Source organism: Arthrobacter sp. B0490 (genome assembly GCF_002929355.1).
Classification (GTDB): Bacteria; Actinomycetota; Actinomycetes; order Actinomycetales; family Micrococcaceae; genus Arthrobacter_D.
Window position 1 is genome coordinate 57,672 of record NZ_PJIR01000002.1, and the last position, 57,671, is coordinate 115,342.

General features: G+C 71.8%; 42 protein-coding genes (1 of these 42 only partly in view). 25 read left to right on the forward strand and 17 right to left on the reverse strand.

The window, feature by feature from the left end; all coding sequences use genetic code 11:
• The 4 genes from CXQ97_RS03260 to CXQ97_RS03275 all read right to left on the reverse strand — a co-directional run.
• On the reverse strand, window positions 1–64 hold the 5' portion of the coding sequence (locus tag CXQ97_RS03260) for a DUF4191 domain-containing protein (protein WP_104179420.1). Its footprint begins 686 nt before the window's first position; only the first 64 of its 750 coding nucleotides appear in the window; its start codon is at window positions 62–64; the stop codon falls past the left edge of the window.
• Window positions 65–134: 70 nt separating this feature from the next.
• Window positions 135–1,136: a lipoyl synthase gene (lipA, locus tag CXQ97_RS03265; RefSeq protein ID WP_104179421.1), complete on the reverse strand. Its 1,002-nt coding sequence runs from the start codon at window positions 1,134–1,136 to the stop codon at window positions 135–137.
• A complete protein-coding gene (lipB, locus tag CXQ97_RS03270; RefSeq protein WP_104179422.1) occupies window positions 1,133–1,870 on the reverse strand; it encodes a lipoyl(octanoyl) transferase LipB in 738 nt (245 codons plus the stop codon). The genes lipA and lipB overlap by 4 nt, the downstream gene beginning before the upstream one ends.
• A 9-nt stretch (window positions 1,871–1,879) precedes the next feature.
• Complete coding sequence (locus CXQ97_RS03275) at window positions 1,880–2,326, reverse strand: hypothetical protein (protein WP_104179423.1); 447 nt, start codon at window positions 2,324–2,326, stop codon at window positions 1,880–1,882.
• Between the two features lie 136 nt (window positions 2,327–2,462).
• On the opposite strand from CXQ97_RS03275, the gene CXQ97_RS03280 reads away from it, so the two are divergent.
• A complete protein-coding gene (locus CXQ97_RS03280) occupies window positions 2,463–4,568 on the forward strand; it encodes a protein kinase (RefSeq protein ID WP_181034957.1) in 2,106 nt (701 codons plus the stop codon).
• Between the two features lie 33 nt (window positions 4,569–4,601).
• Here the strand turns inward: CXQ97_RS03280 and CXQ97_RS03285 are convergent, their stop codons facing one another.
• A complete protein-coding gene (locus CXQ97_RS03285; protein ID WP_104179425.1) occupies window positions 4,602–5,498 on the reverse strand; it encodes a TIGR01777 family oxidoreductase in 897 nt (298 codons plus the stop codon).
• A 219-nt stretch (window positions 5,499–5,717) separates the two neighbouring features.
• On the opposite strand from CXQ97_RS03285, the gene CXQ97_RS03290 reads away from it, so the two are divergent.
• A complete protein-coding gene (locus CXQ97_RS03290) occupies window positions 5,718–9,299 on the forward strand; it encodes a S41 family peptidase (RefSeq protein ID WP_104179426.1) in 3,582 nt (1,193 codons plus the stop codon).
• A gap of 124 nt (window positions 9,300–9,423) precedes the next feature.
• Here CXQ97_RS03290 and CXQ97_RS03295 read toward each other — a convergent pair whose 3' ends face one another.
• From CXQ97_RS03295 to CXQ97_RS03310, 4 genes are all read right to left on the reverse strand, one after another.
• Window positions 9,424–9,855, reverse strand: a complete 432-nt coding sequence (locus tag CXQ97_RS03295; RefSeq protein ID WP_104179427.1) for an OsmC family protein — start codon at window positions 9,853–9,855, stop codon at window positions 9,424–9,426.
• Between the two features lie 269 nt (window positions 9,856–10,124).
• Window positions 10,125–11,966: a 2-oxoglutarate dehydrogenase, E2 component, dihydrolipoamide succinyltransferase gene (gene sucB, locus CXQ97_RS03300; protein WP_104179428.1), complete on the reverse strand. Its 1,842-nt coding sequence runs from the start codon at window positions 11,964–11,966 to the stop codon at window positions 10,125–10,127.
• Window positions 11,967–12,114: 148 nt separating this feature from the next.
• Window positions 12,115–13,497, reverse strand: a complete 1,383-nt coding sequence (gene lpdA / locus CXQ97_RS03305; RefSeq protein WP_104179429.1) for a dihydrolipoyl dehydrogenase — start codon at window positions 13,495–13,497, stop codon at window positions 12,115–12,117.
• Window positions 13,498–13,770: 273 nt separating this feature from the next.
• On the reverse strand, window positions 13,771–15,318 hold the full coding sequence (locus CXQ97_RS03310) for a leucyl aminopeptidase (protein WP_104179830.1): 1,548 nt from the start codon (window positions 15,316–15,318) through the stop codon (window positions 13,771–13,773).
• Between the two features lie 181 nt (window positions 15,319–15,499).
• Between CXQ97_RS03310 and CXQ97_RS03315 the strand changes: the two genes are divergently transcribed.
• From CXQ97_RS03315 to CXQ97_RS03330, 4 genes are all read left to right on the forward strand, one after another.
• Entirely contained in the window at window positions 15,500–16,549 is a 1,050-nt protein-coding gene (locus tag CXQ97_RS03315) for a proteasome assembly chaperone family protein (protein WP_104179430.1), read from the forward strand.
• A 123-nt stretch (window positions 16,550–16,672) separates the two neighbouring features.
• Window positions 16,673–18,013 (forward strand): nitrate/nitrite transporter, encoded by a 1,341-nt coding sequence (locus CXQ97_RS03320; protein WP_104179431.1) that lies wholly within the window; start codon window positions 16,673–16,675, stop codon window positions 18,011–18,013.
• Between the two features lie 85 nt (window positions 18,014–18,098).
• The gene (locus CXQ97_RS03325; protein WP_104179432.1) at window positions 18,099–19,556 is read left to right on the forward strand and encodes a DUF4192 family protein; all 1,458 of its coding nucleotides are present in this window, start codon (window positions 18,099–18,101) and stop codon (window positions 19,554–19,556) included.
• 303 nt (window positions 19,557–19,859) lie between these two features.
• Complete coding sequence (locus CXQ97_RS03330; protein WP_104179433.1) at window positions 19,860–21,077, forward strand: RNA polymerase sigma factor; 1,218 nt, start codon at window positions 19,860–19,862, stop codon at window positions 21,075–21,077.
• 300 nt (window positions 21,078–21,377) lie between these two features.
• On the opposite strand, the gene CXQ97_RS03335 is transcribed toward CXQ97_RS03330, so the two are convergent.
• Window positions 21,378–21,599, reverse strand: coding sequence for a hypothetical protein (locus CXQ97_RS03335; RefSeq protein WP_104179434.1), 222 nt, complete (start codon window positions 21,597–21,599; stop codon window positions 21,378–21,380).
• 243 nt (window positions 21,600–21,842) lie between these two features.
• Between CXQ97_RS03335 and CXQ97_RS03340 the strand changes: the two genes are divergently transcribed.
• Window positions 21,843–23,957 carry a type IIA DNA topoisomerase subunit B gene (locus tag CXQ97_RS03340; protein WP_104179435.1) on the forward strand — a complete coding sequence of 705 codons (2,115 nt, stop codon included), beginning with the start codon at window positions 21,843–21,845 and terminating at the stop codon, window positions 23,955–23,957.
• A gap of 88 nt (window positions 23,958–24,045) precedes the next feature.
• Here CXQ97_RS03340 and CXQ97_RS03345 read toward each other — a convergent pair whose 3' ends face one another.
• Together CXQ97_RS03345 and CXQ97_RS03350 are read right to left on the reverse strand one after the other, a co-directional pair.
• Complete coding sequence (locus CXQ97_RS03345; protein WP_104179436.1) at window positions 24,046–25,041, reverse strand: M56 family metallopeptidase; 996 nt, start codon at window positions 25,039–25,041, stop codon at window positions 24,046–24,048.
• Window positions 25,042–25,048: 7 nt separating this feature from the next.
• Entirely contained in the window at window positions 25,049–25,417 is a 369-nt protein-coding gene (locus CXQ97_RS03350; RefSeq protein ID WP_104179437.1) for a BlaI/MecI/CopY family transcriptional regulator, read from the reverse strand.
• A 221-nt stretch (window positions 25,418–25,638) separates the two neighbouring features.
• Here CXQ97_RS03350 and CXQ97_RS03355 point away from each other — a divergent pair, with 221 nt between their 5' ends.
• The 4 genes from CXQ97_RS03355 (at window position 25,639) to CXQ97_RS03370 (ending at window position 33,116) form a co-directional block, all read left to right on the forward strand.
• Window positions 25,639–27,207, forward strand: a complete 1,569-nt coding sequence (locus tag CXQ97_RS03355; RefSeq protein ID WP_104179438.1) for a cytochrome ubiquinol oxidase subunit I — start codon at window positions 25,639–25,641, stop codon at window positions 27,205–27,207.
• Between the two features lie 75 nt (window positions 27,208–27,282).
• The gene (gene cydB / locus CXQ97_RS03360) at window positions 27,283–28,305 is read left to right on the forward strand and encodes a cytochrome d ubiquinol oxidase subunit II (protein ID WP_104179439.1); all 1,023 of its coding nucleotides are present in this window, start codon (window positions 27,283–27,285) and stop codon (window positions 28,303–28,305) included.
• Window positions 28,302–31,907 (forward strand): thiol reductant ABC exporter subunit CydC, encoded by a 3,606-nt coding sequence (cydC, locus tag CXQ97_RS03365; protein WP_181034958.1) that lies wholly within the window; start codon window positions 28,302–28,304, stop codon window positions 31,905–31,907. Before cydB ends, cydC begins: the two co-directional genes overlap by 4 nt.
• Window positions 31,908–32,066: 159 nt before the next feature.
• Window positions 32,067–33,116, forward strand: coding sequence for a GNAT family N-acetyltransferase (locus tag CXQ97_RS03370; RefSeq protein ID WP_104179441.1), 1,050 nt, complete (start codon window positions 32,067–32,069; stop codon window positions 33,114–33,116).
• A gap of 100 nt (window positions 33,117–33,216) precedes the next feature.
• Here CXQ97_RS03370 and CXQ97_RS03375 read toward each other — a convergent pair whose 3' ends face one another.
• Complete coding sequence (locus tag CXQ97_RS03375) at window positions 33,217–35,817, reverse strand: DNA topoisomerase (ATP-hydrolyzing) subunit A (RefSeq protein WP_181034959.1); 2,601 nt, start codon at window positions 35,815–35,817, stop codon at window positions 33,217–33,219.
• 108 nt (window positions 35,818–35,925) lie between these two features.
• Between CXQ97_RS03375 and CXQ97_RS03380 the strand changes: the two genes are divergently transcribed.
• The 5 genes from CXQ97_RS03380 (at window position 35,926) to CXQ97_RS03400 (ending at window position 41,644) form a co-directional block, all read left to right on the forward strand.
• A complete protein-coding gene (locus tag CXQ97_RS03380) occupies window positions 35,926–38,730 on the forward strand; it encodes a GNAT family N-acetyltransferase (RefSeq protein ID WP_104179443.1) in 2,805 nt (934 codons plus the stop codon).
• Between the two features lie 47 nt (window positions 38,731–38,777).
• A complete protein-coding gene (locus tag CXQ97_RS03385; protein ID WP_104179444.1) occupies window positions 38,778–39,455 on the forward strand; it encodes a DUF5998 family protein in 678 nt (225 codons plus the stop codon).
• A gap of 71 nt (window positions 39,456–39,526) precedes the next feature.
• Entirely contained in the window at window positions 39,527–40,657 is a 1,131-nt protein-coding gene (locus CXQ97_RS03390) for an alkaline phosphatase family protein (protein WP_104179831.1), read from the forward strand.
• On the forward strand, window positions 40,650–41,420 hold the full coding sequence (locus CXQ97_RS03395) for a thymidine kinase (RefSeq protein WP_104179445.1): 771 nt from the start codon (window positions 40,650–40,652) through the stop codon (window positions 41,418–41,420). Before CXQ97_RS03390 ends, CXQ97_RS03395 begins: the two co-directional genes overlap by 8 nt.
• A 2-nt stretch (window positions 41,421–41,422) precedes the next feature.
• Complete coding sequence (locus tag CXQ97_RS03400) at window positions 41,423–41,644, forward strand: hypothetical protein (RefSeq protein WP_104179446.1); 222 nt, start codon at window positions 41,423–41,425, stop codon at window positions 41,642–41,644.
• Here CXQ97_RS03400 and sepH read toward each other — a convergent pair.
• Window positions 41,641–42,930: a septation protein SepH gene (gene sepH / locus CXQ97_RS03405; protein ID WP_104179447.1), complete on the reverse strand. Its 1,290-nt coding sequence runs from the start codon at window positions 42,928–42,930 to the stop codon at window positions 41,641–41,643. The genes CXQ97_RS03400 and sepH overlap by 4 nt on opposite strands.
• Window positions 42,931–43,116: 186 nt before the next feature.
• Here sepH and CXQ97_RS03410 point away from each other — a divergent pair, with 186 nt between their 5' ends.
• On the forward strand, window positions 43,117–43,440 hold the full coding sequence (locus CXQ97_RS03410) for a DUF4193 domain-containing protein (protein ID WP_104179448.1): 324 nt from the start codon (window positions 43,117–43,119) through the stop codon (window positions 43,438–43,440).
• A gap of 10 nt (window positions 43,441–43,450) precedes the next feature.
• Here the strand turns inward: CXQ97_RS03410 and CXQ97_RS03415 are convergent, their stop codons facing one another.
• Window positions 43,451–43,927: a DUF3093 domain-containing protein gene (locus tag CXQ97_RS03415; RefSeq protein WP_104179449.1), complete on the reverse strand. Its 477-nt coding sequence runs from the start codon at window positions 43,925–43,927 to the stop codon at window positions 43,451–43,453.
• A gap of 116 nt (window positions 43,928–44,043) precedes the next feature.
• On the opposite strand from CXQ97_RS03415, the gene dut reads away from it, so the two are divergent.
• The 4 genes from dut (at window position 44,044) to CXQ97_RS03435 (ending at window position 46,703) form a co-directional block, all read left to right on the forward strand.
• Entirely contained in the window at window positions 44,044–44,544 is a 501-nt protein-coding gene (gene dut, locus CXQ97_RS03420; protein ID WP_258062208.1) for a dUTP diphosphatase, read from the forward strand.
• Window positions 44,545–44,609: 65 nt separating this feature from the next.
• Window positions 44,610–45,494 (forward strand): DUF3710 domain-containing protein, encoded by an 885-nt coding sequence (locus CXQ97_RS03425; RefSeq protein ID WP_104179451.1) that lies wholly within the window; start codon window positions 44,610–44,612, stop codon window positions 45,492–45,494.
• 5 nt (window positions 45,495–45,499) lie between these two features.
• Window positions 45,500–45,913 (forward strand): hypothetical protein, encoded by a 414-nt coding sequence (locus CXQ97_RS03430; RefSeq protein ID WP_258062210.1) that lies wholly within the window; start codon window positions 45,500–45,502, stop codon window positions 45,911–45,913.
• A 10-nt stretch (window positions 45,914–45,923) separates the two neighbouring features.
• Window positions 45,924–46,703: a DUF3159 domain-containing protein gene (locus tag CXQ97_RS03435; protein ID WP_104179452.1), complete on the forward strand. Its 780-nt coding sequence runs from the start codon at window positions 45,924–45,926 to the stop codon at window positions 46,701–46,703.
• Window positions 46,704–46,736: 33 nt separating this feature from the next.
• Here the strand turns inward: CXQ97_RS03435 and CXQ97_RS03440 are convergent, their stop codons facing one another.
• Both CXQ97_RS03440 and CXQ97_RS03445 read right to left on the reverse strand, forming a co-directional pair.
• Window positions 46,737–47,423, reverse strand: a complete 687-nt coding sequence (locus CXQ97_RS03440; RefSeq protein ID WP_104179453.1) for a TrkA family potassium uptake protein — start codon at window positions 47,421–47,423, stop codon at window positions 46,737–46,739.
• The gene (locus tag CXQ97_RS03445; RefSeq protein WP_104179454.1) at window positions 47,420–48,094 is read right to left on the reverse strand and encodes a TrkA family potassium uptake protein; all 675 of its coding nucleotides are present in this window, start codon (window positions 48,092–48,094) and stop codon (window positions 47,420–47,422) included. Before CXQ97_RS03445 ends, CXQ97_RS03440 begins: the two co-directional genes overlap by 4 nt.
• A 102-nt stretch (window positions 48,095–48,196) precedes the next feature.
• Here CXQ97_RS03445 and CXQ97_RS03450 point away from each other — a divergent pair, with 102 nt between their 5' ends.
• The 4 genes from CXQ97_RS03450 to CXQ97_RS03465 all read left to right on the forward strand — a co-directional run bounded on the left by CXQ97_RS03450 (window position 48,197) and on the right by CXQ97_RS03465 (window position 57,448).
• On the forward strand, window positions 48,197–50,173 hold the full coding sequence (locus CXQ97_RS03450) for an APC family permease (protein ID WP_258062212.1): 1,977 nt from the start codon (window positions 48,197–48,199) through the stop codon (window positions 50,171–50,173).
• Window positions 50,174–50,182: 9 nt separating this feature from the next.
• Window positions 50,183–51,529: a class I SAM-dependent RNA methyltransferase gene (locus CXQ97_RS03455; protein WP_104179456.1), complete on the forward strand. Its 1,347-nt coding sequence runs from the start codon at window positions 50,183–50,185 to the stop codon at window positions 51,527–51,529.
• 114 nt (window positions 51,530–51,643) lie between these two features.
• Window positions 51,644–53,617: a 1-deoxy-D-xylulose-5-phosphate synthase gene (gene dxs, locus CXQ97_RS03460; RefSeq protein WP_104179457.1), complete on the forward strand. Its 1,974-nt coding sequence runs from the start codon at window positions 51,644–51,646 to the stop codon at window positions 53,615–53,617.
• A gap of 498 nt (window positions 53,618–54,115) precedes the next feature.
• Window positions 54,116–57,448: a ribonuclease E/G gene (locus tag CXQ97_RS03465; protein WP_104179458.1), complete on the forward strand. Its 3,333-nt coding sequence runs from the start codon at window positions 54,116–54,118 to the stop codon at window positions 57,446–57,448.
• Window positions 57,449–57,671 lie beyond the last annotated feature (223 nt).

The following is a 57,671-nucleotide window of genomic DNA, read 5'->3' on the forward strand; positions in this document are numbered from 1 at the left end:
TCGGCTTGCGCGAGAAAAGCCGACGTCTGGGCGGGGGACCTGAAGGATCGATCGTGTGCGACATAGTGATCCGATTCTACGGGATGCCGGGCGGGCGGCGACGGCGTACGCCGCCGCCTACCCGGCCGGTCCGGTCAGCCGGCGAGGAGGGAGGACGCTTCCTGGGCGGCGGAGCCCGACTCGTCGAGGTGGGCGAGCTCCGGGGGCAGGTCGAGGCCCTTCTTCCGCATGGCCCGGGCCCAGAGGCGGCCGGCGCGGTAGGAGGAGCGTACGAGTGGCCCGCTCATGACGCCCAGGAAGCCGATCTCCTCGGCCTCCTCGCTGAGCTCGACGAACTCGCCGGGCTTGACCCAGCGGTCCACGGGGAGGTGTCGCTCGCTGGGCCGGAGGTACTGCGTGATCGTGATGAGGTCGCACCCGGCGTCGTGCAGGTCGCGCAGCGCCTCCGAGATCTCCGCGCGCGTCTCGCCCATGCCGAGGATGAGATTGGACTTCGTGACCATCCCGCGGTCGCGGCCCTGCGTGATGACGTCGAGCGAGCGCTCGTAACGGAACGCCGGGCGGATGCGCTTGAAGATGCGCGGCACCGTCTCGACGTTGTGCGCGAAGACCTCCGGTGCGGCGTCGCAGATCGCCGCGATGTGCTCCGGGCGGCCCGAGAAGTCGGGGATGAGGATCTCCACGCCCGTGCCGGGGTTCATGCTGTGGATCTGGCGGATGGTCTCGGCGTACAGCCAGGCACCCTCGTCGGGGAGATCGTCCCGGGCGACGCCGGTGACGGTGGCGTAGCGCAGGTTCATGGACCGGACGGACTGCGCCACCTTGAAGGGCTCGCTCCTGTCCAGTGGCTGCGGCTTCCCGGTGTCGATCTGGCAGAAGTCGCAGCGCCTCGTGCACTCCGAACCGCCGATGAGGAAGGTGGCCTCGCGGTCCTCCCAGCACTCGAAGATGTTCGGGCAGCCCGCTTCTTCGCAGACGGTGTGCAGCCCCTCCTTCTTCACCAGGTTCTTCATCGCGACGAATTCGGGCCCGATGTTGACCTTCGCCTTCATCCAGTCCGGTTTGCGCTCGACCGGCGTCTCGGCATTGCGCGCCTCGACGCGCAGCAGGCGGCGGCCCTCGGGTGCAAGGCTCACAGTAAAGCTCCTTCTGACTGGGTGTCCTGGGCCGGGCCGGATGGGCCGGCGGCAGCAGTGCCCGGTGGGAGCGCGTCGACCTCGACCCCGCCCACCAGCACCGCCTCATTGTCGCGCAGTCCGGCTTCGATCAGCGAAACGATCTGCCCGGGCGTCACCGTCCTTCCGCATTCGGCGGAGATCGACGTCACCCCGGCATCGCGGATCCCGCACGGGACGATCTGCTGGAAGGGTGCGAGATCGTTGCTGCAGTTGATGGCGAAACCGTGCATCGTGACGCGGTGCTTCACGCGGATCCCGATCGCCGCGATCTTCCGCGCCGGCCGCCTGTCCGCCGCCGCGAGCCAGACACCGGACCGGCCGTCGATCCGGATGCCGTCGATGCCGAAGTGTCGCAGCGCGACGATGATGATCTCTTCGAGCGTGTGGACGTACTCCGCCACCCGTGCCGGGTCGCGCAGCGCGAGGATCGGGTACCCCACCAGTTGCCCCGGACCGTGCCAGGTGAGTTTCCCGCCGCGGTCGACGGGGACGACGGGCGTCCCGTCGAAGGGCCTCTCGTGGTCCTCGGTGCGCCTGCCCGCCGTGTAGACGGCGGTGTGTTCGAGGAGGAGGACGGTGCTCGGGGCGGTGCCGCCGACCACCTGCTCGTGCAGGGCCTTCTGCAGCTCCCAGCCCCGCGTGTACTCGACGTAGTCCGGGGCGAGGCCGACGCGTGACAGCACAAGAGTCATGGGGCAAGCCTAGTCCCGTGCGCCGACACTCCCTGCCGGGACGGGGTCTGCGCATCCTGCCGCGTCGCCGTCGGAGGTCCGGCCCGTGGTGGTCGCCTCCGTGGTGCTCCGGTCCGGCAGGTCGAAGGTCGCACCGAGTCTCACCAGCCGCCAACCGGCGCCCGCCCTCCGCACCTCGAAATGCAGGACGGGGGAGACGGGATCGGACTGTGCCTGGAACCTCCAGAAGTCGGCCCGGAAACCGAGGGGAACCGGGTGGTCGTCGGGGTGGGCGGGCGCGACGGGCAGGGCCCGCCAGGTGGACCAGTGCAGGCTCTCTCCGACGACCCGCCAGAGCGAGCCGCGCCAGTGCAGGGCGAGGGGTCTCGGACCGCACGGGCCGGTCGCGAAGGTGACGGTGACGGCCTCGTCGAACGGTCGCCACCGGCCGACCGGATCGGATGGATTGGGGTCCATGGCACACCTGTTCCGCCGAAAGCTGGGGCCTTAAAAATAGAACACGTGTTCTAGTGACGCAAGTGGAATCCCGACCGGGCGGGGTTCTCCTGTGGATAACGCGATGACGGGGGGCGCCGTGGCCTACAACTGGTGCATGAGCGACCTGACGCGATCACGGCACGCCGGGGGGACCCGGGCCGGGCCCCCGCACGGGGAGGAGCTCCTCGCGCCTGGGAACGAGCCGGTGACCGCGGATCCCGCGGATCCCGGTGAGGACGCCGACCGGCCCTCCGTCGCGGGCCTCCGCGTCGGCCGGCTGCTCGGGCGGGGCGGCTCCTCCACCGTGTGGCTCGTCACGGACGACGCCGGACGATCCTTCGCGCTCAAGGTGGCTCGTCAGCACCCGTCGGGTGAGGCGATCCCGCCGCCGCCGACGGCGGTCGAGGGGCGGCACGGGAGGCGGGCCGCCCGCGGCATCCCGACACCCCCGGTGGGGCGGCCCGGACCCGGTCCGAGCGGGGACGCGGCAGGACCGCGCCACCCTGCGCGGCAGCCCGGGGGTCCGGAGGACGGCCTGCAGGGCGCGGTGCAGGAGCTCCGGCTGCTGCAGGGGTCGGCGCATGAACACCTGGTCCGGGTACACCGCCTGGTCGAGACCGACCGGGGCCCGGGCCTGCTGATGGACCTGGCGAAGGGGGGATCCCTGCTGGGCCTGGTCACCAGCCGTGGTCCGCTCCCTGTCCCGGAGGTCGTGACGGCACTGGCCCCTGTCGCGCAGGTGCTCGACCACCTGCACGGGGCAGGTGCACTGCACGGCGACGTGGCACCCGCCAACATCCTCTTCACGCACGAGGGCAAACCCCTGCTCGGTGATCTCGGCACCGGGCGGCTCCTCGGATCGGAGCCCGGCGCGGCCGTGGGCACACCGGGGTTCCTCGATCCCGGGTGGCGGGGGGACTTCGACGCGGGAGCAGACATGTTCGCGCTGGCTGCCGTCGCATGGTTCGCGCTGACCGGCCGGGTCCCCGGGCCCACCGAGCAGAGACCGCCGCTCTCGCTGATCGTGCCCGAGGTCCCCCCGCAGCTGGTGCAGCTCATCGAGGACGGGCTCGGCGCCGACAGGGACCGCCGACCCACCGCCGACCGGTTCGCGCGCACCCTGCTGGCCAGCGCGGTTCCTGCTCCGATCAGCCTGGCCTCCGCGGTCCACGCCAGCGTCCTGCCCGAATTGCTGACGCGGCGCGCGGATGCCCCTGCCGTCCGGCCCTCACGGTGGGAGCAGGTGATCCGGCGCGCAGGGGCCCGGTGGTCCCGGTCGGGCAGCGCGACGTCCTCCGCGCCGCGCGACACGTCCGCCGCATCGACCACCCGACCGTCTCGAGCATCCCGACCGTCGCCGTCCGGTCGAGCAGGGTCAGCCGGTCGTGTGCGGGCTCGCGGGCATCGACGACGAAGCGCGCACCGGATGCGGGGCCTGCCGGCGATCGTCGCAGGACTGGCCGCCGCGGTACTTCTCGTCGCGGGGATACTGCTCACGCTCGGCAGCCCGGGAGCGCCGACCGCGGCGACCGGTGGGCCAGCGCCCACCGGGCAGGAGGAAGCCGGGGGGCCGGAGGAACTCCCTCCCGCCGCGCAGGGCGGGCCGGCACGGGGCCGGGACGACTGGGGACCGTCACGGGAGCCGGACGCGCCGGAGGGGCAGGGCGCGTCCGCCGCGTCGGACGCCTCGCCGGACGCCTCGCTCGACGCGCCGCGGGATGCGTCGGACGAGGCGTCGCCGGACGACTCGGCCGTGGACGACCCGTTGACGGCGCTGGCGGGCCTCGCCGGTCGTCGTGCGACCGCGTTCGCGACGGCGGACCCCGCCATCCTCGAGGGTGTCGACGTCGAGGGGTCGCCCGCCATGGCAGCGGACCGGGAGGCCGTGGGGGCGCTCGCCGGCTCGGGCAGGGTCTTCCGGGACCTCTCGATCGGTATCCGGGACCCGGTGGTGCTGACCGGGTCCGACCTCGCGGCGCTGCCCGCGGTGGCTTCCCTCCCCGCGGTCGCCACGCCCACCGCGGCCGAGGTGTCCGTCGTCCGGGCGACGGCGGTCCTGTCGTCCTACACCTCGTCCTCCGCGTCGTCATCCAGGGCCGGGCCGCAGCCCGAAGCCGCGCCGGGGCCGCTCATGGCTGCCGGCCGCCAGGAGCTCATCTTCGTCCTCTGGAGGACCGATCCGGGCTGGCGGATCCACTCCGTCGTGTCGCCGCCGGGGTGAGAATCGGCGCCCGACCGGCAGGCCGGCGGCGGCCTAGCGGGTGACGGTGTCGTGCACCCAGTCGGCGAGCGCCTCCGGCGTGGGTTCGTCGAAGGAGAACCCTGCGCCCGTCAGGGCGCGCGGCTCCATCCGGGCGCTCACGAGGAGGAGTTCCCGGCCGAGCTGCCCGAGGACGGCCGTCAGGAGGGGGCCGGGGACGCGGAACCAGACCGGCCTGTGGAACACCCTGCCGAGCTGCAGCGTGATCGTGTCCAGGGTGGCCGGCGCCGGCGCGCTCAGGTTGACGGGACCCGACAGGGACGCTGTGAGGAGGAACCCGACGGCACGGACCTGGTCGTTGAGGCTGATCCACGGCCACCACTGGCGGCCGGAGCCGAGGGAGGTCCCGGCGAAGAAGCGGATCGGGATCAGCAGGTTGGGCAGGGCGCCGCCTTCCTTCGCCATCACGATGCCCGTCCTGGGCAGGACGACGCGGACGGCGTCGGGCGCGCGGAGGGCCTCCGCCTCCCACCGTCGGCAGATGTCCGCCATGAGGGTGTCGCCCGAGCGAGACCCCTCGGTGAGGACGTCGTCGCCGCGGTCCCCGTAGTAGCCCGACGCCGACTGGCTGATGAAGACCTCGGGCGGGTTCGTCGCCCTGCGCATCGCCTCGACGAGCGTCCGGGTCGGCAGGATGCGCGAGGCATAGAGCGTCTCCCTGTAGCTCCTCGTCCAGAGCCCGCCCGCGATGCCCGCTCCCGAGAGGTTGATGACGGCGTCCGCCCACTCGACGGCGTCGACGTCGAGGTCGCCGGCCGCGGGGTTCCAGCGGACCTCCTGCTGACCCTTGGGTGCCCTGCGGACGAGGCGCCGGACCTCATGGTCCGGTTCGAGGTGGCGGGTGAGGGCTGTTCCGATGGTCCCGGACGCGCCGGCGAGGAGGATGCGCATGGCACCATCGAACCACTTGCGACCCGCGAAAGGTATCGGACACCCTGGCACCCGTCCGCTCGCCTGATCGGTGCGTGGCCGGTGCCCGTGCCGGTGCCTGTGCCTGTGCCCGTGCCGGACGACGTCGTGAGGGACGTCGTGGACGGCCTGACAGCGGTCCCACGGGGCCGGCGTCGGACGACCGGGAGCCGCACGATCGGCCGTGGCTAAGATCGACCAATGGGCTCCTCTTACCTCCGCTTCCCGCACCTGCACGGCACCAGGATCACCTTCGTCGCCGAGAACGACGTCTGGGTCGCTCCGCTCGGCGGGGGCCGTGCGTGGCGCATCTCCGCGCTGCAGCTCGCCGCCAGGAACCCCCGCTTCTCGCCGGATGGTTCGACCGTCGCCTGGACCGTCGTCCAGGGCGGCGCCCCCGAGGTCGTGGCCGCGGACGTCGAGGGCGGGAACTTCCGGCGGCTCACCTACTGGGGCCACCAGAGCACGCGTGTGAAGGGCTTCACCGCAGCGGGGGAGGTGCTGGCGACGAGCGCCTTCCGGCACGAGGATTCCCGGCTGGGCTGGGCCTACCGGGTACCGCTCGACGGATCCTCCCAGTCGGTCATCCCGTACGGTCCCGTCGACGCCGTCGCGGAAGGGCCCGCCCTCGAGGGCGGGCGGCCGCTGGTCATCGGCAGCGTGCTGACGCGCGAGCCGGCCTGGTGGAAGCGCTACAGGGGCGGCACCGCCGGCAGGTTCTGGCTGGACGCCGACGGGACCGGTGCCTTCGAGCGGTTCCTGGCGGAGCTCGACGGCAACCTGAGCGACCCCATGTGGGTCTCCGGCCGCCTGGCCTTCCTGTCCGACCACGAGGGCCACGGCAATCTCTATTCCGTCGACCGCGGGGGCTCGGATCTGCGCCGTCACACGGACCACGACGAGTTCTACGTCCGTCATGCGACCACGGACGGGACCGGGATCGTCTTCGAGTCGGCGGGACACCTCTGGCACCTCCCGTCCCTCGACGGCGACGCCGTCCGGCTCGCGATCACCCTCGGCTCGGCATCGACCACGCGACGTCCGCATCGGCTGACCGCGGAACGGCACCTCGCCGCAGCCGTGCCGACGGCCGACGGCTCCGCGTCTATCGTCGAGGCGCACGGGACCCTGCACTGGCTTACGCACAGGGACGGTCCGTCGCGCGTGGTGGAGGCCGCCCCCGGTGTGCGGGCACGCCTCGGACGCCCGGTGGACGGCACCCGCGTGGCCTACATCGCGGACCTGGACGGCGAGGAGGCCCTGTACGTCCGGGACGTCTTCGCCCATGCCCCGAGCGGTCCGCAGGCAGGCAGGACCGGGGGGACCGGGCAGGACGACGCCGACAGCATCCTGGCGCGTGCGGACCGGGTCGACGCGCACGGCTCCTCCGGCGGCCCGCACACGGACGGGAACCGCGATAGCGAGGCCGGTCGACGGCCGGGTACGACGGGGGAGGAACCGGGCGAGGAATTGGGCGAGGAACCGGCGCCGCAGGAGAGCGGCGATCCGGAGGCGGACGGCGAGGCGGCGGTCCTCGAGGCACAGGCGTCGGGCGCCCTCGACGCCCTGCAGCGCATCGGGTTCGAGGGGCGCTTCCGCGCATCGGCGCTCGCCGTGAGCCCCGACGGCAGCCGCATCGCGGTGGCGTCGGAGACCGGGGTGCTGGAGATCCTCACGCCCGCCGGGGAACGCCGTCGCATCGCCTCCACCGAGCACGGGGTGATCGAGTCGGTCACGTTCTCGCACGACTCGGCATGGCTCGCCTGGGCCGAACCCGCGGCGCAGGAGGGGACACGCAGCCGCATCCGGCTCACTGGCGTGACGTCGATGGCAGGGGACGGGGCCGGTACCCCTCCTGCCGTCGACGTCACCGACGGGCGCTTCCGTGACTGGTCACCGACCTTCACCCGCGACGGCAAGTACCTCGCCTTCCTCTCCGACCGCAGCTTCGACCCCGTCTACGACACCCACCGCTTCGACCTGAGCTTCCCCGCGTCGACGAAGCCCTACCTCGTGGCGCTCGCGGTCGGGACGCCGTCGCCGTTCGGTCCGAGCGCGGCTCCCGCCGGAGCGACCGGAGCAGGGGACGACGTCACGGCCGGGACGGACGGCGCCCGGGAGGGGAGTCCCGCTCGCGTCGTCGTCGATGCGGCGCTCCTGATGGCGCGTACCATCCCGCTGCCCGTCGCCCAGGGCACCTACGACGACCTGCGCGCGGTGGACGGCGGCCTGCTGTGGACGGCCGGCGACATCGGGGGAGTCACGGGAGACGGGCGCGCCTCCTCGTCCGCTGTCGCACCCGCACGGCGGCTCGAACGGTTCGACGTCGCCCGCAGGAGCGTCGAGGTGCTGGCGACGGAGGTCGATGCCTACGAGGTCAGCCGTGACGGCGCGACGGCGGTGTTCACCTCGGGCGGGAAGGTCACAGCGGTCCCCACCGACGGCAAGGCCGAGGCGGATTCCCCGAAGCGCGTCGACGTGGCGCTCGAGCGCATCCGGGTCACCCTCGATCCCGTCAGCGTCTGGCGGCAGGCGTTCGAGGAGGCCTGGCGGCTGCAGCGCGACTTCTACTGGACCGAGGACATGGCGGGCGTCGACTGGGACGGGGTCAGGGAACGGTACCTGCCGATCGTCGACCGCCTCGGCACGCACGATGACCTCGTCGACCTGCTGTGGGAGCTCCACGGCGAGCTCGGCACGTCCCACGCTTACGTGGCGCCGGCGCTCGTGACCGAGCCCGGCGGTCATCAGGGCTTCCTCGGCGCGGAGCTGGCGCCTGCGGACGGTGGATGGCGCGTCACGCGGGTCTTCGACACCGAGTCCTCCGATCCCCAGGCGGTCTCGCCGCTCAGTGCGCCAGGTGTGGGCGTCCGTGCAGGAGACCTGATCGAGGCCATCGACGGCGTCCCGGTGCCGGCCGCCTTCGGGCCGTCCGTGCTCCTCACGGGGGCGGCGGGACTCGCCGTCGAGCTCACGGTCCGGTCCGGTGCCGACGGACCAGGTGGATCGGGTGGATCGGGCGGGACTCCGGGGGCCCGCCGTCGCGTCGCCGTGGTCCCGCTGCGCAGCGAGGAGCGCCTGCGCTACCAGAACTGGGTCGCGGCGAACAGGGCGGCGGTCCGGCGGGCGTCGGACGGCCGTTTCGGCTACCTCCACATCCCCGACATGGTGGCCCACGGGTGGGGCCAGCTGCACCGCGATCTGGACCGCGAGACCGCGCAGGACGCCCTGGTGGTCGACGTCCGCCGCAACCGGGGCGGACACACGTCGCAGCTCGTGGCCGAACTCATCGGCCGGCGCGTCACCGCGTGGTCCATGCCGCGCGGCGAGGTGCCCGGCACGTACCCGGCGCACGCGCCCCGCGGACCCGTGGTCGTCCTCACCGACGAATTCGCGGGGTCAGACGGCGACATCATCACGCAGGTGGCGAAGCTGCGGGGGATCGGCCCCGTCATCGGCACCAGGACGTGGGGTGGGGTCATCGGCATCGACGGACGGTTCACGCTCGCCGACGGCACGGGCGTCAATCAGCCGCGGTACGGCTTCCACGTGACGGGTGGGGTGGGGTGGGACATCGAGAACCACGGGGTGGACCCGGACATCGAGGTGCCGTTCCCGCCGCACGCGCACGGGGCCGGTCAGGATCCGCAGCTCGACCGCGGCGTGGACGTCCTGCGCGAGATGCTCACCGGGCTACCCGCGGACACGGCGCCCGCGAAGGACGGTTACCCCTCGCGCCGGCCGGCGCCGCTGCCCCCGCGCCCGCAGGCCCTCCGCGGCTGACCCGGGGCGGGGATCAGGCAGATCCCGCACCGGGTGCCGAACAGAGCGGGCCCCGGACACAGGAGGCCCCGGACGGTGTCCGGGGCCTCCTGTGTCGTCCGGCTCTCCCTCCGGGAGGAGCCGGTCAGCTCTGCAGTGTCGCGGTCAGCGAGATGTCCTTGACGGCGGCGAGGGCCTGCGACACGGGGCAGCCTTCCTTGGCGGCCTGTGCCACGCGCTGGAAGTCGTCCTCGGACAGGCCCGGGACCGTGGCGTCGAGCGTGAGCCGGATGGCCGTGATCCCGGTGCCGGGCTGGAAGTCGACCTCTGCCTTGGTCTCCACGCGATCCGGCGTCTTGCCCTCCTCACCGAGGGCAAGGCTGAAGGCCATCGAGAAGCACGCGGAGTGCGCGGCCGCGATGAGCTCTTCGGGGCTCGTCTTGCCGCCCGACTGCTCGGCCCGCGCCTTCCAGGTGACGTCGTAGGAGCCGAGACCGGACGAATCGAGCGTGACCTGGCCCGAGCCGGTGGGAAGGTCGCCACTCCAGACGGTGTGGGCTGTGCGAACGGTAGCCATGGTTCTCCTTGCTGTCGGACGGACACGACGATCGCCGCACCCGATTCCCCCATCCTAGGGAGCGCCGCAGCCGAGTTCCATCGGGCCCGGGTGGGGTTGCGGGGCCGCCCCATCGGGGGATGGGATCCGTCCGGGCAGGCAGGGCGGCAGCAAGGCAGGGCGGCAGCACGGCCAGAGGCCGGGGACGGCGGTCGGAGCGCCGTCGGAGGGTGCACAGACGGCAGGAGCCGCCTCCCTCGCGGGAAGCGGCTCCTAGCGATGCCCGGAAGCTACGCGCCGAGGTCGGCCTCGAACGCGCCGCCCTCGAGGCGCGCCTTGAGCGTCTGCAGGAAGCGGCCCGCGTCCGCCCCGTCGACCAGGCGGTGGTCGTACGTCAGGCTCAGGTACATCATCGAGCGGATGGCGATGGTGTCGTCACCGTCGACGCCCGTGATCACCACGGGACGCTTGACGATGATGCCCGTGCCCAGGATGCCGACCTGCGGCTGGTTGATGATCGGGGTGTCGAAGAGGGCGCCGGCCGATCCGATGTTCGTGATCGTGAAGGTGCCTCCCGACAGCTCGTCCGGACCGATCTGGCCGTTGCGGGTGCGCGCCCCGACGTCGGCGATCTTCTTGGCGAGGCCACCGAGGTTGAGGTTCCCGGCGTCCTTGATGACGGGGACGAGGAGGCCCTTCTCGGTGTCGACCGCGATCGCCAGGTGCTCGGCGTCGTGGTAGGTGACCTCCTTCTTCTCCTCGTCGAAGGACGCGTTCAGCTTCGGGTGCTGCTTGAGCGCCTCGGTGACGGCCTTCGAGATGAAGGGGAGGAAGGTGAGCTTCGCGCCGTTCTGCGCCTGGAAGGTGTCCTTCGACGCGGTCCGCAGCTTCGCGATGCGGGTCATGTCCACCTCGATGACCTGCGTGAGCTGCGCGGAGACCTCCAGCGACTCGCGCATGCGCTTCGCGATGGTCTGCCGGATGCGCGGGGCCTTCTCCACGGTGCCGCGCAGCTTCGAGGGCTCGACCGCGGGGGCGGCCTTCGACGGTGCTGCGGGTGCGGGTGCCGACGGGGCTGCCTGCGGTGCGGCTGCGGGCTCCGCCTGCTGCGCCTTGCGGGCCTCCGCGGCCTCGAGGACATCCTGCTTGCGGATGCGTCCTCCGACGCCGGTGCCCTTGACGGTGGAGAGGTCGACGTCGTTCTGGTTGGCCAGGCGGCGGACGAGCGGCGTCACGTAGGCGGCGGACCCTGCCTCGGTGCTTCCCGAGTCCGTGCCGGCCGACGGCGTCGGCTGGGGCGCGGCGGGCTTCTCGGCGGCGGGTGCCGGCGAGGGTGCGCCGCCGGCGTCCTCGTCGGGCTCGGACGTTCCCGAGGCCCGGCCGGCTTCCTTGTCGGCGCCCGGCTTCTCGGTCGGGGAGTCGTTGCGCTCCTCGGCCGGCGCGGCGACGAGGGGCTCGCCCGAGGCGGCCTCCACCTTCCGGGGTGCTGCCGCGCCGGAGCCGATGACGGCGAGGACCGCACCGACCTCGGCGGTCTCGTCCTCGTTCACCCGGATCTCCTGCAGCTTGCCGGCCACGGGGGAGGGGATCTCGGTGTCGACCTTGTCGGTGGAGACCTCGAGCAGGGGCTCGTCGACCTCGACGTCGTCGCCGACGGCCTTGAGCCAGCGCGTGACGGTTCCTTCGGTGACGCTCTCGCCCAGCGCGGGGAGGGTGACCTCGGTGCCCTCACCGGAATCGTCCGAGGAACCGGCGTCGTCCGATCCACTCGGTGCGGCGGTCTGCTCGGTCTCGGGGGCTTTCTCCGTCGACGGGACGGCGTCCTCGACCGGCAGCGGGGCCTCTTCAGCCTGTTCGGCTGCGGGAGCAGAGTCGTCCGAGTCCCCGCTGCCGGATCCGTCGCCGATGCGCACGAGGGGCGCGCCGACCTCTGCGGTCTCGTCCTCGGCGACCAGGATCTCTTCGATCACGCCTGCGATGGGCGAGGGGATCTCGGTGTCGACCTTGTCGGTGGAGACCTCGAGCAGGGGCTCGTCGACCTCGACGCGGTCACCGACGGCCTTGAGCCAGCGGGTGACAGTGCCTTCGGTGACGCTTTCACCGAGAGCGGGCAAGTTCACGGATTCAGACATAATGCGCCCGTTTCTCCTTCGTAGATCGTTCCTTGGCAGCTGGTCGACGAGCGTGGCCCGCTCAGCTGGACGTGCTTGGATTCCTGCTTCCGAGCTTAGTCCACGCCCTCGGGGCGTGGACCAGGCTCGGGCGGTCGGGTGCTTTTCCTCAGCCGTGCAGCGGCTTGCCGGCGAGGGCGAGGTGGGCCTCGCCGAGGGCCTCGTTCTGCGTCGGGTGCGCGTGGATGAGCGGGGCCACGTCCTCGGGGTACGCCTCCCAGTTGACGATGAGCTGCGCCTCGCCGATCTGCTCGCCCATGCGGCTGCCGAGCATGTGGACGCCGACGATCGGGCCGTCCTTCTCGCGGACGAGCTTGACGATGCCGCCGGTGCCGATGATGGAGCTCTTGCCGTTCCCGGCGAGGTTGTACTCGTGCGTCTCCACGCGATCGTCGCCGAACTTCTCGCGGGCCGCCTTCTCGGTGTAGCCCACGGAGGCGATCTCGGGGTCGCTGTAGGTGACCTTGGGGATGTTGATGTCGGCGACGACGACGGGCTTGAGCCCGGCGATCTCCTCCGCCACGAAGATGCCCTGCTGGAAGCCGCGGTGGGCCAGCTGGAGGCCGGGGACGATGTCGCCGATCGCGTAGATGGTGCCGACGCCGGTGTGCAGGCGCTCGTCGGTGATGACGAAGCCGCGGTCCATGGTGAGGCCCGCTTCCTCGTAGCCGAGGTTCTGCGTGACGGGCCCGCGGCCGACGGCCACGAGCATGAGGTCCGCCTCGAAGGTCTTGCCGTCCTCCAGCGTGACCACGACACCGTCGTCGTTCTGCTGGACGGCCTTGAAGCGCGTGCCGGTGTTGAACTTGATGCCGCGCTTCTTGAACGCCCGCTCGAAGTTCTTCACGATCGAGGCGTCCTCGTTCGGCACGAGCGAGGGGAGGGCCTCGATGATGGTGACGTCGACGCCGAAGGACTTCCACACGGACGCGAATTCGCAGCCGATGACGCCGCCGCCGAGGATGATCGCGGTCTTCGGGACGAAGTCCATGGTCAGCGCCTGGTCGGAGGTGATGACCTTGCCGCCGATCTCCAGTCCGGGGAGGCTGCGGGAGAAGGAACCCGTGGCGAGGACGATGTGCTTGCCCGTGTAGACGGTGCCGTCGACGTCGATGGTGTTCTGCGACGCGAGCTTGCCCGAGCCCTCGATGACCGTGATGCCCTTGGACTTGATGAGGCCCTGCAGCCCGCGGTACTTGCCCGCGATGATGCCGTCCTTGTAGGCGTTGACCGCGGCCATGTCGATCGACTCGAAGCTGGCCTTCACGCCGTACTTCTCGGAGTCGCGGGCGCCGTCGGCGATCTCCGCCGAGTGCAGGAGTGCTTTCGTGGGGATGCAGCCGTTGTGGAGACAGGTGCCGCCGAGCTTGCCCTTCTCGATGAGTCCCACGGTGAAGCCCAGCTGCACCGCGCGGAGAGCCGCAGCGTATCCGCCGCTGCCTCCACCGAGTACCAGGATGTCGAATTCTTGCGCAGTTGCCGCTTCGGCCACTTGAACGCTCCCTCGCGTGGTTCGTTGACGCGCAGGACGCGTCGATTGATGAATCGGTTGCAGATGCGGTCGCGGTGCACCAGGCAGGTGCTTCGTGTGCTCTCGTTTTTCACCCTATCCCCACAGGCAGCCGGCATCCACCTGAACGCCATGTCGCGTGCGCCATAATCCACGCGATGTGCGCAGGGTCACGTGCGCGCGCGGGAACGGCCGAGGAGACAGGAGAGGGCAGGGCGGGAGGGGGCGCCGTGGCCGGCAGGGCGCCCCCGGCCGCTAGAGCGCGCGGGCGAGGACGTCCTCGACGTAGGCGAGCAGCGTGCGCACGCCGACGCCGGTCCCGGCCTTCGGCGTGTACCCGTAGGGTGCCCCCTCGTTGAAGGCCGGTCCCGCGATGTCGAGGTGCGCCCACGGGATCTTCTCGCCGTCGACCTGGCCCACGAATTCGCGGAGGAACACGGCGGCGGTCATCATGCCGCCGTTCCGCTCGCCGATGTTGGCGATGTCCGCGACCTGGGACTCGAGGCTCGGGCGCAGTTCCTCGGGCAGCGGCATGGGCCAGAACTGCTCCCCGGCCCGGTCGGCGGCGGCCTTCACGGCGTCGCGCACCCCGTCGTCACCCATGACACCCGAGACCCGCGTGCCGAGGGCGATCATCTGGGCTCCGGTGAGGGTCGCGATGTCGATGATCGCGTCCGGCGCTTCCTCGCTCGCCGCGGCGAGGCCGTCGGCCAGGACGAGGCGGCCCTCGGCATCGGTGTTGAGGACCTCGACGGTGCGGCCGCCGTAGATCGACAGGACGTCCTCGGGGCGCTGCGCGGAGCCCGACGGCATGTTCTCGGCGAGGCAGAGCCAGGCCGTGACCTTCGCGGGCAGTCCCAGTTCGGCGACGGCGAGGAGCGTGGTCAGGACGACGGCGGCACCGGCCATGTCGAGCTTCATGGTCTGCATGCCCGCGGCGGGCTTCAGCGAGAGTCCTCCGGAGTCGAACGTGATGCCCTTGCCCACGAGGGCGAGGTGCACGGCGGACTTGGCGGGGGAGTATTCGACCTTGACCATCCGCGGCGGGCGCGACGATCCCTTGCCGACGCCGAGGATGCCCCCGTAGCCGTCACGCTCGAGGCGCTTCTCGTCCATCACGGTGATCTTCACGGGGAGGCCGCGCGAGAGTTCCTTCGCGGCGTGGGCGAAGGTCTCCGGGTAGAGGTGGCTGGGGGGCTGGTTCACGAGCGAGCGGGTCGCGTTGACGTTCTTGCCGAGGACGACGGCGCGGCGGAACGCCGGCGCGAGGTCGGCGTCGTCGGCCACGTCCGTGTGGACGACGACGTTGCGGACGGCGTCCCTGTCCCTGGCGGGCGCGACGGTGCCGTCCGGCTTCAGGCCGGACCTGTGGCCCTCGTAGCTGTAGGCGCCGAGGGCGGCACCCTCGGCGACCGCGGTCGCGGCGTCCACGGTCGCGGCCGGCAGGGCGAGGACGACGGTGTCGAGGCCGGTCAGCTGGCGGACCGCGGCACCGGCGGCGCGACGCAGCGTCTCCGGGCCGAGCGTGTCACCCGGCTGCGCGGGGCCGACGCCGGACAGTACGAGGGAATCCGCACCCGTCTCGGGGAGCCCGGGAAGGCGCCGCACCTCGTCCGCCGCACCCGTCACCCCGAGGACCTGGAGGCTGTCGCCGAGCGCGCGTGCGGCCTTCGCCGGCAGGGGGCTCTCCAGCAGGACCGGCCCGTCCGTCCCCTTCGCGACCGCGATCACGAGGGCGTCACTCGGAATCTTCTTGAGGTCCTTCGCGGAAGCTGTCAGGTGTAGTTCGGTCGTCTTGATCACGGAATCTGTCTCCTCGTGTCCGGCTGGGTTGTCCAGATGCAGCATCACTCGTGGCTCCGGTATCTGGTGGTCCGGGAACCGTCCTGACGATCGTAGTCCGTGTGCCGCCGCTCATCCCGTTCCGGAATGAAGCCGGTGCCGGTGGTGTTGAGAAGAGCAGGACCACCTTCAGGAGAGAGCCATGCTGGATCCACGAACCCTGTACAACATCGATACCGAAGTCTTCGAGGACCCCGCGAGCCGCGGGTTGCCCCTGCTCGTGAGCCTCACGGGTTTCATGGACGCGGGCCATGTCGTCTCGCAGGTCAGCGAGGAGCTGCTCGAGATCCTCGACCACGACCCGGTCGCGGAGTTCGACGCCGACCAGCTCATGGACTACCGGGGCCGGCGCCCCAGGATCACCTTCGCCGAGGACCACCTCACGGACTACCAGCCGCACCGGCTCGAACTGCACCGCCTGTACGACGGGCTGGGCGAACCCTTCCTGTTCCTCACCGGCGTGGAGCCCGATCTCCAGTGGGAGCGGTTCGCGAGCGCCGTCGTCGGCCTCGTCGAGGAGCTGGAGGTGCCCATGACCTCGTGGATCCATGCGATCCCCATGCCGGTCCCGCATACGCGGCCGATCGGGGTAACCCTGCACGGCAACCGGGCGGACCTCATCGACGGCATGAACGCCTGGCGCCCCACGGCGGAGCTGCAGGCGTCCATCGGCCACGTCCTGGAGCTGCGCCTCATCGAGGCGGGCCACGACGTCGTCGGGCACGTCATCCACGTGCCGCACTATCTCGCGGAGGCCGAGTACCCACCCGCCGCCGTGGCCGGGCTCGAGTACCTGGGCGCGACGGCCCGCCTGGTGCTGCCGACGGACCGGCTCCGCGAGACCGGGCGCGACGTCGAGCGCCAGATCGCACGGCAGGTCGGCAACTCCGCGGAAGTGCAGTCCGTGGTCGCCTCGCTCGAGAAGCGGTACGACGAATACGCGGACGGGGCGGCCCGGAAGTCGCTCCTGGTCAAGGACAACAGCGAGCTCGCCAGCGCGGAGGAGCTGGGAGCGGCGGTCGAGGCGTATCTGGCCAGCCCCCAGGCGGAGGAGGAGTCGACGCTCCTGTGGGACACGGAGTTCCCCGGCACGACGTCCATCGACTACGCCCGCCACGGCGAGAGCCGCGACGAGCCGGCAGGCAGGAAGGCCCCGGAGGGGCAGGACGACGACGGCACGCCGGCCTCCTGACCCCGCCCGCGCAGGGGATCCTCCCGAGCCCGCCCCGTCGAACGGGCGGGCTCCGTCGTGCCCCGGGGTCCGCGCCGACGACGGCCCACCGGAATGCCGCGCCGTCTCCGCGATAATGGGGAGGTGAATTCTTCGAGGGCTCTCCTGGTGTGGGCGGCGGGAGTCGCCGCCTATCTCGTCGCAGTGACGCAGCGCACCACCTTCGGAGTGGCTGGCCTGGAGGCGACCGACCGTTTCAGCGCCTCCGCCTCCCAGCTGTCGATCTTCACCGTCGTCCAGCTCCTCGTCTACGCGGGCCTGCAGGTGCCGGTGGGCGTGCTCGTGGACCGGTGGGGTCCCCGGACGCTGATCGTGACCGGCGGGATCCTCATGGCGGCGGGCCAGGCGCAGCTGGCCTTCGCCGATTCCGTCGGCGCCGGGATCGTCGGGCGCCTCTTCGTGGGTGCCGGGGATGCGACGACCTTCATCAGCGTCCTCCGGCTCCTCCCGGCGTGGTTCGAGCCCCGGCGCATCCCGGTCCTCACCCAATGGACCGGGATCATCGGTCAGCTCGGGCAGGTGGTGTCGGTCGTCCCGTTCGTGGCCCTGCTCTCGACCTTCGGATGGCAACCGGCCTTCCTCTCGGCCGCGGCCCTCTCGGTGCTCGCCGTCGTGCTCGCCGTCGCCGTCATCAGGGACTCGCCGCTGGCAGGGAGCGAGCGCACCGCGCAGACGCTGCGGCAGACCGGCACCTCCCTCGTCGAGGCCTGGAGGCAGCCGGGCACCCGCCTCGGTCTCTGGTCGCACTTCACCATCCAGTTCCCGGGGACCGTCTTCGTCCTCATGTGGGGCTACCCCTACCTGGTGCGCGCCGAGAAGATCGGGGAAGGCACGGCCTCGGCCCTGATGACGCTGTTCGTGGCCGTGGGTATCGCGTGCGGGCCCTTCCTCGGCCGCTACGTCGGGCGGCACCCGCTGCGCCGGTCCACCATGGTCCTCGCGATCGCCGCGCTCATCAGCACGGCCTGGCTCGCCGTGCTGCTCCACCCCGGCCCCGCGCCGCTGCCGCTCCTCACCCTGCTGGTGGTCGCCCTGGCCGTCGGCGGGCCCGGCTCGATGATCGCGTTCGACTTCGCCCGCACCTTCAATCCGGCGGCACGGATGGGTACGGCCACGGGCATCGTGAACATCGGTGGCTTCATGGCCTCGCTGCTGTCGATGTTCGTCATCGGGGTGGTCCTCGACGTGCTCTTCGGCAGCGGCTTCTCGCAGGGCGACCTCTACGCGCTCGAATCGTTCCGGCTCGCGATGTCCACGCAGCTCGTCGTCCTCGCGACCGGGGTCGCCGCCGTCCTGGTGGCACGGCGGAGAGTGCGACGGCGCATGGCCGAGCAGGGCGTGGTGGTGCCGCCGATCCGGGAGGCCCTGGCGCGTGAACGGCGCCGTCGCCGGGACGCGAGGGTCGCCAGGAGCCAGGACGGCTGAGACGCGCGTCACCGGTGGCCGGCGCGTGTCCACATAGGGCAGGAGGACCGGACAGGGTCCCGGCGCGGCGGGCAGGCTGGCGTGCATGTCGTCCTCGAAGAGCCCAGCGCCGGGCAGCCCCGCGTCCCCCTTCGCCGTCACCTCGCCGGCGGACATCCTGTCCTACGTACCCCATGCGCTCGGCTTCATGCCCGGCCGGAGCCTCGTCGTCCTGACGACCTCCGGCCGGAGGCTGGGCGCTACGCTCCGGGTGGACCTGCCACCGGACGGAGCGGACGCGCGCGCGTTCGCCGCGGGAGTCCTCTCGTTCCTGCGCGGCGACGCCGGCGCGGACGGCACGCTCGTGATCGTGTACAGCGACGAGGAGTGGGTGAGGCTCGCACCGGCACCGCACCAGGGGCTGGTGCTCGCCCTCGAAGCCGTCCTCGAGGCCGCAGGGCTCCCGGTCCGGGCCGGGTGGTTCGTCTCGGCGGCCGGATGGCGCGATTACTTCTGCAGGGACGACGCCTGCTGTCCATGGCCCGGCCAGCCCCTCGACGGCCTGGCGTACAGTGCCCTCAACGCCGAACTGATCTTCCGTGGGAGTGCCTTCGATGCGTCGGCGCCGGCGGCCGTCCTCCGCGCCGCCCCCGCGGTGGCACGGGGAGGCCTCGCGTCCGAGGCCGATCGCCGCGCCATCGAGGACGCACAGGCGCACTTCGCCGCGTGCTGCTCGGGCCACTGGACGTCAGGGTCTCAGTTCCTGGCGACCTCCGGCGTCTGGGACGCCGTCCTGCTGATCCCGGAGGAGTTCGGAGCCGGCACCGAACCCGAGGTCGCGGGGTTCCTGCTGGCGAGCATCGAGTCGCGGACGGTCCGCGACTTCCTGTTCGTGAGTGCATGCCTGGGGTCCGCGCCGGCGCTCGGCGGCGCCTCGGCCTGCGGGCTGTCCGGGTCCCGCGGGTCGTCCGACGGGGAGGCCGGCGTCGGAGGGCCCGAAGCCGGCGGGGATGGCGGCCCCGTTGTGCGCGACGAGCCGGCGCGCGGCCCGGCTGCGCCCGGTTTCCCCGTCCTGCCTGCCGTCCGCGGCACCGGCGGGTGGAGCGTGCGTCTCGGGGCCGCCGTGGACGGTGCGCGGAGCGCCGGCACCGCGGCCCCGCGGGGCGCCACGGCGGCGGACCCGCAGGTCCGGGAGCCCGGCGACGCAGGCTGCGGGGGTGATGCCGCGACGCTCTACGCCGATGTCCTGGCCGGGCGCTTCACGGGGATGATCGCCTGGGCGCGGGTCGACGCGATGTCGCAGGTCCTCGCACAGCTGGCGGCAGTGGCGGAGGGCGAGTCGCGCGCTGCAGCCCTGACGATGTCGGGCTGGTTCGAATATGCGCGCGGGCGCGGTTCCCGGGCGGCGGTGTTCCTCGACGCCGCGGAGGAGGCGGTGCCCGGTTACCGCCTCGCACGGCTGCTCGCCGAGCTCCTGCGCCGCGGCGGGCTGCCGGCGTGGGCCCGGCGCCGCTCGACCGCGTGGACCGCCGACCCCGGGAGGGCGGAGCATGGAGCGGAGTGACTCCGACCGGTGGAAAAGGGGCCCGGGGGAGGGGCGGACGGTCCGGCGATGATTTCCGGCGCGGCGGGCAGCCGTGAGACAATGAAGGTTGAGACCCGGTTGGGTCCGTGCATCAGAACGCACCGAGCATCGCCGGAACATGTTCCGCCCCAGGGCGGATCCCGGGGAATAGCGAGGACCGCAGGACCGTTCCATCTGGGACGTGGCCCGCCGGACAGCTCTGATAACCAGCGCGGACTTGACAGGGTCATAGTGGTGTTGTCCCTCTGATGGCACCACACACCGCCGTATGAAAGGTTCTCTGTGCCGGTCAAGAAGACAGCAGCACCGGCGTCGACAGACGCCGGTACCACCACCACGAAGCGACGGGTAGCGGCCAAGAAGCCCGCCACCAAGGCTGCTTCCACCGCTGCGGCCGCGAAGGCCTCGTCCTCGGACGCCCAGGGTTCGGTGGACACGCTCGATGCAGCCGATCCCGCCGTCGATGCCGCGGCCGACGTCGACGCCGAGGACAGCAAGCCCGAGGCCGCCGAGACCGGCACGACCACGGGCTTCGTCTACTCGGATGCCGACGACGACGACGCGCCGGCCCAGCAGGTCGTGTCTGCGGGAGCCACCGCCGACCCCGTCAAGGACTACCTGAAGCAGATCGGCAAGGTCGCCCTGCTCAATGCCGAGCAGGAAGTCGACCTCGCCCTGCGCATCGAGGCCGGGCTGTTCGCCGAGGAGAAGATCGCAGCCGACCCCGACATGGATCCGAAACTCAAGCGCGAGCTCGAGTTCGTCATCCACGACGGCAAGCGGGCGAAGAACCACCTCCTCGAGGCGAACCTCCGTCTCGTGGTGTCCCTCGCCAAGCGCTACACGGGGCGCGGCATGCTCTTCCTCGACCTCATCCAGGAAGGCAACCTGGGCCTCATCCGTGCGGTCGAGAAGTTCGACTACACCAAGGGCTTCAAGTTCTCCACCTACGCCACCTGGTGGATCCGCCAGGCCATCACCCGTGCCATGGCCGATCAGGCCCGGACCATCCGCATCCCCGTGCACATGGTCGAGGTCATCAACAAGCTCGCCCGCGTCCAGCGCCAGATGCTGCAGGACCTCGGTCGCGAACCCACCCCCGAGGAGCTCGCCCTCGAGCTCGACATGACGCCCGAGAAGGTCGTCGAGGTGCAGAAGTACGGCCGTGAGCCCATCTCGCTGCACACGCCCCTCGGCGAGGACGGCGACTCGGAGTTCGGTGATCTGATCGAGGACTCCGAAGCGGTCGTGCCGGCGGACGCCGTCAGCTTCACGCTGCTCCAGGAGCAACTTCACTCCGTCCTCGACACCCTGTCGGAGCGGGAGGCGGGCGTCGTCGCCATGCGCTTCGGCCTCACCGACGGGCAGCCGAAGACCCTCGACGAGATCGGCAAGGTCTACGGCGTGACGCGCGAGCGGATCCGCCAGATCGAGTCGAAGACCATGTCCAAGCTGCGCCACCCCTCGCGATCCCAGGTCCTGCGCGACTACCTGGACTGAGCCGGACCTCTTCGGCATTGCAGGGCCCTTCCTCAGGGAGGGGCCCTGCGTCGTCCCCGGGCTCATCCCGGCCGGGGACGGTCCCGCCGGTGGGTGGACCTGTCGGGCCGGAACGCGGATAGGCCCCCTCCGGTGGGTGGACCTGTCGGGCCCGGAACGCGGATAGGCCCCCTCCGGTGGGTGGACCTGTCGGGCCCGGAACGCGGATAGGCCCCCTCCGGTGGAGGGGGCCTATCCGTCTGCTGCGCCCGTACACGGAGCGCCTGGTCTCGAAGGTAAGGGGTTCGCGTCCTGTAGTGGTCAGTCGCCGACGACGGCGGGCTTCACGTGAAGCCGCTGCGTCTCGTCCTGCCACTCCGACGTGAGCGGCTTCAGGTTTGCTTCGACGGCCCGCGCGTGGTGGCCGCAGAACAGAAGCTCTCCACCGGAAGACTGAAGGACGGCCCGCACGTAGGCCTGGGCGCCGCATCGGTCACAGCGGTCCAGGGCAGTTAGTTCGCGAGTTGCTACTGCAGTGGTCATGAGTGTCTCCTCCTGTGGATCGTGTACTCATATAACCACTATTCGTCAGCGGCCCTTCGCAGGTTTGGCCTTCTTTCGCTCCGGGCGTACCAGGGGGTATGGGGCGTTGCCGGAAAGCCATGGGGAGCACCGGCCCGCGCCTGACGGTCCCTGTCAGTACCGGGCAATAGACTGAAGATCCCCATCCCTTTCGAACACACCGCCCGGTGCCCGTCCTGGTTCGTGCCCGTTCCGCCAAGGAGAATGCTCGTGACACCCCCCACTTCGGACTACACAGCCCGGCACCTCTCGGTGCTCGAGGGCCTCGAGGCCGTGCGCAAGCGTCCCGGCATGTACATCGGGTCGACCGACTCCCGTGGCCTCATGCACTGCCTCTGGGAGATCATCGACAACTCCGTGGACGAGGCCCTGGCGGGCTACGGCCAGAGCATCACGGTGATCCTGCATGCGGACGGGTCCGTGGAGATCCACGACGACGGCCGCGGCATCCCGGTGGACATCGAACCGAAGACCGGGCTCACCGGCGTGGAGGTCGTCTTCACCAAACTGCATGCCGGCGGCAAGTTCGGTGGTGGCTCCTACACCGCCTCGGGCGGCCTCCACGGCGTCGGGGCGAGCGTCGTCAACGCGCTCTCGTCCCGCCTGGACGTCTTCGTGGACCGCGGCAGCAAGACGTACGCCATGTCGTTCCGCCGGGGGGAGCCCGGCCTCTTCAAGGACGCCAGGACGCCGTCGCCCACGTCGTCCTTCGAACCCTTCCTGGACGGCTCCCGCCTCGAGATCGTCGGGACGGCCAAGCGGGGCGTCACCGGAACCCGCATCAGGTACTGGGCGGACCGCCAGATCTTCACCCCCGATGCCGCCTTCTCCTACGAGGAGCTGCAGACCCGCGCTCGCCAGACGTCGTTCCTCGTCCCGGGGCTGCGCCTCACGCTCCGGGACGAGCGGAAGCTTCCGGGCACGCCGGGGGAGTCGGGGCCGGTGGAGGAGGTCTTCCAGCACGACGGCGGCATCTCCGAGTACGCGGAGTTCCTGGCGCTCGACGCGGCCGTGACGGATGTCTGGCGCTTCCAGGGCTCGGGCCGCTTCAAGGAGTCCGTGCCGGTCCTCGACGATCGCGGACACAGCCGGATGGCCGAGGTGGAGCGGCACTGCGACGTCGACATCGCCCTGCGCTGGGGTATCGGCTACGAGACGACGGTCCGCAGCTACGTCAACATCATCGCGACCCCGAAGGGCGGAACACACCAGACCGGCTTCGAGCAGGCCCTGCTGAAGACCTTCCGCAAGGTGATCGAGGCCAACGCGCGCAAACTGAAGGCGGGTAGCGACAAGATCGAGAAGGACGACGTCTTCGCAGGCTTGACGGCCGTCCTCACGGTGCGTCTGGCCGAACCGCAGTTCGAGGGACAGACCAAGGAGATCCTCGGGACCTCCGCGGTGAAGGCCATCGTCGCGAAGGTGGTCGAGACGGAGCTGCAGGCCCGCCTGTCCTCCTCCGCCCGGAACGACAAGGCGCAGTCGGCCCTGCTGCTTGAGAAGGTCGTTGCCGAGATGAAGTCACGCATCTCCGCGAGGGTGCACAAGGAGACGCAGCGGCGCAAGAACGCCCTCGAGACGTCCACCATGCCTGCCAAGCTCGCCGACTGCCGCATCGACGACCCGGAGCGCTCCGAACTGTTCATCGTCGAGGGCGACAGCGCACTCGGCACGGCGAAGAACGCGAGGTCCTCCGACTACCAGGCGCTCCTGCCGATCCGGGGGAAGATCCTCAACGTGCAGAAGGCCTCCGTGGGCGACATGCTGTCCAACGCCGAATGCGCCGCCCTCATCCAGGTCATCGGGGCCGGGTCCGGGCGGAGCTTCCAGCTGGACGCGCGCCGGTATGGCAAGGTCATCCTCATGACCGACGCCGACGTGGACGGCGCCCACATCCGCACGCTGCTCCTCACCCTGTTCTTCCGGTACATGCGTCCGCTCGTCGAGGCCGGCCGGGTTTATGCCGCCGTCCCTCCCCTGCACCGCGTCGAGGTGATCAACGGCGGCTCGAAGGCGAACGAGATGATGTACACCTACTCCGAGGCGGAACTGACGCGCCTCCTGGCGGCGCTCGAGAAGAAGGGCAAGCGGTACAAGTCGCCCATCCAGCGCTACAAGGGGCTCGGTGAGATGGACGCCGACCAACTGGCCGAGACCACGATGGATCCGCGGCACCGGACCCTGCGGCGTGTGCTGATCCAGGAGGCCGAGTCGGCCGAGAACGTCTTTAACCTCCTGATGGGCAGCGACGTGGCCCCGCGCAAGGACTTCATCATCGCAGGGGCCGCGTCCCTGGATCGGGACCGCATCGACGCCTGACGTGCGCGTGGCGGGATCTCGGGGCGGCCCGAGGATGGGGTGTGGACCTGCTGCAGGCGAGCACGACGGGAAGCCGCACCGGAGCTGCTCAGCCCAGCAGTTCCGGTGCCACGAGCAGCACCGGGGGCACCACGAGGAGCAGGCCGGCCGTGGAGAGGGCGAGGCCCTGCTGGAGACGGCCCAGTGGCGGCAGGGGCGTGAGCAGCCGTCGCAGCCGATGCGCCGTCGATCGTGCGTCGGCGACCCCGCCGGTCACATCGGCCGCAGCGGGGTTCCCCCCACCCCTGCCCTCGTCCGCGAGGGGGTCGTCGAGCTCGTCCTGCGGGGGCGGGAGCGCGCCCGAGCCGACGATGGCGATGGCGCGTACGAGCGTGGGTTCGTCGACGTGGCGCAGGGCCTCGTCGTCCGCGAGCATCTCGATCAGCTCGCTCACGGCGCGCTGCGCGAGCTGCGACGTCGGGAGCCAGGGCAGCGCCGCACGCCATGCGGCGAAGGCCCACAGCAGCAGATGGTGCCGCTGGTGGAGGTGTGCGTTCTCGTGCGTGAGGACCGCGTCGAGCTCGGCGCGGCTGAGGAGGCCGATGAGACCGTCCGACATGACCGTCACGGACCGCGCCCCGCCGGGGAGGCAGTAGGCCACGGGGGCGGGATGACTGATCACCAGTGTGGCGGGCTGGTCGGCGGCGGGGGAGCTCAGCAGGTGGAGCATGTCCCGGTGGCGCCTGCGCTGCCGACGGATGCGGACGAAGGTCAGCGCCAGGGTGAAGAGGAGGTGCCCGAACAGCAGGGTCGCCGCGCTGATCGCGAAGACGTGGATCACGCCAAGGGTCGCGGCGGACTCCTCGTTGAGCAGGATGCCGAAGAATCCCGCCGAGGCCGAGACGAGGTTGTCGCCGAGCGGCTCGAGGCCCCAGACGAGCATCGCCCCGATCATGGACAGTCCGCCGGCGAGGGCTATCGACTGCCAGAGGATCATCGCGGTGAACGGAGCCCGTGCAGGCCACGAGGCGCGGGAGAGCGCGATCGGTGCCGGCCACGCGAGGACGATCGCGAGGGCCGCGAGCAGGTAGGAGGCCCAGAACACCGACGGGTCAGCTGCCGCCGAGCAACTTGCGGAGGGTCTCGGCCTCGGCCGGGGAGACGCTGCCGATGAACCGTGCAAGGACGGCTTCGCGGTCGGGCGCTGTCACGAGCACCTCGTGCATGAGCTCCGCCGTGTGGTCCTCACGGCTCGTCACGGACCGGTAGCGGTGCGGGCGGCTGTCGCGCTCCCGCTCCACGAGGCCCTTCTTCTCCAGGCGCGACAGCACGGTCAGGACCGTCGTGACCGCCAGTTCGCGTCCGACCTCCCCTGACGGCGCCTCCGCGATCGCGTCCCGCAGGGCGTTGGCGTTCATCGCTTCCGGTGTCGCCCACAGGAGGTCCATCACCGTGCGTTCGAGGTCTCCGAGCGTTGCCATGTTCTTCCTTCGATCAATGCACGACCGGAGCCCGTCCCGGGTCCCGATCCGCCCCCGCGAGGGGGCGATGAAGCGTGGTGCATCTAACGTACAGCGTCGGGCCGGACATTTCTACTCCGCGTAGAAATGCACCCCGATTTGTTCTACGATGTGTAGAAGAACTTTTCTACAGCGTGTAGAAAATCCGCGTCGCCGGCGCCCGGCGTTGCCGAAAGGGTCCGATGGAAGCCTTGGAGATTGCCCGGTGGCAATTCGGGATCACGACCGTCTACCACTTCCTGATGGTGCCGCTGACCATCGGGCTGGGTCTGCTGGTCGCGACGATGCAGACCCTGTGGCACCGCACGGGCCAGGAGCACTACCTCCGCATGACGAAGTTCTGGGGGAAGCTCTTCCTCATCAACTTCATCATGGGTGTCGCCACCGGCCTCGTGCAGGAGTTCCAGTTCGGCATGGCGTGGAGCGAGTACAGCCGCTTCGTCGGGGACGTCTTCGGGGCGCCGCTGGCGATGGAGGCGCTCTTGGCCTTCTTCGTCGAGTCGACGTTCCTCGGTCTCTGGATCTTCGGCTGGGACCGCCTGCCCCGGCTGATCCACCTGCTGTCGCTCTGGGCCGCCGTCCTCGCCTCCGTCTTCTCCGCCTACTTCATCCTCGTGGCGAACTCGTGGATGCAGCACCCGGTGGGCGTCGAGATGGTCGACGGCAGGCCGGTGATGGTCGACGCATGGGCGGTCTTCACCAACAACACTGCCCTCGTCGCCTTCCCCCACACCCTCTTCGGAGCCCTCGCGGTGGCCGGTGCCTTCCTCCTCGGCATCAGCTGGTACCACCTGTGGAAGCGGCGCCACGACGGGCTCGACACCGTCGGCGCGGACGGCACCCTCGTCGTCCGTGACCGGGTCGGTGCCCGTGACGCCGTGGACCACGAGGTCTGGCTCCGCTCCGCACGGGCGGGTGCCCTCGTCGCCATGATCGCGTTCGCGGGCACCGGCATCACGGGGGACCTGCAGGGCAAGCTCATGTTCGACCAGCAGCCCATGAAGATGGCCGCCGCGGAAGCCGCCTGCCATGACGGCACGGGATTCTCGATCCTCTCCGTCGGCAATCTCGGTGCCCAGAGCTGTGACGACATCACCGCCGTCATCGAGGTGCCCGGCGTGCTCTCGTTCCTCGCCAACGGGGACTTCACCACCGAGGTCAAGGGCGTCAACACCCTGCTCCCCGAGTACCAGGAGAAGTACGGCACCACGCTGCCGGACGACCCCATGTACGGCGAGCGCGCGGGCACCGAGATCGACTACCTGCCCGTCATGGAGGTCACCTACTGGGGCTTCCGCATCATGATCGGCTTCGGCGCGATCGCCGCCGCGGCTGCCGCGGCCGCCCTGTGGGTCCTCCGCAGGGGCACCGTGCCGGAGTCACGGTGGCTCATGCGCCTCGCGGTGTTCGGCATCCTCGCTCCGTTCGGCGCCAACTCCGCGGGCTGGATCTTCACCGAGATGGGGCGCCAGCCGTTCGTCGTGGCGCCCAACCCGGACGCCTCCGGCATCGACAGCGTCTTCATGTTCACCGCCGCGGCGGTCTCGCCCGGCGTCTCCCTCGCCGAACTGGTCGTCTCCCTCGTCGCCCTCACGGCCGTCTACGCGGTGCTGCTCGTGGTCGAGGTGAGACTGCTGTTCACCTACGTCCGGGGCGGCACCGCCTCCGCGATGCCGGAGCTGGCGCACGTCGGGGCCGATCCGTCGACCGGCGGGAAGGACGACGGCGATGTCCTGGCCTTCGCCTACTGACCCCGCCCGTCCCACCGCCGGCCCGACGCCGCCGCTTCGTACTCGTCAGCCCCACTCGCCCGGAAGGTTCCTTTCATGACCGAGGCACTGCCCACCCTCTGGTTCGTCGTCATCGCCGTGCTCTGGGCGGGTTACCTCTTCCTCGAGGGATTCGACCTCGGTGTCGGCATGCTCATGAAGCTGATGGCGCGGAACGACACGCAGCGGCGCGTCCTGCTGAACACGGTCGGACCGGTGTGGGACGGCAACGAGGTGTGGCTCGTCACGGCCGTCGGCGCGACGTTCGCCGCCTTCCCGTCCTGGTACGCGTCGCTGCTGTCGGCGCTCTACCTGCCCTTCCTGTGCGTGCTGCTCGGCCTGATCTTCCGGGCGGTCGCCTTCGAATGGCGCGGCAAGCGGGACAGCGATGCCTGGCGTGGCCGCTGGGACTGGGCCATCGCCATCGGCTCCTTCACCGCAGCGGCGGGGATCGGTGCGGTCCTCGCGCTGACGACGACGGGACTCCCGCTCGACGCCGACGGGAACCGTGTGGGCGGCGCCTTCGCGTGGGCCACCGCGCCGGCGTTCCTCGGGGCGGCCGCCGTCGTGCTGTTCTGCCTCGTGCATGCGGCGGCGTTCATCGCGCTCAAGACCGAGGGGCGCGTGCACGACCAGTCCGAGCGACTGTTCCGCCGGCTCCTGCCCGTCGCGCTGGTCCCGTTCCTGGGGTGGGCCCTCCTCGTCCAGCTGGACACCGGGACGGCCGTCACCTGGCTGGCCGTGGTGCTCGCCGTCGTGGCCGTCATCGCCGCCCACCGCTGCTCGGTCTCAGGGCGCGACGGTCGCGCGTTCGCGTCGCTCGGCGTCGGGATGCTCGCGCTCGTCGGGTCGATCTTCGGGGCGGCGTTCCCTGTCGTGCTGCCCTCCACCCTGGACCAAGCCTTCGACCTGACGGTGCAGAACGCCTCGTCGTCGCCCTACACGCTCGGCCTGATGAGCGTCGTCGCATGCTTCGGGCTGCCCCTCGTCCTCGCGTACCAGGGATGGACGTACTGGGTCTTCCGCCGGCGCGTGTCGGAGGCGAGCATCCCCGCAGCACACGTCGTGGCCCCCCTGTGAGCGCCGCCGCTCCGGCCGTGCCCAGGGCCCGGCGCGCGTCCCCTCTCGCCGTCCTGTCCTCGGGCGGACCGGCAGGCTCGACGGGCGCAACAGGGGCTCCGTCGGCCGTGTACCTCCTCGGTGTGCTCGCCGCCGCCCGCGCCGCGGGACTGGTGCTCATGGCGCAGGCCCTCGCGCTCGGCATCGCGTCCCTCGCCGGCGGAGCGCCGGACGTCCGGGCCGTCCTCGTCCAGGGCGCGCTCGGCGCCGCCCTGCGCGCCGTCGCGGCCTGGGGGCAGGACGCGACCGCCGCGCGCCTCGCTCTCGGGGCCAAGGAGGGCCTGCGCGAGGCGGCCCTGCTGCGCGTGCTCGACGACGGCGGCACCACACGGGCGGATACCGCCGGCAGCGGGCAGGGTTCCCTCGCCGTGCTGCTGACCCGCGGGCTCGACGGCCTCGACAAGTACTACACGCAGTACCTGCCCGCACTGATCACCTGCGCCGTCGTCCCACTGCTCATCGGCACGCGGATCCTCCTCGCCGACTGGGTCAGCGCCCTCATCATCGTGCTCACCGTGCCGCTGGTCCCCGTGTTCATGGCACTGATCGGCCTGCACACGCAGGAGCGCACCCAGGAGGCGGCCGCCGCCCTGGGGCGCCTGTCCGACCACCTGCTGGAGCTGGCGAGGGGGCTCCCCGTCCTCGTCGGCCTCGGCCGTGCCGCCGAGCAGACCCGGGCGCTCCGCGACATCGCCGGCACGTACACCTCCCGCACCATGACGACCCTCCGCACCGTGTTCCTCTCGTCCCTCGCCCTGGAACTCATCAGCACCATCTCCGTGGCCGTCGTCGCCGTGTTCGCGGGGGTGCGCCTGATCCACGGCGACCTGGGCCTGGAGACGGCCCTGGTCGCGCTGATCCTCGCGCCGGAATGCTACGGACCGCTGCGCGACCTCGGCGCGGCGCACCACGCCAGCGAGGACGGCGAGGAAGCCGGCGCCCGCGTCCGAGCGGTCATCACCGCCCCTCCCGCCGGGGCCCCCGCGCCGGTGCGCGCTCCGTCCTCCGCACCCGCGTCGTCCTCCGCACCCGCGTCGTCCGTGCCGTCCCTCGCACCCGCGTCGTCCGTGCCGGGCGGCGTCCGCGTCGAAGGCCTCACGGCACGGTACGACGGCGTCGTCGAACCGGTGTTCGAGGACGTCTCGTTCGTCCTCGCCCCGGGATCGGTGCTGGCACTCCGGGGCCCCAGCGGGTCGGGGAAGACGACGCTCATGCGGGCGCTGGCCGGGGGAGCGGCGATCCCGGCGGCATTGCGGCTGGAGGGCCGCGTCGACGGCCTGCCCGAAGGCGGGATCGCGTGGGTCCCCCAGCACCCGGAGCTCCTTCTGGCGACCGTCCGCGCGGAACTGGGCCTGTATGCCCGGCTGCCGGTGGATGCCCCGGCCATCGACGCCCAGCTCGCCGCAGTGGGCGCCGCCGGACTGGCCGACCGGCAGACCGGGGAGCTGAGCCCCGGCGAGCTACGCCGCGTCGCCGTCGCACGCGCCCTGCTCCGCGCGCAGGACCCGGCGGTCCGCCTCCTGCTCCTCGACGAACCGACCGCCCACGTGGACGACGACGCCTCCCGCGCCATCCGGGGGGCCATCGCGGCCCGCCGGCCGGGGCTCTCCGTCCTCCTGATAGCACACGACGACGAAACGGCCGGCCTCGCGACGGGCGAGCTCCGGCTGGACGCGCGGCAGTCCCTGGTGACGCAGGGCTCGGCGTCCTCCGCCCGGCCCGGCGGACGCGCGGAGAACCTGTGCGCCGCCGTCGTGGGTCCTCGCGCGGCCGTCCTTCCCGGCGCCGCGGGTCCCGCCGCCGGGCAGGGCCCGGCCGGCCCGGCTGCCCTGGTTGCGTCCGGTGCGTCCGGCGCCCGCACCGGGTCGTCGGACGCCGACCCGGCGGGATCGGACGCCGTCCGCGGGCTGTCCTGGCTCCGGTCCGTGCGCGACGTCCTGCACCTCGTCCGGCCGTGGGACCGTCGGTTCCTCGCCGCCGCCGCCCTGGGGCTCGGTGCCTCGGTCTTCGCCGTCGCGCTCACCGCGCTCAGCGGCTGGCTCATCGTCCGGGCCGCCGAGCAGCCGCCGATCCTCTACCTCCTCACCGCCATCGTCGGCGTGCGGTTCTTCGGCATCGGACGCTCCCTGCTGCGTTACGAGGAGCGCCTCTGGCTCCATCGCGCGGTGTTCCACCGTGCCGACGACACGCGCCTGCGGCTGTGGACCGGGCTCCTGGGAGCCGGGCGCTCGTGGCGCACGATAGCCCGGGGTTCGGGCGGCGTCGAGCGGCTCGTGGGGGACATCGACGAGTTGAGGGACCTCTCGGCCCGGACCCTGCTGCCCTTCGTCACCTCGGTGCTCACCGGACTCGCTGCCCTCGCCACGACGGCCGTGCTGCACCCGGCCGGTCTCGGCTGGCAGGCCCTCGCCGTGGGGGCGGCCCTCGTCGTCGCCCCGTTCGTGGCGGTCACGCGGGAGCGGGCTGCCGGTGCCGCGGCCGTGCAGCTGCGCGCCGACGCCCTCGAACGCGTCACCGGTCTCCTCCGGGCAGCGCCCGACCTCCGGGTGAACGGCGCCCATCGCGCCGCGCTCGGGGCGACGCGGCAGCTGGACCGCAGGGCGTCGGCCGCCTCGCGACGGTCCGCCGCCGCTGCCGGAGCGGCGACGGCGGTCGTCGTCGCGGCGAGCTGTGCAGCATCGCTCGGCATCCTTGCGGGTTCGGCCGGCCGACCCGCCGACACCACGGCGGTGCTCGTGCTGATGCAGCTCGCCCTGATCGAACCCTTCGTCGCAGGAGCATCCGCGGTGCAGCACTGGGGTGCGCTCGCCGCCGTCGTGCGCCGACTCCGGCCGAGGCTCGGTCCTCCCCGGGACTGGGACTCGCTCGGTACGGGCAGCACCGGAGGAGTCCCGGCCCCTGTCCGGCGGCTCGACCTCGAGGGCGCCGCCATCGGGTACGGGCCCGGCCGGCCCGTGGTGACGGGCGTGGACCTCCGCCTCGTACCGGGCCGCTGGACCGGCCTCACGGGACCGTCCGGCAGCGGGAAGTCGACGGTGATCGGTGCGTTGCTGGGGTTCCTGCCTCTCGAGGAGGGGCGGCTGCTCGTGGACGGCGTGCCGGGTGACGGCGGCTCCGGACCGCGCATCGCATGGTGTCCGCAGGAGAGCCACCTCTTCGACTCGAGCCTCCGCTCCAACCTGCAGCTCGCACGACCGCCCGGGGACCCCGCCACCGACCGGGAACTCGAGGACGCCCTCCGCGCGGTGGGTCTCTCGGAGTTCGTGGCCGGCCTCGAGCACGGGCTCGATGCGCAGGCCGGCGCGGGTGGTTCGCGGTTGTCCGGCGGTCAGCGGCAGCGGCTCGCCGTGGCCCGCGCGCTGCTGACGCGGTCCGGCGTCGTGCTCCTCGACGAGCCCACCGCGCACCTCGACGCCGACGGCGCCCGCTCGCTGCTGGCGGACCTGCGCCGCGGGTTGTCCGGGACCGCGGTCCTCCTGGTGACCCACGACCCCGACGAGGCAGCACTGTGTGACGAGACGGTGGTCCTGCCGGGCGCTGCCATCTCTCCCGCTGCTGCATGAACCGGCAACGGCGGGCAGGCCGGGCGCCGCGCGGCAGCTCCCTCGCCGTGCTGCCGGGCCGGCGCCCCCCGGCCGTCGCGGCCCGGTCGCAGGGAACGCCCCGCCGGAGCGGGGCGTCGCATCCGGCCGGTCCCGCGCACCCTGCAATACGCTGAGGTCATGAGCACCCCCGATCCGTCCGGGCAGCACCCCGGCAGCAGCGCGGCGAGAACCGAGGCGCCCTCACTGCCCGCGGTGCTGCGGTGGCGTCCCCTCACCTACGCGGACATCAACGCCTGGCTGGCACTGATTCGCCGTATCGCGGCCGTCGACGAACCCGACTGGGTGGAACAGCGCGCCGACCTCGAGCAGGCGTTACGGGCCTCCAAGAACGATCCTCGCCGGGACACGATCGCAGGCTTCGACGACGGCGGCGTGCCCCGGGCCTTCGGGCGGCTGTCCATGAACTCCGGTTCCTCGCTCGTCCATGGCGCGGGCGGCGTGGATCCGGGATGGCGCGGTCGGGGCATCGGGCGCGCGGTCCTCGCCTGGCAGGCCTGGCGGGCGGCGGCGCGACTGCGCGAGACGGGTCAGACCGAGGGCGTCTTCCGGAACTACGTGGAGGAACGGAACCCCTCGCACCTGGCCCTGCTCACGGCGAGCGGGAGCACGATCGTCCGGTACTTCACCGAGATGACGCGACCGCTGGACCAGCCCATCCCCGACCTGCCCTTCCCCGCGGAACTGGACCTCGTGAGCTTCGCCGACGGCGCCGACCGGAACATCACGGAACTGGTCCGGCTCGCCCACAACGATGCCTTCCAGGACCACTGGGGGAGCGAGCCCCGTGACCAGGAGTCGTGGCAGTTCACCGTCAGCCACCCCGAGTTCCGCGCCGACTGGAGCCTCGCCCTGCTCGACCCGGCCAGGGGCGAGGTGGCGGCCTACCAGCTCGCCAGCTACGACCCCGACTCCCGCGAGCTGCTGGGTCATACGGAGGGTTACACGGACCTCCTGGGCGTGCGGAGGTCGTGGCGCGGCCGCGGCCTGGCGCCGGCACTCCTGGCCGAGGCGATGAAGCGTTACCGGGCTGCCGGGATGGACAACGCCGGGCTGGGCGTCGACACCGAGAACCCCTCGGGCGCACTCGGCCTCTACGAACGCATGGGGTACGTGCCGACCCAGCGAGCGATCGTGTTCGACCTGCCGCTCACCGTTCCCGCGGACTGACCGGCACCGCGCGGCGCGTGAACCCGGCGCGGCGGCACAGGGCCGGGGCGGCGTTCCACCGGGTCTGGACACCCGGCGCGGCGGTCCGGCCGGCAGGCGGCTAGAGCAGGGTTCCCTGGCCGTCGTCCGCCGTGTCAGCCGGCTCCGGAGTGCCGGGCGCCGATCCGTCCACCAGCCGGACCCCGGTCGTCCCGGCAGGGGCGACCGGCCTGGACGCCTCGATGAGACCCGCCAGTCCCGGCCCGACGGCGTCGATCTGCTGCGTCAGCGGAACGCCCGAGCCGTCCCGTCGGCCGTGTTCGGTGGGCAGTGCCCGGGCGACGCCGTTGGCCGACGCGGCGCGCGCCGGGCCGTGGCCGGCCCACGCGAGGGACAGGGTCTCCTCCCCGCGGAGGAACCGGTGCGCCCGTACGCCCGCCGTGGCTCGACCCTTGACGGGGTACTCGGAGAACTCGGTGATCTTGGCCGATCCCGCGGCCGTGCCCGGGAGGGCGTTCCCGGCCGCGGCGACAGTGACCACCACGCCCTGTTCGTCCCCTGCGGCCACCGCGCCGAAGTGCAGCACGGAGTCGCCGGCCGTGAGCTTGATGCCCGCCATGCCGCCGGCCGTCCTGCCCTGCGGGCGGACCACGGACGCCGGGAACCTGAGCAGCTGCGCCTGGCGCGTGATGAACACGAGGTCGTCTGCGTCGGAGGCCGACGCCACACCCACCACCCTGTCCTTGGGCTTGAGCGTGACGACCTCCCAGTCGTCGCGGTTCAGCGGGTAGTCCGGCTGCACGCGCTTCACCACGCCCTGCGCGGTCCCGAGAGCCACGACGCCGTTCAACGGGGCCAGCCCCACGAGGCTCTCACCCCGCTCGAGCGTGATGAACTCCGACGACGGCACCCCGCCCGCCAGGTTCGGTACCCCGGCGGTGGGGGGCAGGGCGGGCATGTCCATGACCTGGAGGCGGATCATGCGGCCGGCGGAGGTCACGGCCCCCACCTCGCCGCGCGCGGTCGACGGCAGCACGGAGCGGAAGGCGTCGTGCTTGATGCGCTGTCCCTCGCCGAGGGGCTGGCGGTCCGAGGTGCGGGCGAGCTGCCCCGACGCCGAGAGCAGCACCCAGCAGGGGTCGTCGGCGATCTCGAGCGGCAGCACGGACTTCGCGCCCTTGCCGGCCGGGGCGGGAAGCGTGGAGCCCTTGAGCGGCGCGGCGGCCTCGGACTCGAGCAGGACGGTCCGGCGTGGGGTGGCGAACTGGTCGGCCAGCTCCGCGAGTTCGTCGGACACGAGCGTGCGGAGCCGTTCCTCGGAGCCGAGGATGGCCTCCAGCCCCGCGATGTCCAGGCGGAGCTGCTCCTGTTCCTTCTCCAGCTCGATGCGCGAGAACCGGGTGAGCTGGCGCAGGCGCAGCTCGAGGATGTGGTTGGCCTGGACCTCGGTGAGGTCGTAGATGGACATGAGTCGCACCCGGGCGGCCGAGGACTCGTCCGAGGATCGGATGATCTGGATGACCTCGTCGATGTCGACGATCGCGACGAGCAGGCCCTCGACCAGGTGCAGTCGGTCGCGCTTGCGCTGCAGCCGGAAGGAGGTGCGCCGGCGGACCACGAGGATCCGGTGGGCGACGTAGACCTGCAGGAGCTCCCGGAGCCCGAGCGTGCGCGGCTGCCCGTCCACGAGCGCGACGTTGTTGATGCCGAAGGAGTCCTCCATCGGGGTGAAGCGGTAGAGCTGCGCCAGCACGGCGTTCGGATTGAACCCGTTCTTGAGCTCGATCACGAGGCGGAGCCCGTGGGTGCGGTCGGTCAGGTCGACGATGTCCGAGATGCCCTGGAGCTTCTTCGAGGTGACGGCGTCCTTGATCCGCTCGATCACCTTCTCGGGCCCCACGGTGTACGGCAGTTCCGTCACCACGAGGCCGGTCCGCCGGGCGGACAGCTGCTCGACCGTTACGGTCGCGCGGGTCTTGAAGGAGCCGCGGCCCGTCGCGTAGGCGTCGCGGACACCGTCGAGCCCCACGATCTTGCCGCCGCTCGGCAGGTCGGGTCCGGGGACGAAGCGTGTCAGGTCCTCGAGGGAGGCATCGGGGTGGGCGATGAGGTGACGGGCCGCGGCGACGACCTCGCCGAGGTTGTGCGGCGGCATGTTCGTGGCCATGCCCACGGCGATCCCGCTGGCACCGTTGACGAGCAGGTTCGGGAAGGCGGCGGGGAGGACCTCGGGCTGCGTCAGCTGGTTGTCGTAGTTGGGGACGAAGTCGACGACGTCCTCGTCGAGGTGGTTCGTCAGGGTCAGGGCGGCCGCCGCGAGGCGCGCCTCGGTGTAGCGGGCGGCGGCGGGGCCGTCGTCGAGGGACCCGAAGTTGCCGTGGCCGTCGATGAGGGGGAGGCGCAGGGAGAAGTCCTGGGCCATGCGCACCATGGCGTCGTAGATGGCGGTGTCGCCGTGCGGGTGCAGCTTGCCCATGACCTCCCCGACGACGCGCGCGGACTTCACGTGTCCTCGGTCCGGGCGCAGGCCCATGTCCGTCATCATGTACAGGATGCGCCGCTGGACGGGCTTCAGCCCGTCGCGCGCATCGGGGAGGGCGCGGGAGTAGATCACCGAGTACGCGTACTCGAGGAAGGAATCCTCCATCTCGGCCTTGACGTCGATGTCGATGATCTTCTCGGTGAAATCCTCCGGCGGTGCGGAGTTCTGGCGCCTGGCCACGTGGCGGTTCCTCAACAACTCAGGTGTTCGAATGGGGTGATCTGCGGGCATCCGCGCGTCAGGTCGCGGCTCGGGCCGGGAACGGGGGATGCCGACTACCCTGAGTCTATGGCGACGGACGGACAATACCCGGAATATTGGGAGGCTGATGTCGTCCTGCGCGACGGCGGGACCGGGCACCTGCGCCCCATCTCGCCCTCCGACGCGGACGCGGTCCAGGCGTTCCACGTCCGCCAGTCGCAGAACTCCATCTACCTGCGGTTCTTCACCTACAAGGCCAAGCTCAGCGCGAAGGAGCTCAAGCGCTTCACGGAGGTGGACCACAGGGACCGCGTGGCCTTCGTCATCACGCGGGGCTCCGACATCATCGGCATCGGCCGCTACGACCGCCTCGACGACCCGCTCGAGGCCGAGGTCGCCTTCAACGTCTCGGACCACCACCAGGGGCGCGGCGTCGGGTCCATCCTGCTCGAACACCTCGCCGCGGCCGCCCTCGAGAACGGCATCCGGCGCTTCTCGGCCGAGGTCCTCCCCGAGAACCGCAAGATGATCACGGTCTTCGCGGATGCCGGCTACGAGGTGGCCCGGCACTTCGACGACGGCGTGGTGATGCTCAGCTTCGACATCGATCCCACCCGGAGGTCGCGGGCCGTGATGGAGGCGCGCGAGCACCGCGCGGAGGCGAGGAGCATGGCCGAGCTCCTCACGCCGTCGTCGGTGGCCGTCATCGGGGCGAGCCGCGAGCGGGGCACCGTCGGCTACGCCCTGCTGGAGCACCTCATCGACGGCGGTTTCACGGGCCGGGTGTACGCCGTCAACCCGGAGGCCTTCGAGCTGCACGGCATGATCTCCCACGCCTCGCTGGCCGAGGTCCCCGAACCCGTGGATCTCGCCGTCGTCGCCGTACCCCACGACCAGGTGGACGCGGTGGTCGACCAATGCGCCCGCGCCGGGGTCCGGGGACTCCTCGTGGCGACGGCCGGATACGCCGATGACGGCGGGGAAGGCCTCGCACGGCAGCGGGACCTCGTGCACAAGGCCCGTGCGCACGGGATGCGCGTGGTGGGCCCGGCGTCGCTGGGGCTGGTGAACACCGACCCCACCGTCCGCCTCAACGCCTCGATGGCGCCCGAGCTGCCCCGCCGGGGTGCCCTCTCGCTCTTCAGCCAGTCGGCGGGACTCGGGGTGCTCCTCTACGCGAGCGCACACCGCCGCGGGCTCGGGGTGTCCTCCGTGATCTCGGCAGGCAACCGCGCCGACGTGTCCGGGAACGACGCCATGCAGTTCTGGGAGGACGACACCACGACCCGCGCCGTCGGGCTGTACTTCGAATCGATCGGCAACCCCCGGAAGTTCTCACGCATCGCCCGCCGCCTCGCGCGGACGAAGCCCGTCATCGTCGCGAAGTCCGACGTCACGGGACTGCAGCTCCCGCCCGGCCACGCGGTACGGACCACCCAGGCGCCGGCCGGTGCACTCGACTCGATGCTCCGCCAGTCGGGGGTGATGAGGGTCGAGACGACGGAACAGCTCATGGACATCGCGCAGATCGTCGCCAGCCAGCCCCTGCCGCAGGGTCCGGGCGTCGCGGTCTTCAGCAACTCGTCGGCGCTCGGCAAGGTCGTGGCCGACGGCGTCGTCTCCCAGGGGATGACCGTCGCGCGGCTCGAGGCGGGCCTGCAGCTCGACACGGGGCAGTCCGTGGCCCTGCCCGCCCTCACGGCGGCCGTCGACGAGGCGCTGCGCGCGGAGTCCGTGCACGCCGCGATCGTCACCACGCTGCCGGCGCGGGGCCTGACGGCCGACGCCGTGGCCGCGTGCCTGCAGGGGTGCGCCGAGCGGGCCGGCAAACCGGTCATCGCCTCGTTCACGGGCATCCTCGACGCCCGGCTGCAACTCGACGGGCTCGTCTGCGCGCCGTCGGATTCCCCCGAGGAGACGGACGCCACCGTCACGGGGCCGCTCGAGGCCGGTGGGGGCGCCCCGGCGGGAGGGGATGCCGGTGCGGGCGCCCCGGCCGACCGCGGGACCGCCGCCGTCCTGCCCCTGCAGCGCGGTCTGCCCTGCTTCCCGAGCCCGGGCGCCGCGCTCGCGGCACTGGGCGCCGTCGTCCGGTACGCGCAGTGGCGTGCCCGCGACCACGGCGAGTTCGTCGACCCGGCAGGGATCGACGTCGACGGGGCCACACGGGTCCTCGGGCAGGTCCGGGCGCGCGTCGCGGACATCGAACTCACCCGGCTCACCCCCGACGAGTGCGCGTCGCTCATGGGCGCCTACGGCATCCGGCTGCTGCCGTCGGCCCGCTTCTCCTCGGCGGACGAGGCGGTCGAGCAGGCCGGCCGCCTGGGCTGGCCGGTCGCCCTGAAGACCATGGAGGAGCACCTCAGGCACCGCCTCGACCTCGGCGGGGTGCGGCTGAACATCGACGACGCCGAGTCCCTGCGGCGCAACATCACCCGGATGGAGAAGGTGCTCGCGCCCTTCGGGCACTTCGGTATGGAGGTGCAGTCGATGGCACCCCCCGGCCAGGCCTGCAGCATCCGCGCCATCGAGGACCCGCTCATGGGGCCGGTGGTGTCCTTCGGGCTCGCCGGGGACTCCGTCAACCTCCTCGACGACTGGGCCCACGCCGTCCCGCCGCTGAGCACCGGGGACATCGCCGACCTCGTCCGGGCGCCGCGCGCCTCCCGCAAGCTCTTCGGCTACCAGGGCCTCCCGCCCGCGGATGTGGCGGCGATCGAGGACCTCGTGGCCCGCGTGGCCCTGCTGAAGGACAACCACCCCGAGATCGCGCTGCTCGACTTCAACCCGGTGCTCGTCGCGTCGTCGGGCCTCACGGTACTCAGCGCCGCGATCGACGTCGGCAACCCCCAGCGGCGGACCGACAGCGCACGCCGCGCCATGCGCGACTGACGCCTCCGGGTTAGGCACAACGCGGTGCGGTGGGGGAAACTGGGGGTATGACCCCATCGCTTTCCGCGCAGTGGCGCGACCTCGACGCGTCGCTCGAGCGGGCTGGCTTCTACCCGCGCCTCGTGGCCGACGTCGTCCACGACGCGCTCGACGGGCGCGAGCCGCTGTCGCACGTCGCGCACCTCGAGACGCACTTCGAGCGCACGGAGGTGCACCGGCACATCACCGTGCTCGTGCTCACCGAGGACATGCTCGTCATCACGCACGTCGACGACCAGCAGCTCGACGACGCCGGCGAGCAGGTGACGGCGCAGATCTCCACGGAGTCCGTCCCCGTCAGCCAGATCCAGTCGGTGGTGCTCAGCTACCTGTACGCCCAGCCGCAGGACTACAAGCCCAGCGACCCCGTCCGCGAGATGACGCTCGCGATCGCCTGGTCGGGCGGGCAGCGCCTCGACATCGGCCCCGCGAGCTGCGGCGACCCCCAGTGCGACGCCGACCACGGACTCACCGGCACGGTGGCGCAGGAGGACATCGTCCTGCGGGTCAGTGCCGAGGCGGACGGCGCACAGGCCGTCCAGAACGCGAAGGCGTTCGCCCGTGCCCTGCGGAAGGCCAACACGGCCAGCCCGGCGGCCGGCGTCTTCGTCGGGCCCCCGGATGTCACGGCGCGCCGGCAGCCCGGCTTCGGCGGGCGGTTCAACCGGGCGCACCACCAGCAGTAGCCGTGTCCCTCGTGCACAGGGAGCCCCTCCCGGCTCCGCCCCTCTACGGTGCCTCGACCGTGGCCGACGTGATGACCAGTGCCGCCGCGGCACTCGGCGTGGAGGGCTTCACCAACGCCCTGGCACTGCCGGCGTCCCGGCGGATCGCCGTCGTCATGGTGGACGGCCTCGGCATGCCGCTCCTGCGCAAGCACGCCGCGCACGCCCCCTTCCTGCGGGAGAGCCTCGACTCCGCCCGCATCCTGTCGTCCGCCTTCCCCTCCACGACGGCGGCCTCGCTCGCCAGCCTCGGCACGGGCCTGCCCCCGGGCCAGCACGGCATGGTGGGCTACGACGTGCTCGACCCCGCCCAGGACCGCGTCGTCAACATGCTCGGGCGCTGGGACGCCGACGTCGATCCGCTGTCCTGGCAGCCCCACCCGACGGTCTTCGAGCGGGTGGCCGCGCACCTGCCGGTGGTCACCGTCAGCCAGCCACGCTTCGAGGACTCGCCCATGACGCGGGCGGCACTGCGCGGTGCCACGTTCGCCGGTGCGGGTACCATCCACGCGCGGATCGACGCCGCCGCGGAGCACCTGGCCGGGGCGCCGTCCATGCTCCTGTACTTCTACGTCAACGACCTCGACAAGGCGGGTCACCGGTACGGCATCGACTCGCCGGAGTGGGTGCGTGCCCTGGAGGACCTCGACGCCGCGCTGAAGCTCCTGGCCCGCAGGGTGCCGTCCGACACGCTCCTGCTGCTCACCGCGGACCACGGCATGGTCGACATCCCTGCGGCCCAGCGCATCGACTACTCCGAGCGCGCCGACCTCCTCGAGGGCGTGGCGCACACCGGCGGCGAGCCGCGCATGCTCCACCTCTACCTCGATCCCGACCTCTCCGACGGGGACCGGGACGCGCTCGCCCTGCGCTGGCACGAGGCCTTCGGCTCCCGGGCCTGGATCATCACCCGGGCGGAAGCCGTCGCCCACGGTTACTTCGGGGCGGTGAGCGACGCCGTCCTGCCGCGCATCGGGGACCTGCTCGTCCTGGCCCGCGAGGGCATCGCTCTGATCGACGGACGCCGGGTCCAGCCCGCGGCCTTCGAGATGGTCGGGCAGCACGGCTCCCTCACCCGGGCCGAACGGGACATCCCGCTGCTCACCCTGCCGAAGCCCGGGGCCGGTCGGCGCCGGGGCGGCAAGGGGGCAGGCCGTGGCTGAGCTGCTGTTCTTCTCCGGCACGATGGACTGCGGCAAGTCGACGCTCGCGCTGCAGATGGACCACAACCACAAGGCCCGCGGGCGGCGCGGGGTGCTCTTCACCTCCCACGACCGCGCGGGGGAGTCGATGATCTCCAGCCGCCTCGGGCTGCACGTCCCGGCCGTCGAGGTCTTCCCGGACACGGACTTCTGGGTCGAGCTGACGGTCCGGCAGACGATGGGAGCCCGGGTCGACTACGTCATCTGCGACGAGGCCCAGTTCTACTCGACCGACCAGATCGACCAGCTCGCGCGCGTCGTGGACGAGATGGGGATCGACGTGTTCGGCTTCGGCATCACCTCGGATTTCCGCACGCGGTTGTTCCCTGGCTCGCAGCGGCTCATCGAACTCGCCGACCGCGTGCAGGTCCTGCAGGTGGAGGCCCTCTGCTGGTGCGGCAAGCGGGCCACCCACAATGCCCGCACGGTGGACGGCGTCATGGTCGTCGAGGGCGACCAGATGGTGGTGGGCGACGTCGAGCGGTCGCCCGACGCGGACCCGCGCCCCGACGACGACCTGGGCCTCGACCTGCGCGGCCTCGTCACGGGCGTGCGTCCCGGGCCGGTCACGGCGGAGGAGACCCGCGACCCGGTGGTCGGCTACGAGACGCTGTGCCGACGGCACCACATGCGTCGCCAGACCTCGCGGACGTCGCCGTCGCTCTACTCCAACGAGGCGCCACTGCCCTTCGAGCCGAAGCAGCGCGAGTCTGGCAGAATCTGACCATGCCGCACACCGGAGGAAACACCGAGGACGGACGACACGGCATCGAGGACTCCCTGCGCGTGCCGTTCTGGATCGTGCTCGCGGGAGTCGGGGTCGGAGCCTTCTGGGCGCTGGCCGGGGTCACCGTCGGCGCCGCCGTGGCCCGCCGTCGGGGCACCGGAGGGCGCATCGGACGGCCCGCCCGGACGGCGGGTCCGCCCTGGATGGTCCGGCGCCGCTAGTCGCCCTTGCGTCCGAAGACGATGTCGTCCCAGCTCGGCACACTGGACCGCTTCGGCTTGGGACGGCGCTCCGCAGCCGGATCGGCTGCGGGCTTCGCCGCGTCCTTCGGTTCCGTGTCCGCGTCCTCGGCGCGAGCCGGCGCAGCGCCGGCCCCCGTGGAGCGGGGAGCGGGGGCGGACGGCGCGGCGACGGGAGGCTGCTGCGGACGGGTGGGCCGCGCGAAGACGCTGATCTCGCGGGTCTCCGTGCTCACCCCGTCGTACAGCCTGGGCGTCCCGTCCTCGTGGTGCGGGGACTCGGGCTCCGCGGCGAGGACGTCCTCGGAGTCGTCTGCTGCACGCGGCGCGAGGGCGAGACCCGGCACCTGGACGTCCTGGTCCTCCTCGACCGCGTCGTCCGTCCTCGGATGTGCTGCCGGGATGCCGCCCCGGCTGAGGAGTTCGGCGAGGGCGTCGTCGCCGTCCTCGTCGGCGCCCAGGCGCTGGCCGCGCCGCGAGCGGAGGACGTCCAGCAGGCCGTCCTGGTCCGCCTGCGCGGGCTCCGTCACCTCGTCGGTCTTCTCCGCCTCGAAATCGAAGACATGGTCCGCGACGGCGCTGAGCCTGCGGGCCGGGAGCGGACCGTCGAGCGGCTCCAGTTCGCTGAGGACCTGCGCCCACCGGTTGCCGTTGGTGACGGTCTTCCGCGTCGGGTTGTAGGTCCACCGTGCGGGCGGCTGCTCCCCGAGATCGACTCCCGCGTCGGGCAGGTCGAAGGACGCCTCGACGTGCCAGGAACCGTCCTGGCGGCGCCAGGAGTCCCACTCCAGCGACGACGGATCGATCCCGTAGCTGCGTACCCGGAACGCCACCATGTCTCCGAGGAGGGCGGGGCTCTCCCCGAACGCGGAGCGGTAGCCGTCGTGGCTCGGCAGGGGGGTCGCCACCTCCACGCGCTGCGCGAGGTACGCCACGTAGTCGCGCTCGGCGCGGACCGGGCCCTCATAGCGCTCGACGTGCGCGAGGTCGAGGCCGGACTCCGCGGAGACCTGCTCCGCCGTCGCGCCCATGCGGATGCGTGCCTGGATGTCCCGGGGGGTGAGGTGGACCGGGGGCTTCGCCGGCTTCCGCCGGGGCTCCTCGGGCGCCGGCCCGGCGGGTGCCTGCGATGCCGGCGCAGTCGATTCCCCGACTCCGGTGGTCGCGGTGCGCAGCGCGTCGTCGACGGGCAGCCGGTAGGACGTGCCCTCCTCGCCGCTCAACAGCAGATGTTCGCCATCCACACCCACCAGGCGTAACTCCTGCATCGATTCCTCCAGCCGACAATAATTCCTAGGTGAAACTGTGCCACTGAATGGCGGCCTTTCCTACTACGCGGCAAGGCGTGGCGTACGTCGCAGGGACGGCGGGCACAAATCCGGCTCCCTCGTCGTTATGCGAGCCGATGGTGCCCGCCGGTCGGGCGGGAGGGGACGAAGGGGGAAGAGGCAGGGATGACGATGGATCACGGAACGGTGCGGACGACGGTCGACGACGGCGAGGCGGCGGAGCTGCAGGGGAGGCCCGCGGTGCGGGTCGCCGTGCCCGGGGCGCCGGCGACGGCACTCCTGCCGTCGCTGATCGACGAGGACGAACTCGAGGCGGCCGATTCCTTCGACCTGCCGGGTGCCGACCTGTCCAGCGAGGAGATCTCGGTGCAGATCCTCGCGGCACAGGCCGACGAGTTCACCTGTGCGTCGTGCTTCCTCGTACGCCACCGCTCGCAGATCGCCCACGATCGGGGCGGTCTGCTCTACTGCGTCGACTGCGAGGGCTGAGGCCCACGGATCAGCGGGCGAGCGCCGCTGCGAGACGCTCGGGGGTGCGCGAGGACGCGAGCCAGTACGGGGTGCGGTCCTCGGGATCCGTGACCTCGATGCGCACCACGGGGGAGATCCAGCCGCGGATGCAGAGGTAGGCGAGACCGTTCAGCCCGGGACCGCGCTGGTAGGTGGCGTCGTCACCCGTGAACCACTCCACGGCACCGAGGTACGTCCGCTCGATGGTCGCGCGGCCGACGGTGAGGGTGGTCGCCGTGACGGCGATGCGGGGCGTCGAGAGGAGGAGCAGCGTGAACACGATGATCGCGACGACGGCGGCGACGCCGTAGGCGACGCCCATGGAGATGGGCGCGAACATCACGATCGTGGCCGCGGAGAAGCCCGCTGCGATGAGCCAGACCCAGGGCGACGGCCAGAGGCGCTCCTCGTAGAGGACGGCCTGGTCTGGTGTGTTCCGGGGGGCTTCCCCTGGCGCGCTGGACATGACTCCAGCATTCCACCAATTCTGCGAGGACTCATCCCGGCCGCCGCCCTCCCCCCGGGCAAAGGGGCTAAGGTGGGGTGCTGGTAACCGGATAGCGTGCGTGGGAGATGCGGTCGATGAGTACACAGCAGGACCTCCCGGTCCAGATCTTGATGCTCGACGACGGTCTCGAGCCGCCCGCCTACGCCACCGACGGTGACGCCGGGGCGGACCTGCGCACCGCCGTCGACGTCGTTCTCGCACCGGGTGAGCGGTCGCTCGTCCCGACGGGAGTGGCGATGGCCCTCCCCGCCGGTTACGTGGGCCTCGTGCATCCGCGCTCGGGCCTCGCCGCGCGGCACGGCGTGACGATCGTGAACGCCCCGGGGACCATCGACGCCGGCTACCGCGGTGAGATCAAGGTCTCCCTCCTCAACACCGACCGCAGGGAGACCGTGCGCTTCGCGCGCGGCGACCGCATCGCCCAGCTGGTCATCCAGCGCGTCGAGCATGCGGTGTTCACGACGGTGGACGAGCTGCCCGGGAGCGTGCGCGGCACGGGCGGATTCGGCTCGACCGGGGGGTTCGGCCCCGCCGAACCGGCACCGGCTGTCGTCGGCTCTCCCGCGGACGGCTGATCGGCCCGCGCTACCCACCGAAGACTGCACCTACTCGACCACGGAATCAGGAAAGGAACCCGGAGATGGCTTTTGGGCGCCTCAGGAAGAAGAAGACCGACGACGCGGACTCGTCGGAGAGCCAGGACGCCACCGCGCCCGCCGACGACGCACCGGAGCCCCCCCGCGACGCTTCCGCCGGGTCGGGCGACGAGGCGGCGGACACGCTCGACGCAGCGGACGCCGCAGACCTCGATGCAGACCTCGATGCAGGCGTCGCTGCGAGCGCGGTCACCGCCGGCGCGGTCCCGCCGGTGCCGGCAGGGCACGTGGCGAGCGCCGACTACGAGCGGCCGGCGCTCGGTCCGTTCGATCTCACCGAGCAGGAGACGGAGAGCGGCTACATCGACCTGGGCGCTCTCCGCATCCATGCGGCCGAGGGGCTGCAGCTTCGCCTCGAGGTGGAGGAACGCAGCAAGCGTGTCATCGCCGTGACCCTGGACCTGGGGGGCTCGACACTGCAGCTCCAGGCCTTCGCCGCACCGAAGACCGAGGGGCTCTGGGAGGAGATCCGGGAGCAGATCGGCGCATCGGTGGGGTCGCAGGGCGGCACCGTCGAGGAACGGCCCGGACGCCTCGGGACGGAGCTCCTCGCCAAGCTGCCGGCGCAGACCCCGGACGGCCAGCCCGGCTACCGCGTGGCCCGTTTCGTGGGCGTCAACGGCCCCCGCTGGTTCCTCCGCGGCGTGTTCGGCGGTCCCGCAGCGTTCGACCAGAATGCCGCCGCACCCATGGAGAAGCTCTTCCGCGGCGTCGTGGTGGTCCGCGGCGACCACCCCCTGCCGCCGCGCGAGCTGCTCCAGCTCCGGTTGCCGAAGGACGCCTCCGCGGGCCCTCCGCAGGCGACCGCGCCGGCACGCCCCGATCTGAATCCGCTCGTGCGCGGTCCCGAGATCACCGAGACCCGCTGACTCCGGTGCCGGCACGGCAGTACGCCCCCGATGCCGCGGACCCGGCGGGCCCGCTGGGCCGGTCGGTGCCCGATCCGTCGGCGGCCGAGGCCCCGGTGCTGCCCGCATCGCCGGGCCCGGCATCCGCGGCGGCTGCCGCGTCCCTGCCCCAGCGTGGCAGGATCAAGGCGCAGGGAGTCATCGCGCGGCTCACCATCGCTCCGGCGACGGCCCCGCCGTCGTTCGCGGTCCTCGCGAGGATCGACTGGAACGGCACGAGCGAGGACGTCCGGCTCGTCTGGATGGGCCAGCGCCGCGTCCCGGGCATCGAGGCCGGTGTCGCCCTGCGCTTCGAGGGGATGCTGAGCCGCGTCCAGGGCACCCCGACCGTGTACAACCCCCGCTACGAGATCATCGGCCGCCCCGAGGAGTACGAATGAGCAACCCCGCATGAGCCACCCGACGAACGAGCCCGGCGCGGACCGCGACCCGGACGAGAGCGCCCGGAGGGCTGCCGGGCGCTCCGCGACGCCGCCGCGCGCGCAGGCGAGCCCGACGGCCGCCGAGCTCGCGACACAGTACGCGGCGAAATCCGGCGTGCGGCGCAACCATGCGGGCCAGATCGACGTGCTCTCCTCGATCGGCGGGGTGCAGGGACTCGCGGAGAGCATCGGCCCCGGACTCGTGTTCACGGTCCTCTTCACGCTCACCACGGACCTCCAGGTCTCCCTGATCGCGGCGCTGGCCGTCTCGGCGGTCTTCACCGCAGTACGGCTCGTCTCGCGGACGCCGGTGACCCAGGCCCTCGCCGGGCTGGTCGGCGTCGCCTTCTGCGCGTTCGTCGCACTGCGCACCGGCAACGCCGAGGACTTCTTCCTCCCCGGGTTCTTCATCAACGGCGCCTACATCCTCGCGATGACCGCCTCCGTGGTCCTCCGCTGGCCGATCGCCGGGCTCCTGTTCGGGTTCCTCCGCAACGAGGGCATCGAGTGGCGCAAGGACCCCGCACGGGTCCGTGCCTACTCCATCGCCACGTGGATCATCGTCGCTGTGCTGGCGCTGCGTCTGGTGGTGCAGGTGCCGCTCTACCTCGCCGAGAACATCGCGGCCCTCGGTTCCACGCGCGTGGCGATGGGCCTGCCGCTGTACGCCCTGGGTCTCTGGCTCGCGTGGATCGTCTCCCGGCCGGTCGGGGACGTGCCCGCCGGCACCGCGCCGCCGAAGGGCTAGCCCGCCAGGAACGGCCCGGACGCCGACCGGAGGTCAGTCGGCGGCCGGGCCGTTCCTGTCCGTCCGGGCGGACAGGGCCGCCCGGAGATCGTCCTCCGCGGCGATGGCGGCGAGGAAGAACATCTCGTCGCCGCCCTCGACGACGTCGTCCGGGCTCGGGGTGATGGGGGTGTCGTCCCGCAGCACGGCCACGACCGCGCAGTCCTCGGGAAGGCTGATCGAGCCGATCGTGTCCCCGACGAGGGGGGAGTCCCCGGGCACCGTGAACTCGACGATCGAGGACACCCCGGTCTGCAGCGTCAGCAGGCGCACCACGTCGCCGACCTCCACCGCCTCCTCCACGAGCGCCGTCATGAGGCGCGGCGTGTTGACGGCCACGTCGACGCCCCAGGAATCGTCGAACATCCAGTCGTTCTTGGGGTTGTTCACCCGGCCCACCGTGCGTCCCACCCCGAACTCGCTCTTGGCGAGCAGCGACACCACGAGGTTCACCTTGTCGTCGCCCGTCGCGGACACCACGACGTCGGCCTCGTCGAGGCGCGCGTCCTTCAGCGTCGTGAGTTCGCACGCATCACCGATCAGCCACTTGGCGCCCTTGAGCCCGCTGCGGCCGATCACCTCCGGCTTCTCGTCGATCAGCAGGATCTCATGGTTGTTGCCGAGCAGTTCCCGTGCGATCGAGGACCCCACGCTCCCGGCCCCGGCGATGACGACCCTCATCGGTTCTCCTCCTTCGGCGCGGCGGCGAGGATGCGGGTGATCTCGTCCGTCGCCGTCGTCTTCATCATGGCGTGCAGGATGTCGCCCTGCTGGTAGCTGGTCTCGGCCGTCGGGAGGATGCCCTCGCCGAACCGCGTGAGGTACGCGATCCGCACGCCGCTCGCGGCTTCGACACTCCTCAGCGACCGGCCGAGCCACGCGTCCGAGAGCGCCAGCTCGGCGAGGATCAGCCGCCCGGACGTCTCGCGGAAGTCGCCGTTGATGGTCTGCTCGGGCAGGATCCGCCGCAGTACCTGGTCCGCGCTCCAGCGGACCGCCGCGACCGTGGGGATCCCGAGTCGCTGGTAGATCTCGGCGCGCCCCGGGTCGTAGATGCGCGCGACGACGTGCGGCACGTGGAAGGTCTCCCGGGCCACCCGTGTGGCGAGGATGTTGGAGTTGTCGCCGCTCGACACGGCGGCGAACGCGTAGGCGTCCTGGATCTCCGCGTACTTCAGGGTTTCCCGGTCGAACCCGACGCCCGTGACCTTGCGACCGCCGAACGAGGAACGCAGCCGGCGGAACGCGCGGTCGTCCTGGTCGATGATCGCGACCGAGTGCCCGGAGTCGTCGAGGGTGTGCGCCAGGCTGACGCCCACCCTGCCGCACCCCATGATCACGAAATGAGCCACCGAGGGCACCCCTGATTCTTGGTGTAGATCCTGCTGTCCCGTGCCGTACCAGCACCAAGCCTAGTGGCTGCCCGGGGGCGCGGACGCGCTAGTGTTTGGGCTGTGCTGACTTTTCTCGAGGCTGTCAAGAGGGTGCTGGTGGGCAAGCCCTTCGCGAGTGACAGGCTGAGGAGCAGGACCCTGCCCAAGCGCCTCGCGATGCCCGTCTTCTCCACGAGCGCCCTCTCGTCGGTCGCGTACGCGCCGGACGAGATCCTGCTGACCCTCGCCCTCGCCGGGGTGGCGGCGGTCGCCATCTCCCCGTGGGTCGGCGTGGCCGTGATCGCGGTGCTGCTCGTCGTCGTCGCCTCCTACCGCCAGGCCATGCGCGCCTACCCGTCGGGCGGCGGCGACTACGAGATCGCCAAGCAGAACATCGGCCCGCGTGCCGGGACCACGGTGGCGTCCGCGCTCATGATCGACTACGTGCTGACCGTGGCCGTCTCGGTCTCGGCGGCCGCGCAGTACGTCGTGTCGCTCGCCCCGCCGCTCGAGGAAGCACGCGTGCTGCTCGCCGTCGTCGGCGTCGCCGCGCTGGTGATGCTGAACCTGCGCGGCATCACGCGGGGCGTGCGGGCCCGGGCCGTCATCACCTATGCGTTCCTCCTCGGGATCCTCGCGCTCTGCGCCACCGGCATCGGCCAGGCGTTCGCGGGCACCCTCGCGCAGGCGCCGAGTGCCCGCTTCGAGATCGTGCCGGACGCAGCACTCGACGCCGGCCTCGTGGGCCTGGCCGGCGGCCTCCTGATCCTGCGCGCCTTCTCGGCGGGCGCGGCGGCGCTGACGGGGCTCGAGGGGCCCGTGTCGAACGTGCCGCGCTTCCAGGCGCCGCAGAGCAGGAACGCCGCGACGACGCTCCTCGTCCTCGGTCTCGTGTCCTCCGCGATGCTCGCGGGCGTCATCTACCTCGCCAACGCCACGCGCGTGCACGTGGTGCAGGACCCGGCGGCGCAGCTGCTGCTCGACGGCGGTCCCGTCCCGGACGGCTACATCCAGGCGCCGGTGGTGAGCCAGCTCGCGCGGACCGTCTTCGACGCCGGGTCCCCGGCCTTCTACGGCGTGGTCGCGGTGACGGCGCTGATCCTGCTGCTCGCCGCCCACGCCGCCTTCGCCGCGTTCCCCGTGCTGGCCTCCACCCTGGCCACCGACGGCTACCTGCCGCGGCAGCTGCGCACGCGCGGGGACCGCCTGACGTTCAGCAACGGCATCCTCCTGCTCGGCCTCGGCGCGGTCGTCCTCATCGTCGTCTTCCGGGCGGACGTCACCGCGCTGGTGCAGCTGTACATCGTGGGCGTGTTCGTCTCCTTCACGGGAGGCCAGCTCGGGCTGATCCTGCACTGGAACCGCACCCTGCGCAGCACGGTCGGCACCCAGGACCGCTGGACCATCCGCAAGTCGCGGGCCATCAACACGCTCGGCTTCGCCCTCACCGCGGCCGTGCTCGTCGTGGTGCTCGTCACGAAGTTCGAGTACGGGGCATGGATCGCCGTGCTCGCGATGGCGGTGCTCTTCGCCGTCATGCGCAGCATCAAGAAGCACTACGACGTCGTGGCCGAGGAACTCGCGATCGACGACGCGGACCACCTGCGCGCGCTCCCCTCACGGGTCCACGCCGTGATCCTCGTCTCGCACGTCCGGAAGCCCGTCCTGCGCGCCCTGGCATTCGCGCGGGCGTCCCGGCCGTCGCGGCTCGACGCGGTCACCGTGGACGTCGACCCCGGGCAGACGCGCCGCACCCTCGCGGACTGGGAGCGATACGAGATCCCCGTGCCCATCACGGTCCTCGCCTCGCCCTACCGCGACACGATCACCCCCATCCTCGAATACATCACGACGATGCGCCGGGACTCGCCGCGCGACCTGGTCGTGGTCTACATCCCGGAGTACGTGGTGGGAAAGTGGTGGGAGCAGCTCGTCCACAACCAGACCGCCCTGCGCATCAAGGCGCGCCTGCACTTCGTACCCGGTGTGATGGTCGCCAGCGTGCCGTGGCAGCTCGCGTCCTCCGACGCGACCCGCATCAACCAGGACCTCACGTAGGAAGACATCATGACCGACGCCGCACCACCCGCAGTCCCCGCCACTCCCGGCACGGAGTCGGCCCCCACGGCGGAACTCACCGTCGAGCGGCCCGCCCACGGCGGCCACTTCGTGGCGCGGCACGAGGGCCGCGTGGTGTTCGTGCGGCACGCGCTGCCCGGCGAGCGCGTACGCGTGCGCTTCACCGGGACGGACGACGGCGCCAGCTTCTGGCGGGCCGATGTCGTCGAGGTCCTGGAGGCCTCGCCGCACCGGGTGCCGCACCCCTGGCCGCAGGCGAACGCGCTCTTCACCGCCGCCCGCGGGCGCTCGGCCGTCGGCGGCGCAGAGTTCGGTCACATCGCCCTCGACGAGCAGCGGCGCCTGAAGGCCTCGATCTTCGCGGAACAGCTCGCGCGCCTGGCGAGGACCGAGAGGACGGTGACCGTCGAGGCTGCTCCCGGTGAGCGAGCCGACGGCCTCGCGTGGCGGACACGCGCCGCGTTCGCCGTCGACGCGGCCGGACGCCTCGCCATGCACCTGCACCGCTCGCACGCCGTCGTCCCGGTCCGGGAGATGCCCCTGGCGGTCCCTGCGATCAATGCGCTGCGGCTGTGGACGCTCGACCTGTCGGGGATCGAGCGGGTGGACGTCGCCGCACCGTCGGGCGGGGGAGACCCGCTGGTCCTCCTCGTGCCCGCCGCCGGTACGTCGCCGCGCCGCATCGCGGCCGTGGCGTCCTCGATCGACGGCGCCTCGGTGGGTGTCCTCGACCCCGAGTCCGGGCAGGTGCAGCGGCTCACCGGGCGTACCTGGCTGCAGGAGACCGTGCTGGGCCTCGACTACCGTGTGACGGGCGCGGGTTTCTGGCAGATCCACCGCGGGGCACCGGAGGCCCTCGTCGGCGCGGTGCTCGACGGCCTCCGGCCCGCGGAGGGCGAGCGGTTCGCCGACCTCTACGCCGGTGCGGGCCTGTTCACCGTCCCGATCGCCCGCGCCGTGGGTCCGGCAGGGGCCGTGCTGTCGGTCGAGGGGTCGGCCGGGACGAGCCGCGACGCGAAGCGCAACCTCCACGGCCAGGACCACGTGTCGATCGTGCAGGGGCGGGTGGATGCCGTGCTCGGCCGCCGGAGCGAGCCGCTCGACGCCGTGCTGCTCGACCCGCCGCGCGCGGGTGCCGGGAAGAAGGTGGTCCGGCAGATCCTCGAGGCCCGACCACGGGCCGTCGGGTACGTGTCCTGCGACCCGGCATCGTTCGCCCGCGACCTCGGCTACTTCCTCGCCGCGGGATGGACGTTCGACACGCTCCGCGTCTTCGACCTCTACCCCCACACGCACCACATGGAGTCGTTCGCGCGCCTCCTGCCGCCATCCTGAGGTCCGGTCGGGGATCGCCGATTCCGATGGCACCCGGTCCGGACCCCGAACGTTAGAGTTAAGGACAATCAGCGGCGATTCCTTCGCCACGCCTAACGAACCGAGGAGGCGCCGATGGGACTTCTGGAGACAATCCACGGCCCGCAGGACCTGAGCAAGCTCAGCGACTCTCAACTGACGGCTCTCGCCGGGGAGATCCGCACCTTCCTGGTCAGCAACGTCTCGCGCACGGGCGGACACCTGGGCCCCAACCTCGGGGTGGTGGAACTGACCCTCGGCATCCACCGTGTCTTCGACTCGCCCCGCGACAGCATCATCTTCGACACCGGCCACCAGTCCTACGTGCACAAGCTCGTGACCGGTCGCCAGGACTTCAGCACGCTCCGCCAGCAGGGCGGGATGTCCGGCTACCCGTCCCGCGCCGAGTCGGTCCACGACGTCGTCGAGAGTTCGCACGCCTCGTCCTCGCTCTCGTGGGCCGACGGCATCTCCCGCGCACGTGTCCTCAACGGCGAGGGGGACCGCTACACCGTCGTGCTCGTGGGCGACGGCGCACTCACGGGCGGCATGGCCTGGGAGGCGCTCAACAACATCGCCGCCGACAAGCGGCGGCGCGTGGTGATCGTGGTCAACGACAACGGTCGCTCCTACGCGCCGACCATCGGCGGTGTCGCCGACTATCTCGCATCCCTCCGACCCACCCTCGACTCCGTGCGCACGCACCGCGTGTACGAGCGGACCCTCGACTGGGTCAAGCAGCGCATGCAGGACGGCGGGACGGTCGGCGAGTTCAGCTACAAGAGCCTGCACGCCATGAAGAAGGGCATCAAGGACTGGTGGGCGCCCCAGGGGCTCTTCGAGGACCTCGGCATGAAGTACGTGGGCCCCGTGGACGGCCACGACCAGTCCGCCGTCGAGCAGGCCCTGCACCTCGCCAAGAACTACGAGGGCCCCGTGATCGTCCATGCGATCACCGAGAAGGGCCATGGCTACGCTCCGGCCCGTGCCCACGAAGCCGACCAGTTCCACGCCGTCGGCGTGATCGACCCGGAGACGGGGGAGCCCATCGACGCGGCGGGCCAGCAGTCCTGGACCTCCGTCTTCGCGAACGAGATCGCCGACATCGCCGACGAGCGCCCCGACATCGTCGGCATCACCGGCGCGATGCTCATCCCCGTGGGCCTCCACCGGTTCGCGGCGCGCCACCCCGACCGCGTGTTCGACGTCGGTATCGCCGAGCAGCACGCGCTCACGAGCGCCGCGGGCATGGCCTTCGGCGGCCTGCACCCCGTCATCGCGCTCTACGCGACGTTCCTGAACCGCGCCTTCGACCAGCTCCTCATGGATGTCGCCCTCCATAAGGCGGGCGTGACCGTCGTCCTCGACCGGTCCGGCGTGACGGGGCCCGACGGCGCCAGCCACCACGGCATGTGGGACCTCGCGCTGCTCCAGGCGATCCCCGGGCTGCACCTGGCCGCACCGCGGGACGCCTCCCGGCTGCGCGAGGAGCTCCGCGAGGCCGTCTCCATCGCCCACGCCCCCAGCGTGGTGCGCTACTCCAAGGGATCGGTCGGCGCGGAGGTCGAGGCCATCGAGCGCCTGGACGACGGCGTCGACGTCCTGTCCCGCCGCCCGGCCGGCTCGCGCCACAACGACGTCCTGATCGTCAGCGTGGGGGCCATGAGCGAGCTCGCCCTGGACGTGTCGAACCGGCTCGGGGCGCAGGGCATCAGCTCCACCGTCATCGATCCGCGCTGGCTCCTGCCGGTCCGCCGGTCGGTCATCGACCTCGCCGCCGAGCACCGCATCGTGATCGTCATCGAGGACGGCGTCCGCGCGGGCGGCGTCGGCTCGAGGATCCGCCAGGAAATGCGCTCGGCGGGTGTCGACACAGCACTCAACGAGGTGGGCCTCCCGGTCGAGTTCCTCGACCACGGCTCACGCAACCAGGTCCTCGAGCGTGTCGGCCTCACCGCCCAGAAGATCACGCACGACGTCGTCGCGCAGGTCCTGGGCACGAAGGTGCCGGTCGCCCGGCCGCTCGCGGAGGACCGCGCACCCGCCACCGGACAGCTGCCCAAGCACTGACGAGTACCGGCCGGCGGACCGTGCGCCCGGCCCGGTCCGCCGGGTCGGGCGCGGCCTCGGCGCCCGACGTCGCAGGACGCCGGACCCGCCCCGGCGGGGGAGAGGACGAGTGCTCCCGGACGGGCTCGCCGGGCCGGAGGAGCCTTCTTCGGAGGTGTGGTGTGAGATAATGACGAAGGCTGGCGAGGGAACCACATTCCCGCGCCGGTCCAGTGACAGGCTTCCGTTCCGACAGCGACGCTCCCGTCCTACCGAGTCCGCCCCGTCGGCGGAAGTAGGCGGAATCCGCTGGCGGGACCCACCGTCGACAAGGGCGGCTGAGGTGGAAAAGCGCCACTGGTCTCCGAGTGATTCCGCACCCCCATGACGGTGTGACCTCGGACGATATGACAACGACTTCCGGTCCGCCGTCGGGCGAAAGGCCCGCGGCGGGCCGACATACCGCCCTCGAGGGCGTCGGAATGTGGCCGACGCCGCAGGGGCTTGGAGCGAGCACCCATGGATCAGTCAGAACAGCTGGGGAACGACCAGAACGCACCCGTTGCAGCCGAGAGCCTGCAGCAACCTCCGGAGCAGGCCGCGCCGGCGAAGGCGCCACGCAGGCGCCGCACCGCCAGTGCCCCGGCCGGAGCCCCGCCCGCCGTTCAGGACCCGGCCCCCGACGTCGAGGCGGCCACCGCGCCGGCCCGCAAGAGGGCGACCCGGGCCCGCAAGCCCGCCGCCGGGACCGCCGAGGCGTCGACGGACACCGCACCGGCCGGGACGACCGACGCCGCCGCCGGAACGGACAGCGCAGCGGATGCAGCACCCGTGGACGCGGCACCGGTAGACGCGGCTGTCCCACCCGTCCGTGCGACCCGTACGCGCCGTCGAGCAGCCACGGCCGAGGCCGGACCCGCGAAGCCTGTCGAGCAGGTTCCGGCCGCCGAGGCCGTCCCCGTGATGGCACCCGAGCCGGTCCCGGTGGCGGCATCCGCGGAGAACCCGGATGCCCGTCCGGCGTCGGCACCCGCGCAGGCCTCCGGCTCCCCTGATGATCCCGGCGTCCCGGTGGCGGAGGCCGAGGAGAAGCCGGCACGTGCCCGGCGCACCTCGACCAGGACCCGCAGCCGCCGCGCCTCCGAGCCCGTGGAGTCCCCCGAGCCCGTCCAGGCCGCCGCAACGGCCGACGCCGGGAGCGACTCCATCGCGGCCGCGACCGCTCCTCCGGCGGCGCCCGAGGCCGAGCAGGCCGGCGGGCAGGACGCCCCGGACGAGCCGGTCGAGGGACACCGGAGCGATTCCTTCGCCGTCCCGGAATCACCCCTGTCACTCCTGTTCCACGCACCCGACCTCAGCACCGTCACCGTGCCCTCGGTCAAGGTCGCCCCGCCGCTCGAGGAGGAGGCGGAGGAGGACACCGAGGAATCCGGCCGCCGCTCGCGCCGCAGCCGCCGCACGCGGAGTCGCCGCAGCGACGCCGGCCAGGGCCAGGGCGAATCGGGCCAGGATGACGTCGAGGCCGACAGCGCCGACCGCGGCGACGACCAGTCCGGTACGACCGGCCCCGACGACGGCTCGGCCGTCACGTCCCGTCGCCGCCGTCGCCGCCGTCGCGGTGATCAGGACCTCGAACTCTCCGGTGGCGACGACGACGACCCGCCCAACACGGTCACCCGCGTCCGGGCACCCCGGCAGTCCAGCGAGCCCGTCTCCGACCGCGTGACCAGCGTCCGCGGCTCCACCCGCCTCGAGGCGAAGAAGCAGCGGCGCCGGGAGTCCCGCGACACGGGCCGACGCCGCCAGGTCATCACGGAGGCCGAGTTCCTCGCGCGCCGCGAATCCGTGGACCGGCAGATGATCGTGCGCCAGCGCGACGACAGGATCCAGATCGGCGTGCTCGAGGACGGCATGCTCGGCGAGCACTTCGTCTCCCGGACCCAGCAGGACTCGCTGATCGGCAACGTCTACCTCGGCAAGGTGCAGAACGTGCTGCCGAGCATGGAGGCGGCCTTCGTCGACATCGGACGCGGCCGCAATGCCGTCCTGTACGCCGGCGAGGTCAACTGGGACGCCGCCGGCCTCGACGGCCAGCCGCGCCGCATCGAGCTCGCGCTGAAGTCCGGTGACCCCGTCCTGGTGCAGGTCACCAAGGACCCGGTGGGGCACAAGGGCGCCCGGCTCACGAGCCAGATCTCCCTTCCCGGCCGCTACCTCGTCTACGTCCCCGGCGGTTCGATGACGGGGATCTCGCGCAAGCTGCCCGACGTCGAGCGCAATCGCCTGAAGCGGATCCTGAAGGACCGCCTGCCGGAGAACGCCGGCGTCATCGTCCGCACCGCGGCCGAGGGCGCCAGCGAGGAGGAGCTGACCCACGACATCAACCGGCTGCGCGCCCAGTGGGAGGAGATCGAGCGCAAGTCGGGCTCGACGAAGACCCTGGCGCCGGAGCTGCTCTACGGGGAGCCCGACCTCACCATCAAGGTGGTCAGGGACGTCTTCAACGAGGACTTCTCGAAGCTCGTGGTCTCCGGCGAGGAGGCCTGGGACACCATCGAGGCCTACGTCATGTACGTCGCGCCGGACCTCGTCGGCAGGCTCGAGAAGTGGACGGGCGAGGAGGACATCTTCGCGGCATCGCGCATCGACGAGCAGATCTCGAAGGCCCTCGAGCGCAAGATCTACCTGCCCTCGGGCGGTTCCCTCGTGATCGACCGCACCGAGGCGATGACCGTGGTCGACGTCAACACCGGCAAGTTCACCGGCAGCGGCGGCAACCTCGAGGAGACCGTCACCAAGAACAACCTGGAGGCGGCCGAGGAGGTCGTCCGGCAGCTCCGTCTCCGCGACATCGGCGGCATCATCGTGATCGACTTCATCGACATGGTGCTCGAGGCGAACCGCGACCTCGTGCTGCGGCGCCTCGTCGAGTGCCTCGGGCGCGACAGGACCAAGCACCAGGTCGCCGAGGTGACCTCGCTGGGACTCGTCCAGATGACGCGCAAGCGCATGGGCACCGGCCTCCTCGAGGTCTTCGGCGAGGACTGCGAGCACTGTGCCGGCCGTGGCGTCGTGACGCACATGGAGCCGGTCGAGCACCGCCGTTCCATGCCCGCGCCCGAGAGCCAGCCTGCACGCCAGGACAAGCCGTCACGGAGCGAGCGCAAGCGGAGCCGGGGCCGGGGCGGCCAGCAGCTGGACGAGGCACCCGTCCAGCCCGCCGCTCCCGTGGCCGAGAGCCCGGAACGGGCTGCGAAGGCGGAAGCCGCCCGTGCCGCGCTGGCGAGCATCGCGGCGGCGACGCACCACGCGCACGAGGAGCACGCGGAGATGCCTGCGACCGACGCCGACATCCAGGTGGACGACATCCAGGTGACGGAGGCCGTCCTCACGATCAACGGGGAGACGGTGACGCTGCCGCGCGCCGAGAGCAGGCGGCAGGACGGCCCCGATCGCGATGTGGCACCGTCGACCCGCCTGACGCTGGACAGCCTGAGCGAGGCCTTCAACCGGAAGCCCGCATCGGACGGCACGGACGGCGCCGGCGGAACGGACGGACCGGCGGTCGACGGCACGCACGACGACGCGGCCCGCCCTGTCGCCCAGGCCCCCGAGGCCCCCGTCGCGGCCCCGACGGAGCCCCCGGCCCGCCGTACCCGTCCGCGCCGTCGGGTGGCCAGCAGCGCACAGGGCGCGGCGGACACGACCATCGAGACGCAGGGTGCCGAGCCCGCCGTCGAGCAGTCGGGGACCCGGCATGTGGCGAGCGCCCCCGTGGCGGTCCGGAAGCCCGAGGCGTCCGCGGCCGAGCCGCTGATCTTCGGCGTCGGGGTACCCGCCTCGGAACTGTAGCCTCCGTCGTCCCGCAGGACCGGTCCCGCCGGCCCACCTGCACTCTCCGCCACAGAAGGCCGGGGTCCGCGAGGACTCCGGCCTTCCGTGTCGGCGGGACACCGGGCCCTCCTGATTTGCGGGAAGGCGCCGTACTGCCGTAATCTTGACCCTCGGTGCACTCGCCTGTTAACCGGCATGTCCGGCGCACGCAGATGTCCTTGCGACACCAGCAGCCGCAGGC

Excerpts from the sequence above, each read along its gene's own strand:
- lipB (WP_104179422.1), bottom strand. The coding sequence starts at position 1,870 with ATGACTCTTGTGCTGTCACGCGTCGGCCTCGCCCCGGACTACGTCGAG.
- CXQ97_RS03275 (WP_104179423.1), bottom strand. The coding sequence starts at position 2,326 with ATGGACCCCAATCCATCCGATCCGGTCGGCCGGTGGCGACCGTTCGAC.
- CXQ97_RS03280 (WP_181034957.1), top strand. The coding sequence starts at position 2,463 with ATGAGCGACCTGACGCGATCACGGCACGCCGGGGGGACCCGGGCCGGG.
- CXQ97_RS03285 (WP_104179425.1), bottom strand. The coding sequence starts at position 5,498 with ATGCGCATCCTCCTCGCCGGCGCGTCCGGGACCATCGGAACAGCCCTC.
- CXQ97_RS03290 (WP_104179426.1), top strand. The coding sequence starts at position 5,718 with ATGGGCTCCTCTTACCTCCGCTTCCCGCACCTGCACGGCACCAGGATC.
- CXQ97_RS03295 (WP_104179427.1), bottom strand. The coding sequence starts at position 9,855 with ATGGCTACCGTTCGCACAGCCCACACCGTCTGGAGTGGCGACCTTCCC.
- sucB (WP_104179428.1), bottom strand. The coding sequence starts at position 11,966 with ATGTCTGAATCCGTGAACTTGCCCGCTCTCGGTGAAAGCGTCACCGAA.
- CXQ97_RS03315 (WP_104179430.1), top strand. The coding sequence starts at position 15,500 with ATGCTGGATCCACGAACCCTGTACAACATCGATACCGAAGTCTTCGAG.
- CXQ97_RS03325 (WP_104179432.1), top strand. The coding sequence starts at position 18,099 with ATGTCGTCCTCGAAGAGCCCAGCGCCGGGCAGCCCCGCGTCCCCCTTC.
- CXQ97_RS03335 (WP_104179434.1), bottom strand. The coding sequence starts at position 21,599 with ATGACCACTGCAGTAGCAACTCGCGAACTAACTGCCCTGGACCGCTGT.
- CXQ97_RS03340 (WP_104179435.1), top strand. The coding sequence starts at position 21,843 with ATGCTCGTGACACCCCCCACTTCGGACTACACAGCCCGGCACCTCTCG.
- CXQ97_RS03350 (WP_104179437.1), bottom strand. The coding sequence starts at position 25,417 with ATGGCAACGCTCGGAGACCTCGAACGCACGGTGATGGACCTCCTGTGG.
- CXQ97_RS03355 (WP_104179438.1), top strand. The coding sequence starts at position 25,639 with ATGGAAGCCTTGGAGATTGCCCGGTGGCAATTCGGGATCACGACCGTC.
- cydB (WP_104179439.1), top strand. The coding sequence starts at position 27,283 with ATGACCGAGGCACTGCCCACCCTCTGGTTCGTCGTCATCGCCGTGCTC.
- CXQ97_RS03370 (WP_104179441.1), top strand. The coding sequence starts at position 32,067 with ATGAGCACCCCCGATCCGTCCGGGCAGCACCCCGGCAGCAGCGCGGCG.
- CXQ97_RS03380 (WP_104179443.1), top strand. The coding sequence starts at position 35,926 with ATGGCGACGGACGGACAATACCCGGAATATTGGGAGGCTGATGTCGTC.
- CXQ97_RS03385 (WP_104179444.1), top strand. The coding sequence starts at position 38,778 with ATGACCCCATCGCTTTCCGCGCAGTGGCGCGACCTCGACGCGTCGCTC.
- CXQ97_RS03390 (WP_104179831.1), top strand. The coding sequence starts at position 39,527 with ATGACCAGTGCCGCCGCGGCACTCGGCGTGGAGGGCTTCACCAACGCC.
- CXQ97_RS03400 (WP_104179446.1), top strand. The coding sequence starts at position 41,423 with ATGCCGCACACCGGAGGAAACACCGAGGACGGACGACACGGCATCGAG.
- sepH (WP_104179447.1), bottom strand. The coding sequence starts at position 42,930 with ATGCAGGAGTTACGCCTGGTGGGTGTGGATGGCGAACATCTGCTGTTG.
- CXQ97_RS03410 (WP_104179448.1), top strand. The coding sequence starts at position 43,117 with ATGACGATGGATCACGGAACGGTGCGGACGACGGTCGACGACGGCGAG.
- CXQ97_RS03415 (WP_104179449.1), bottom strand. The coding sequence starts at position 43,927 with ATGTCCAGCGCGCCAGGGGAAGCCCCCCGGAACACACCAGACCAGGCC.
- dut (WP_258062208.1), top strand. The coding sequence starts at position 44,044 with ATGAGTACACAGCAGGACCTCCCGGTCCAGATCTTGATGCTCGACGAC.
- CXQ97_RS03425 (WP_104179451.1), top strand. The coding sequence starts at position 44,610 with ATGGCTTTTGGGCGCCTCAGGAAGAAGAAGACCGACGACGCGGACTCG.
- CXQ97_RS03435 (WP_104179452.1), top strand. The coding sequence starts at position 45,924 with ATGAGCCACCCGACGAACGAGCCCGGCGCGGACCGCGACCCGGACGAG.
- CXQ97_RS03440 (WP_104179453.1), bottom strand. The coding sequence starts at position 47,423 with ATGAGGGTCGTCATCGCCGGGGCCGGGAGCGTGGGGTCCTCGATCGCA.
- CXQ97_RS03455 (WP_104179456.1), top strand. The coding sequence starts at position 50,183 with ATGACCGACGCCGCACCACCCGCAGTCCCCGCCACTCCCGGCACGGAG.
- dxs (WP_104179457.1), top strand. The coding sequence starts at position 51,644 with ATGGGACTTCTGGAGACAATCCACGGCCCGCAGGACCTGAGCAAGCTC.
- CXQ97_RS03465 (WP_104179458.1), top strand. The coding sequence starts at position 54,116 with ATGGATCAGTCAGAACAGCTGGGGAACGACCAGAACGCACCCGTTGCA.